The sequence below is a fragment of the Nostoc sp. FACHB-888 genome, from assembly GCF_014696655.1.
In the GTDB taxonomy this organism is placed as follows: domain Bacteria; phylum Cyanobacteriota; class Cyanobacteriia; order Cyanobacteriales; family Nostocaceae; genus Nostoc.
The window spans coordinates 115,343-158,356 of the sequence record NZ_JACJQM010000008.1; the positions used below are offsets into that span (position 1 = coordinate 115,343).

Genomic DNA, 43,014 nt, shown 5'->3' on the forward strand with positions numbered 1-43,014 from the left:
TCAAGTGTTTATGAATATTTTAACTAATGCAATTGATGCCTTAGAAGAACGGGATGAACAACGCACTCAACAGGAAATACAACAATCTCCTAGCGTGATTCAAATTTGTACAGAAATAATTAGTAAAAATCAGATTGCAATTAAAATTGCCGACAATGGTCTGGGTATACCGGAAAAAATAAAACAACGCATTTTTGACCCCTTCTTTACGACAAAACCAATTGGTAAAGGTACAGGAATGGGTATGTCAATTAGTTATCAAATTGTGACCCAAAATCATCATGGCACTCTTGAATGCATTTCATCTCCAGATCAGGGTACGGCATTTGTGATTGTCATCCCTCTAAAACAGCAGATCAGTCAAGATTACCCAATAGAATGACAATCATCAGATCATGGCGCGAATCTGAGATTGTGCAGCAGCCTACAGTTTCATAGAGAATTGGGATTAGAAGTTGTAAATTAATAACTATTTACTCACTCATAACTCCTCACTTCTAACTAATTATGGAACGCCTTGTAAAAACCGGATTTGGCTGGCGTATTGGCTGGAACCCCGATGCACCTGAATTTAAAGGTTTAGTGGGTACAGATGATTGGGCGATTGAATTAACCGAAGCCGAGTTGAATGATTTTTGCCGTCTACTAGCACAGCTGGCAGATACCATGAAGCAACTCGCCACTGAATTAATGGAAGAGGAAAAAATTGCTTGTGAAGCCGAAAGCAATTTATTATGGATGGAGGTGGAAGGCTATCCTCATGATTACAGTCTGCGCCTCATCTTGAATACAGGGCGATGTGTAGAAGGTAAATGGGATGCTTCTGCTGTTCCAGATTTACTGCAAGCTACTGGGATGCTTAAGGTTTTTTAAATTTGCCTCTTGATTATCCTATAGTTTTGCTATACGATAGTAATTCTGAGCGGGGCGTAGCGCAGCTTGGTAGCGCGCCACTTTGGGGTAGTGGAGGTCGTGGGTTCGAATCCCGCCGCTCCGATTAATGATAAGCCATGCCTGCTAGTCTTTTCAGAAGATTAGCAGGCTTTTCAATCATGTCTACGAGACTATAGCAAACCCTTAACACAAAATAATTCCAAACTTCACTACAAATAATAATTTAAATTGGCACAGGCAGCCTGGGCAAACTATCATTTAACCATTCGCGCATATTATGTTAGCGGTAAATTTGCACCAGTTGATTAAACAATTCCTTGTCAGCGAAACCATTACGTCGCAGTATATTTAACTCTCGGTTGATTACTTGAGTTATAGAACTACGAAACGCCTTTTTTAGAAAATTAACTTCACCTTTTAACATTAATAAATTGCCACTGCGATCGCAATTTATTAAAAACTAGAAATAGCGCATAATGATGTTATTTTAAAAGATAATCAACAACTTCCCTGTCACTTTGCCTTGATAACTCTTCTAAACTCAAACGTGTATAAATAAAAATTTGGGATGTTACTCATGCTCAGACGCAAAAGCAGCCGTAAAATTTCCTTGGTGGCTATGCTTGTGCTTGTTATATGCTTTACTCTGGGAAGTGTGCGTTCATTTGGGCAAACAATTATGACATCAGCACCCCAACTGCTCACCGACCCATTTTTGCAGTTGCCAACTGAAACCTCAGTGCGAGTAGTTTGGTTTACTGAGTTTGCTGGTGTTAATCACACAGTAACTTCCGGTGAAAATCTTAAACAAACTACTAAGGCAAATACTACCAAACTCAGTCGCACCCGTGAAGACCAACACTCAAGAGTTGCCAACCAAACCCAAGATGGGCAAGTTTATCAAAAACCTGTCCAGCGTGACATCTGGCGACATGAAGCTGAAGTAACTGGGTTAACTCATTTGCGGGTAAATTATCGCGTCACGAGTGTGCGAGAAGATGGCGAAACTGTTAACAGCGATGTTTTTACCCTTGCAGCTACTCCCAAACCAGATACACCATTAAAAATTTTACTTACTTCAGATCATCAATTAAAGCCGATGACAGCAGCAAATCTGCAAAAGGTGGTAGAAACAGTTGGACGAGTTGATGGAGTATGGTTTGCTGGTGATTTAGTCAATGTTAGCGATCGCGCCTCAGAATGGTTTGATGATAATAGGGGTGGTGCGTTGTTTCCCGGTTTACAAGGTCGTGCTAAATATGAAATTACACACGATGATGTTAAGACAACCTACACTGGTGGACAAATAATTCAACATGCACCCATGTTTACTTGCATTGGTAATCATGAGGTAATGGGGCGATTTGGCAGGATGGGAAGTTTAAATGATGAATTTGATGATACAATTCCCCGTGCAGTTGCTCAAAGAATTTACCAAGACAAATCTTTAATCGATAATTCTTTTAATACTAATACCTACGAAGAAATTTTTTCTTTACCTAAAAGTAAAGAGGGTGGAAAAAGGTATTATGCAATCAGCTTTGGTGATGTGCGTTTGGTGGTACTGTACGCTACAAATATGTGGCGGACCCCTAGCTTAGGTGGAAAGCATAAGGGAAGATATCGAGAAGCAGAAAAGGATTTAAATAATCCTGAAAATTGGGGTTATGGACAGCTAATTTATGAGCCAATTACTAAAGGCAGCAGGCAGTATAATTGGCTAGAGACAGAACTAAATAGCCCTGAGTTTAAACAAGCAAAATACAAAGTTGTAATGTTTCATCATCCACCACACACTCTGGGTGATAATATAGTTCCTGCTTATACAGAACCAGTTCAAATAATTGAACGGGATGGGAATAATATTAAAGCAGTGCGTTATGAATACCCGAAAGACGCTGATTATATTAACCGTGATGTTGTCCCTTTATTAGAAACGGCTGATGTGCAATTAGTATTTTATGGGCATTCCCATTTGTGGAACCGCTTTGTTAGTCAGAGTGGAATGCACTTTTTAGAAACATCTAATGTGGGCAATACTTACGGTGCTGCGTGGGGTGACAGAAAGCGAGAAGTGCCAATTGGATATCAAGAGGATTATGTTAAGCTTGGCGATCCTAATGGGTTAGAACCGATAGTGCCAACAATTTCGCCTTTGTTGGGTGAAGATGGAAAGCCGATGCCTTATATTGCTAGTAATGATATTACGGTTTTCAGTATCTTCGATACGGGGACGGGTACGATAAGTAGTTATCACTTTGATACTCGCAAGCCTGATTCGGAAGTATTGAAGTTTGACGAATTTAAGTTGAAATAGCCAAGGCAATGGAATTCGCAGCTATACAAACAAAGTCCGCCGAGGCGGACTTTGTACAGCATTTCATTAATTCGTAGCAAATTAAATTTGGCAATGCCAATGCATCGGCTGACAATGTCAACGCATCGGCTGACAATGCCAATGCATCCCCTTGCATTAAAAACGCTACGATTTTACGCAAAGCTGTACTAAAAAAATTGAGGGTTTGAAGCCACGGAGGTCGGTTTTGCCTGTGTAGACGAGGTTTATAACCGCCGATTTCACTTAAGTTCACAGGAGTGGATTATAGACTAGCGATCGCTTCGGCAACTAGTTTAGAAACAAAGGGCAAAATATCCTGGCTCTTAGCCTGGGCTTTACCTTCAGTAAATACTACTAAAAGATAAGGGCGCTGTTCTGGTATTTCAATATATGCTGCATCATGGCGCACTTGACTTGTCCAACCTGCTTTTGACCAAATTTGAGCATTTTCAGGAAGTCCGCTACCCAAGAAACCTGTTACCTGATTTTCCTCGGTGTCAGTGGGTAAATCGTTGAGACTACGTTTGAGCAAAGCCATCATTGCTTGCGATCGCGCACTTGAAACTGCTACCCCACCTACAATACTATGCAGTAACCGAGCGATCGCATTTGTTGTCAACATATTGCGATTTTCCAATAACTCTCCTACAAACGCCCGTTCTCGCCCATAAGGGCCATCACCCCAAGTTTTTTGGCAGACGTTAATCGTTTCCATTTCTTCCCAACCCAATGATTGGTAATAGCGGTTAACAATATTACGTTGGTATTTCCAGGTTTCAAAAGGCCCGGTTGGTAATTCTGGCCCTGATGTAGTACCACTCAAAATATCCACAACCAAGCTGGTAGCATCATTACTAGAGTCCACAATCATATCCCGCAAGGCTCGCTCCAACTCCTTGGAGTTTTGAGTCATACCTTTTTCTAGCCATTCGTTTACCGCAACTAGGTAAAATAGTTTGACTATACTGGCGGGATAAATCCGCTCAACACCACGATAAGTAAAACCACGAACTGGATGATCCCAGAAAGCGTTGGGAGTTAGCGCACCACCAGTATTTACTCGCACTGGGGGATCGTAAACAACCCAAGTTATGGCAATTTGGTTACGCGCTAAGGTCGGAAATGCTGCCCAAGTTGCATCTAAAATGCCATTACCAAGGTTTTCCAGTTGCTCGTCTTTATTAAAAAAAACCATTCTCTAATAATGTCCTTTAATTTAAAATCACAAATCCAAAATCCAAAATCAGGGGAGTATCAGTGTTTAGCTAATCTGAATTTATATGATTCTCCTGAATGTACACGCTTGGCAACTCAATCTGCATCTGGAAGACATTTATGGGTAACATCAAATCATCAAAATTTAGCTGTCGAGGTGTATTTATGTGAAGATGACTATCCGGGATGGGTATCTCTTTTAAATTTTGATTCATTACAATCTGCTACTGTACCTTATCAGGCTGCAACATTTTCTGAATCTGAGATTAAAAAACTTCTCGCAGATGTCATCGCCTTTACTCAAAAAGCAATGCAACACTCAAATTATTACCTTTGGGGTGGTACAGTTGGGCCAAATTATGACTGTTCGGGGTTGATGCAGGCGGCATTTGCTTCGGTAGGTATTTGGTTACCTAGAGATGCCTATCAACAGGAAGGATTCACCCAACCAATTACTATTGCAGAATTAGCAGCCGGGGATCTGGTATTCTTTGGAACTAGCCAAAAAGCAACTCATGTCGGACTTCATTTGGCGGATGGTTATTACATCCATAGTTCTGGGAAAGATCAGGGACGGGATGGGATTGGGATTGATATTCTCTCGGAACAGGGAGATGCAGTTAGTAAGTCGTACTATCAGCAGCTACGAGGTGCTGGTAGAGTTATCAAGAGTTACGAACCACAGAGACGCACAGGACGCTGAGGTATATGAGGAGTGGGTTAGTTGATCAAGGGTTGAGTGAGGAAAATGGGGCGATTTCTGTAATTGTCCCAGATGTTTCCGTCGTGGTGCCTATACATAACGAGGTGGAAAGTCTACCGCTTTTATTAGATGCGATCGCATCTACTTTATCCTCTAGTCAGGTAACTTATGAAATTATCTGTGTAGACGATGGTTCTACAGACGCTTCCGGGGATTTTCTCAAAAAGGAGGCGCAAACCCGCACTGATTTAAAGGCGGTGATTTTGCGTCGCAACTACGGACAAACTGCGGCGATGGCTGCTGGATTTTATTATGCAGTCGGCAAAGTGATCGTCACATTAGATGCTGATCTCCAGAATGATCCGGCTGATATCCCCATGTTATTAGCAAAGTTGGATGAGGGTTACGATTTGGTAAGTGGTTGGCGGCAAAAACGCCAAGATGGCGCTGTAAATCGGTTACTTCCTTCCAAAATTGCCAATTGGCTAATTCGCCGTACCACTAGCGTGAATATTCATGACTATGGCTGTTCGCTGAAAGCCTATCGTGCAGAACTGTTGGCGGATATGAACCTCTACGGAGAATTACACCGATTTTTACCTGCGCTGGCGTACATTGAAGGAGCTAGAATTACCGAAATGCCAGTGCGTCATCACGCCCGCCGCTTTGGCCGTAGTAAGTATGGGATTTGGCGGACATTCCGGGTGTTGATGGATTTGTTAACCATTCTGTTTATGAAAAAATTCCTCACCCGCCCAATGCACGTTTTTGGGCTGTTGGGCTTGATTTCGATGGTTTCGGGGACAGCAATCGGAATTTACTTAACTTTCGTCAAATTAGCTTTAGGACAGATGATTGGCAATCGCCCCTTGCTGATTTTGGCAGTTCTCCTGCTAGTAACTGGAGTGCAGTTGTTTTGCTTCGGGCTTTTGGCAGAATTACTCATGCGTACCTACCACGAATCCCAAGGAAGACCCATCTATCGCGTGAGAGAAGTAGTAGCAAAAAATGTTAAGTAACGTAACAATAGTTATTAGTCATTGGTCATTAGTTACGAGCAACAAAGGACAAATGACTAATGACAAAAACCATTAAATTGCATCTACCTTGAAAGCATTTAATACCTTTGATACCAAACTGCGGCGCAATCTGCTGGTTTTGTTTACGGCAGGTTTATTATTCTGGTCGAGTTTGTCTGCGCTCTTACCAACCTTACCGCTTTACATCGATAATGTGGGCGCAAGTAAGCAAGAAATTGGGATTGTGATGGGCAGTTTCGCCATTGGCTTATTGCTATCTCGCCCGATGCTGGGGCGGATAGCCGATAAACGTGGTCGAAAAATTGTCTTGTTAATTGGTACGATAGTAGCTGCGATCGCACCTTTCGGTTACTTGGCAACCCAATCTCTTGGGTTATTAATCCTGGTGCGGATTTTTCATGGCATTAGTATTGCCGCTTTTACCACTGGCTACAGTGCCTTAGTCGCAGATTTAGCTCCCACTGAAACTCGTGGCGAAATCATTGGTTACATGACCTTAGCAACTCCCCTTGGTTTGGCAATTGGCCCTGCCTTGGGTGGGTATTTGGAAGCTACAAGTGGTTACGGGATATTATTTCTCTTCTGTGCCGAATTGGGTTTTGTCGCTCTCTTGGAGATTGTACAAGTCACGAATCCGCCAGTGCAGACACAACAGCAAACTGAAGAAAACGATCGCAACTTTTGGCAAATTTTGGGCAGTCCACGGGTGAGAGTTCCAACAATAGTTATGTTGTTGGTTGGTTTATCCCTCGGTGCTGTACATACTTTTGTGTCATTATTCCTCAAATCCACTGATGTGGACTTCAATGGTGGACTGTTTTTTACAGTTGCGGCAATTTCTAGTTTTAGTATCAGAGTCTTTGCTGGTAAGGCAAGCGATCGCTTTGGTCGTGGTTTATTTATCACATTTGGTATTTTTTGCTATGTTTTAGCGTTAATACTACTGTGGCAGGCTGACACCGCGATGTTTTTCTTACTGGCTGCGATCGCTGAAGGTGCTGGTAGTGGTACACTCATCTCCATGATGGTGACAATGATGGCAGACCGTTCACTGCCACAAGAACGGGGTCAAATTTTTGCTATATGTATAGCTGGACTTGACTTGGGAATTGCGATCGCTGCTCCTCTTCTGGGTATTATTGCCGAACAGGTAGGCTACCGAGATATGTTTGGCTACGGTGCTGCAATCACCTCTATTGCACTTGTTATCTTCCTTACCCAATCGAGCAAAGACCTATCCAACTCCCTGCGCTTTGCACTAGGTCTAGCTCCAGATGCCTACGCCTTGAAAAACTTAAAAAGTTAGGAGTGAGAAACTTTAATCTCTCACTCCTAACTTTCAACTCTTAGCCTTTCAAAACGGGCGAGGAGGGATTCGAACCCCCGACACCGTGGTCCGTAGCCACGTGCTCTAGTCCACTGAGCTACACGCCCTCACCGACAATCTATATTAACACGTTCTAACTAAATGGCGCAAGATAATTTTCCATCTAATTTTGCCAACTTAACCCATCTAGATCAACACGGACAGGCACAGATGGTAGATGTGTCTGATAAAGCACCTACCGTCCGCCAAGCAGTAGCTGCTGCCAATGTGCGGATGCTGCCAGAAACTTTCGCTGCTATTCAAGCCGGAAATGTTCCAAAAGGCGATGTATTGGCAACTGCAAGATTGGCTGGGATTATGGCAGCCAAGCAAACAGCCGCCTTAATTCCTCTGTGTCATCCGTTGCCCTTGCAAAAAATCGCAGTCGAAATTATACCCGAACCGCAACTACCTGGTTATCAAATTCAAGCCACTGTCAAAACCAAAGCTGAAACTGGTGTAGAGATGGAAGCCTTAACTGCCGTTTCTGTGGCTGCCCTGACTTTATACGATATGGCAAAAGCTTTAGAAAAGTCGATTCAAATTGAATCAATTCGTTTAATAAGTAAGAGTGGCGGGAAATCAGGAGATTATTCTCTGCCAGAGCAATAAACTACCGGGTAACCCCAATGTAATTTTGTGCGAACGAGGAATTTGCACCTTTGACCGACAATATACGCGGAATATCCTTGATATATCTGCAATCTTAGTGTTGCGATCGCTAACTCATTATAAAGGGGATTGTGGTCTATTTGCTCAAAGGTCGTCATCGAATTTAACGCGTCGGCTTTTGACTTTTAATTCGATTATGACTGGTTATAAGGGTCTAATAGCAACCACTGCCCCAAAAACCTTAGAATGAATAGGGTGTATTTAAATCTGTAGCAAATATTTATGCCTCCTCGTTGGCCTCGCAAACCCGATCGCAAAGACCCTGATTACCGCAAGATCGATGACCGGATGAATTTTGCTGTGCATGTAGCGATCGCTGCTACGATTAATTCTGGTTTGTGGTTTTTCCACATCTTGAAAGGCACTACTTGGGAGTGGCTGCCTTGGGTGACTTTAAGTTGGACAGGAATTTTGTTGGTGCATCTGATTTATATTAGTGCGATCGCTAACTACACCGAAACTCCACCAAAATCCACCTGAAGATGGATTACTCATGCTGGGGCGATTGTAACCTCTGGTAGTAGAATTAGCCTGTTAATTGAGCCATAATGTAAAAAAGCCTGAGATTTCGCACTTTTTCTTAATGTAGGGTTATTTTTATGGCTAAGACTAACACCACAGAACTACTAGAAGCCCTAGCAGCTGAAATTGGCGAAAACGTCTACATAGACGTTGCCAAATGGCATCTTTATTTATCTAATGCCAAACTGCATACAGTTGTTGCCGAACAACTGTATCCTTTAATTACTTCCAACGCTGTAAATGAAGACCGAGTTTTACAGGTCTTGGGATCGATTCCAGTAAAAATTGGCGGCGGAAAACGTGAAGTTCCTTTAATCGATTTACTACCCCTGCAATGCCAAGTTAATTTAGTTGATATTTTGGAAAAATATCAACGCGACTTTTAATTGCTAAAACTAAGATTATCTTACTTGGACAATTTTGTTAATCAGCATTTCCTGATTCGAGTTTCGCTTCTGAATTAGGTATATGTTTACTGTGTCTATTTTATAAAATTAACTCTACAGATACACACAAATGAATCTTGTGTAATTTATGTGTGGATATCTGATAAAAATTTCCTTTAACAATTAGGGAATCTCCGCGTTCAAAATCAGTTTAGATTTGAGCTAGTTTATCTTAAAACTCGCTTTGAACTTCCATGCAAACTCATTGAGGCAATTTCTATGCTTTTACAAGTCAAAGATAGTGGCGAATTGGTAAAGATTGTTGAAATTCAGGAATTACTTGATCCGAATAATGATGTTGTTCACGCAAAAGATCAAGAAGGTCAAGAAGAACAGGAACCTGAAACTTTTAAAAAAGAAAATCTCGTTTTCCCTTCAGGTGAAGTTTTACCACGCTGTTGGTTAGATTCAGATTATAGACGCAACAACGGTTAATTCTTATCAAATCAGGTAATTCCTAATAATAGGAGCGCACATCTATGCGCCCCTATTATGTACTATATTATGAGGCAGCTTTTTCTCCTACTATCACTGTTTCAGTCTGTTGAAACTTCGGGAAAAATGTTTTATTAATCCAGTCAGTTAAGATGTAAGACAGTAATCCCAAAGGCCCAGCAAATAAACACAGTGCAAGGGAGTGAATTGTCCAAATACCTGTTTTTTGCCCTTCCAAATAAATCCAGCGGCCGACGAATAAATCCATGACTAAAAAATGAATCCAACCTGTTGCAGCAGCCGTTTCGTCTGCAAAAAATTTAGCGATATCGGCTAATTGAGGATTCGATAAAGCTTGGGCGTTTTCTGGTGTAATGCTGGTGATGAACAAATACAAATACACCCCAGCTAATACCAGAAACGGCAAATATGATGACATAATCTGCCGTGTAACTTTCCAATTTGGTAATAAAATCATCAACGCCCAAAAAGGCAATACGAAAAGATTGGCAATGTTAAATAGTTGAGATATCGTCATAGTTATGTCAGGTAATAAGTGAAGATTTAAATTAAGTGTTAGGAGCGAGATATTAGGAAATTTCTAGTTATTACTATTGTTTATTATTTTTAATCAACTAGTACACAACGGTGGAAATAAATTTATTATTCTAAGTTAATTATAACCGCGTAATTAACCCTAGATAAGGAGCTTAAGCTCTTTATTAAAGGATTAAAAATGTGTACTAGTTCTTTTTAACTCCTAACTTACAAAGCTACTAGCTGCGATTCAATTTCTGAAGACTTCAAATCACGCCCGATAAAAACTAAGCGTGTTTGCCTGGCCTCTTCAGGTTTCCAGGGGCGATCATAAAATTTATCAAATCGGGTTCCCACACCTTGCATCACTAAGCGCATGGATTTATTTGGCACTGCCACAAAGCCTTTAATCCGATAAATTTCTTGTTGTTGTGCTAATTTCTCTAACTGCTGTTGCAGCTTTTCTGGATCAAAGGTACGATCCAAAATTAAATTAGTTGAAGTAATTTCTTCGTCGTGGTTGTGGTCTTCTTCGGTATCGTGATGACTAGGACGAGAATCTAAATTGTCTTCAACTGCGGCTTGGAATCCTAATAATATAGATGCGTCTAGTTGAGAACGTAGGCGTAGCCCGTCGGAGGCATCGCTCTCGACAATTTTCACCATTCTAGGCAACTCTTGCTTAATCAATTCCTCAACTCTGGCTTTTGTCTCAGCATCCACCAAGTCAATTTTATTCAACACCACCAAGTCTGCACAAGCGAGTTGGTCTTCAAACAATTCTTGCAAAGGTGTTTCGTGTTCTAGACTATCATCTGCTTGTCGCTGGGCTGCGATCGCCTCTAGATCGCTAGCAAATGTCCCCGCCGCTACAGCTGCACAATCTACCACGGTAATTACAGCATCCACAGTGGCGGCGTTGCGAATTTCTTGCCAGCGAAAAGCCTTCACCAGTGGTTTTGGCAAAGCTAAACCAGAGGTTTCAATCAAAATGCAGTCGATGCTATCCCGCCGCTTGATTAACTCTTGCATCATCGGGTAAAACTCTTCTTGCACGGTGCAGCATAAGCAGCCGTTGGTTAATTCAAAGATATTACTGTCGCCCTCCTCACTATCTTCCGGGCAAACTTGACAGGATTTTAACAATTCGCCATCAATACCGAGTTCGCCAAATTCATTGACTACAACGGCAATGCGGCGTCCTTGGTTGTTTTGTAGCAGGTGGCGAATTAGGCTGGTTTTTCCACTACCTAAGAAGCCTGTAATCACTGTGACAGGAATTTTTGTTGCCATTATTTAATTAATTGTGCCTCTTTATATTTTCCCTGATCGCTGACTAGATTAGAAATCAGGGTTTATATAGTCTGTAGGTAAGATTACCGCAAATGAATTCTGCTAAAACTATTAAGCTGTTGATAAAACAAGCAAAATATGCTGAGAACATAAAAAACTACCAGGAGGCGGAAGACCTTTGGCTATCAGTAATCAAACAAAAACCTAATGATGTTCTAGCTTATGTGAGATTAGCAAAGCTATTATCTTATCAGAATAAAACAGAAGCGGCGTTGACATTTTATGAACAAGCCCTCCTCATTGAGCCTAGTGTTCAAATATACACTGATTTAGGAATGTGGTTGTTAGATATACAAAAACCAGAAGAAGCGATCGCTGCATTTCGTCAAGTAATTGCTCTTAAACCCAAGGGGTATGATGAATATATATACAAAATGTTAGCTACAGCACTCATACAGCAGGGGAAACTAGATGAAGCTTTAGCTATTTGCTATCAAGTAATTGAACTTAATTATCACCTTCAAACTTGTTTAATTACTGGTCAGGCAATATATGACAAGCAGGGATTTTCCTCTGTTATGGCTGCTTTTGGCCAATTCGCTGCTAAAGTTCAGCCGCAGCCTATATCTGGTCTTTACTACAGACTAGGTAATTATATATTATTTTATTACAGCGATAAAAACGATGAAGCGATCGCTGCTTTTCAAGAAGCACTTAGACTCAACCCTGGTCATCAACACACAGCGCAAGCTCTTAACAAGCTCCAACATAATAGCCATGATCGCTAACAAACAGCAGTAGGGACAACATCCCCGCGATCGCCTGATTTTATTCAGGTGAACCCAAGAAGCTTGCCCCTAGATTTACAAAATTTTACTTAATAAAGTTTACTCAGCAGTGACGAGTTCAGTACTGCCACGTGTCCGTCGCCGTGTGAGGCTGTTGTAGAGCATTACACCAACCGCCTTGATCAAATTGCCTTCCAATTCTTGGAACATCGTCATGTTCATGCCAAAGGCGGCGTTAGCTTCATCAACGATGCGATCGGTTGTCGCATCATCAAGGGGTAATTCATCCAAAGTTTGACGATATTTCGCTTTGAATGCTTTTTCATCAGGAATCTCTGGAAACTCATAAAAGGCTGTTCCTTGCCCATCAGACAAATTCATCGCTGTTACAGCAATGTTTTTGAGAATTTGTCCCCCGGATAAGTCACCCAAGTAGCGAGTGTATGAATGAGCTATTAACAGTTCCGGTTCTGTGGCAGATATTTCTCGGATGCGCTTTACATAAGCTTCACCTGCCGGAGATAGCTTAATTTGCTCTCTCCAGTTAGCACCAAAATAATAACTCAGGTCTTGCTCTAAGGTATACTTGCGGTTTAGCTGGGGAAAGTTAATTTTAGAAAGAATTGGGTGCTGGCGATGCTTCTCCATTTCTTCTTCCATCGCTGAGTAGACGAAGTAGAAGTTAGCAACTAGTTTCCGGTAAGAGTTTTTCTCGACTACTCCTCTTAAAAAGCACTTGACAAAACCTACATTTTCTGCCATTGTGTGGGCTTTCTTAGTGCCTACACGTAATTTGGTTGCTAAATTGCTGCTCATGCTAAATTTCTCAACTTTAAAAAGTTAACTGCCGAAGTTCTAATTCACTAACGGCTAAAAAAGCCATTAAAACGTTACCTTAAAACTATTTGATGAGAATTTATATTAAAATTTTTTAAGCACCTGCATTTTTGTAGCTTTTTACACACTTGTGAAACTTAGGGGATATAATTTTACATTTCAGTCTTTTGATTCTTTTGTTCTTATTAGCTGAATTTTGCTTTCATTCTCAGCTTTCCTAAAAAACACTTTTGCTGAAATTTAGGTAATATTTATTACAGTTTATCTTGGGTTGGTAGGATTCCAAAGTGTGAACTAATAAATATAAAAATCAAAGCTAAGGTAGAGGGCATAAAAGAAATAATTAGCTAAAATATGAAAACTTTACTGCTAACCTAAAAACTAATACTGACTTCATGAAAAATTTACAATTCAAGAAGTAATAATTAGGGATTTTTACGTAGACAATACTGCTCTAGAATGAATTTGTAAGAAATTGCTGAATCAAGTTTTAAGTGCTATTTTTCAGTGTGATTGTGTGGAGTGTTTAAACATATGGTTTCATCTATAACTCGGACACCAGGCATTCCTGGGGGTTCTGCTTCCGAAGTTGATGTATTGGGCAAAGGGATTGAGAGCAGTTTCGCATTGAATTCAATTCCACTACCAGCAAATCCTTTATTTGGCACAGATGGTATTCGCGGACGAGTCGGAGAATTACTCAGTGCGCCCTTAGCATTACAAGTTGGTTTTTGGACTGGAATTGTTTTACGTAACCATGCTACTAAAATCGGGCCAGTCATTCTCGGACAGGACTCCAGAAACTCCAGCGATATGCTGGCAATGGCTTTGAGTGCAGGATTAACAGCAGCAGGATTAGAGGTTTGGTATTTGGGATTATGTCCCACTCCTTGCATTGCTTATCTTACCAGCATCACTGATGCCATCGGCGGAGTGATGATTTCTGCTAGCCACAATCCCCCAGAAGACAATGGTATTAAGATTTTTGGTGGGAATGGTGGGAAGTTACCGCAAATATTGCAGGCAGAAATTGAAGCTGGGCTGCGTGGCAAGGTATCACCTATTGCTAAAGTCAGTAATTACGGACGGCATTACTCACGTTTCGAGTTAGTGGGGCATTATAGCGAAGCATTGAAAAAACCCTTGAATGGTGCCCTAAATCTTCAGGGAATGAAGATTGTTTTAGACTTGGCGTGGGGAGCAGCAGTAGGATTAGCACCATTAGTATTTACAGAAATGGGGGCAGAGGTGATCTGCTTGCATAACGAAGCAGATGGCGATCGCATTAATGTTAACTGCGGTTCCACCCACCTAGATATTCTTGCAGCCACAGTCCAAGAACACAACGCCGACATCGGCTTTGCCTTTGATGGGGATGCCGATCGCGTCTTAGCAGTAGACAATACTGGAAGGCAAGTTAACGGCGATTACATTCTCTACCTATGGGGACGGCATTTACAGCAAAACCAACAACTGCCAGACAACCTGATTGTATCTACAGTCATGGCCAACTTAGGCTTTGAGAAAGCTTGGCAACAAATTGGTGGTAACTTAATTCGCACCGCAGTCGGCGATCAATATGTGCAAGCCGAAATGTTGCGGACTGGGGGAATGTTAGGTGGCGAACAATCAGGTCATATTCTTTGCCGTCATTATGCTGTGACTGGAGATGGCTTGTTAACAGCATTACATATAGCAGCTTTGGTAAAAGAGACGGGTGTTTCCTTGAGCGAATTAGTAGATCAAAGCTTCCAGACCTATCCGCAATTGTTACGGAACGTGCGAGTCGTAGATCGCGATCGCCGTTTGGGATGGCAAAATTGCGAACCTGTGCAACAAGCGATCGCTCTTGCTGAAGCTGCAATGGGTGATTCCGGCAGAATTTTGGTTCGCGCCTCTGGTACAGAACCAGTGATCAGGGTTATGGTGGAAGCTGCTAACGCTGAACTTACCAGCTACTGGGCAAATGAATTAGTTTCAAAAGTCCAAAAACACATAGCAGTCTAAGTTACTCCCTTCACCGTGTAAGATTACTTATCTACTTTTCCTTTGTGTGCTTCGCATCTTCATGTTTCGTTAAATTAAGTAGTCTTTGCGGGGAAGGGAATAGCTACTATCTCACCTTTCAAAAACAGCTTCTGTAAATTAATCAGCTTTGGTGATTTGCGGAAGATGTAGTATTTTAATTTGCACTTTTAAATTTTAAGTATGTTGTAAACCTCTTTTCTAACAAGGAAAGAGGTCTGTGTGTGTTGTATCTTGAGTTATCTTTTATAAGGTAATAATATGCTTGTTTTTGTTATCCCACTTAAAAGTCCGCAAGTTTCCAATTCTTGGGAGCGTGTCACCCAATCATTTGAAAGATGCATCAAATCAATTTGCAATCAAACCTCTCCTGATTTTCACGCTATTGTCGTTTGCCATGAACAGCCAATAATAGAATTTAATCATCCCAAGATCACGTACATTACAGTTGACTTTCCTGCTCCCAACGAGACAGATCGTATAGCTAGAGGAGACACAGATAAAGGGCGAAAAATCTTGAAGGGATTAATGTATGCTCGTAAATTTTCTCCAACTCACACTATGGCAGTTGATGCAGATGATTGCATTAGTAAAAACTTAGCCAAATTTATTAAGCAATATCCTAACTCTAATGGATGGTTTATCAATAAAGGTTATAAATATAAAGAAGGTAGTAAATATATATATATTAAAAGAAAAAATTTCTACTCAATGTGCGGCACATCTAATATTATCCGATATGATTTAAATTTCTTACCAGAAAATGCAGAATATAATCGGGGTTATGGATACTACAAATATTATATAGACCACGGTAAAGTCAAAGGCGTATTAGAAAGCAAAGCTAAACCTATTGAACCATTACCATTCCCTGGAGCAGTTTACATCGTAGAAACAGGAGAAAATCTTTTTTATGGTTCAATGAAGTTAAATTTCAATATTTTCGATCGAAAATCCCTAACTCAATCAGTTAAGGATGAATTTTGCTTGTACAGGCTCTAGCTATTCTAATCCATTTGTATGTAAGCTATAGATTGTTTTTTAAGGCTGATAGGCTACAGCGCCACTATGCCGAAATTCAAGTCAAAAAATAAAAAATCAAAAAAACAGGCTGAAAAAGAAACTCCTACTCTTAGCCTCAAAGAACAGTTAGCCCAAAAGCGCAAAGCTGCCCAAGCACGTAAAGAACTCGTTAGCTTACTCACCACCGCCATCTTTGGCAGTGTTTTAGTTGGCATTCTACTTTTTTTCGTAGGTGGAATTAAAGTGGCAGTCCCTGGCGTCTTAGGGATATTCGTCATATCCCTTTCCTACAAATACCCGCGCCAAGCTTTATATGCCTTCATCATTTACGTGCCTATTGGGGGTACTATCACTTATTACTTGGGCAATAGTCCCATACTCCAATTAGCTAAAGATGCCTTTTATGTTCCAGCCCTAATTGGACTTTGGCAGACTTGTCGTAAGCAAGGGCTACCCCTAATTATTCCCCAAGGTATTAAAACCCCACTTTATATTGTGTTGGGTTGCAGTCTGCTAACGTTATTGTTTGTTAATGGTGGCCAGCAGTTTAACCCGCCCAGTGTGGGATTATTGGAAAAAGTTGAGCAAGAAATACCCTTAGGCATGGGAATTCTGGGACTAAAAGTATTTTTAGGCTATGTCCCCTTGATTGGTTGTGCTTACTATTTAATTCGCGATAAGCGGGATTTTCTATTTTTATCCCGCCTCCAGATTGTCATTATACTGTTTTGTTGTGCGCTGGGATTTATCCAATATATTTTATTACTAACTGGTGTATGTCAAGGCACTAGAGGTCTTGAAGGAGATGCCTTATTTAGAGCAACACTTGAAGCTAGGTGTTATTTTGGTGGAGCGCTAGTATATAGCCCTCAAGAAGGGGTTATTCGCTTACCAGGGACATTTGTAGCCCCTTGGCAGTGGGCATGGTTCTTAATTGCCGGCACCTTTTTTAGCTTTGCCACCGGCTTCACCGATCCGTCGCCAATATGGCGGCTGGCCGGTTTAGGTTCTTTGGTAGCAGTCTTTATCAATGCTGTAATTTCTGGACAGAGAATCGCCCTAGCCTTAGTACCAATTTGCTTCGGGATTTTGCTATTGCTCACTGGTCAAATTGCCAACCTTAAACGATTTATCCCCATAGGGATAGGACTTGCCCTAGTTCTCGGAATAGCAATGGTGACTAACCCTGATGTTGTGCAACAGAGAACCGAGAGTTTTACAGGTCGGTGGGAGGCTTCACCACCTCAAGATTTTATCGTCCAGCAATTTGAAGAAAATTGGAAAAACGTAGACGGCCCCTTAGGAAGTGGCTTAGGTCGAGCAACTAACTCTGCCCGCGTAATGGGTAAAACTAAGCTGGTAGAAACCTACTATCCCAAAGTACTGTATGAAGTTGGAATTCTTGGAGTACTAGCTTTTCTAGGTTTGGTCACTAGTTTAACAATTATTAGCTTTAAAACCTATCGCTCCATAAAGAACCGTAATTTCCGCAGTTACGGAGCAGCTTTATGGGTGTTTATATTGTTTATTAGCTACAACACCTACTACTATCCTTTGGATGTTGATCCAGTTGCCGTCTATTATTGGTTTTTTGCGGGAGTTCTTTTTAAATTGCCAGAATTGGAGAAACAAGATATTGAAGATGCCAACCCTGATCAAAAAAACAAAAGAAAACGTCTAAAAACAATTTAAATGAAATAAAAATGGTAAAAGTTATCATAGCAGGTCAAAAGCACCTCAGCATTCCAAACCTACCTCGAAATTCTCGGCATACACTTATCTGCCCCAAGGCTTTCCCCGCAGGCAGATATCCTATAGACAAAGTTTGGCCTCATTTAGCTCCTTTAGCCAGCTTTCTTGCGTGGCAACCTGTATGGCAAAGATACCAAGCTATTCATTCTTTTAACAAAATTTTATATACGAATAAACCTTGGTTTCTCACCTTGGAGGATCATCGTGTTTTATACATAGAGCCTCATAATAAAGGTGAAGCTGCAATTTATGAATTCTTAAATAATCGATTAGCACTAGACAACTGTCAAAAAATCATTGCGATTTCCGATTACGCCAAGTTGAGATTCCTTAACCGGATGGAAGGTTGGAAGATAGAAGAAAAAGTAAGTAAGAAAGTGGATGTTATTCATCCAAACTTCCCAGTCAGGGTTAATCAAGCAAAACTTTATCAAGAACAGCAAAATCTCCAGCTTATATTTATCGGAAATCACATTGCTCGCAAAGGTGGAATTGTTGCTTTAAGACTAGCTAAGAAAGCTGAAAAACTAGGTTTACCTATTACTATACATATAATATCAGAACTGGCACATGGTTTTGGAGTGCCAACGGATTTTCCCGATCGCAGTAAATATGTAGATGATTTGAAATTACTTAATCTAAATAATGTTGTTTTTCATAAAAGCCTTCCTAATGACAAAGTTCTTGAATTATTATCGCGAAGTCATTTTCAATTAATGGCGACATTACATGATAGTTACGGCTATAGCATCGTCGAAGGATTTTCTGTCGCCACACCTGCGATTACGACAAATGTATGCGCTTTAACAGAGTTAGTTCGTCATGAGGAAAATGGTTATATTTTAGAATTACCAATTAATGAAATTAGGCACTGGAGCAATTGGCTACATGAAGAAAAAACCAAAAGTGATGAATATTGGGAAATTGTCAATAGTACTTATGATTATTTGGTAGAGCAAGCGTTTCAACAAATTATTCAATTTCTTGATAGAAGTGATAAACGAGAGCATTACGAATTTTTAAGTGCAGGAGCATTAGCTCAGGTGCAAATTGTGCATAACTCCGAAAAGCAAAATGAGTTTTTTGATAATCTTTATGCAGCAGCAGTGTAAACAATTGATTTTACAAAGCTATTATCAAAGAGGTAGAATTACTTTATAAAAAATCATGAATAATTGGCCATTAGTTACTGTGGTTATCCCGACCTATGGTCGAGAAGAAGCGCTACGAGATAGCATTGTAGATGTCTTGAAACAAGACTATCCAAATTTTGAAGTTTTAGTAGTAGACCAAACCCCAAAGCACCAACCAGAAATTCAAGCCTATCTAGAAGAGATGGCGGGGGCAGATAAAATTAAATGGTTACACTTAGATTGGGCAAGTTTGCCAGGGGCGCGGAATTATGCTGTGCGGCGCTCATCTGGTGAAATAATATTATTTATTGATGATGATGTTCAGCTAACCCCAGGATTGTTAGCAGCCCATGTGAAAAATTATTTGCAAAATCCAGAAGTGGGGGCTGTAGCCGGACGGGTATTTGACAGGATGAAATTGGGTGATTCTGGAGGAGATTTACAGATTGAATATCTGCCTCCCCAAGCTATGGACCCAGGAATTGCTTGGTATCATATTGATTTAGTACATACGATAAAACCCCAGCAAGTACTGACAGCGAGGGGTTGCAATATGTCATTTCGCCGCGAAATTTTTACTAAGTACGGGCTGAGGTTTGATGAGAGGTTTCGCGGTAGTGCAGTGCGCGAAGAGTCAGATTTTTGTTTGCGAGTGCGACAGACGGGATATAAGATTTGGTACGACCCAGAAGCCCATTTAGTGCATTTAGGCGAAGAAACCGGAGGCTGTCATGATATTAGTATGCGATCGCTCAAATATCAACTCACCTTTTATCACAACCATTTCCTACTAGGGCTGAAAAACCTGACTGCTACTCAAGCTTTACGCTTATACGCCCGTTTATTTGACTGTCACGTTCTAGGACACCCACCTTGCAACAAAAGCGGTTCCCCCATAAAAATTGCTACTCGCGCTATTTTCTATACTTTGGGTTTTTTCAAAGCTTTGGGTACTGTCATCCAATCACTATGGAACGATGGTCAAATTTATAGTCGATTGGATGAACAAGTTTAGTTATTGGGCATTGGGTATGGGGCATTAGTGAATAACAATTAATAAATATCAATGAAAATTTTAGTTGCTAGCCACACTTATATCGTAGACCTCAACTGCGAGAAATTACGCGCTTTATCTCAACTAGAACCCGACATTGAAGTGACAGTTGTAGTCCCAAAGCGCTGGAAACCAGGCGGCGTGCAAAACAGAATTATTGAAACTGAATACCGTGATGAAGGCACATTTAGAATAGTTCCCGTTTCTAATTTTAGTCAAAATCATCAGGGACTCCTTACCTTTGGCACTGATTTGATATCTTTATTAAAACAATTTCGTCCCCAAATCATCCAAGTGGAACAAGGGTCTAGGGGGCTAGCTTATACTCAGATGATTGTTTTAAATCAGCTATTAGGACTCAAGGCAAAAAATGTATTTTTTACTTGGTGGAATTTACCCTATGAACTGAAATTACCAGTTGCTTTATTAGAAAAATATAACCTCAACCACAGCCACGGCATCATTTCTGGTAATCAAGATGGAGCAGAAGTTTTGCGACAACGGGGATATAAAGGAGCAATTAAAGTCATGCCTCAACTGGGTATAGATGAAAATTTATTTACTCCTAAAGCTCAACCAGAATTAGCAGCGAAGTTAGGCATTGAAAAAGAAGATTTTATAGTAGGTTTTGTTGGAAGATTTGTGCAAGAAAAAGGCTTACTAACGCTTCTAAAAGCCTTAATTACGTTAAAAAATAAACTTTGGAAATTACTGCTATTGGGGCGGGGAGAGTTGCAAACCGAATTAATCAAAATTGCGGCAGAAAACAATATTAAAGAACGGTTAATTTTGATAGAAAGTGTTCCTCATGACGAAGTTACAAACTATATTAATTTAATGAGTACTTTGGTACTGCCTTCCGAAACAACTTACAAGTTCAAAACCTTAACTTCTGTTGGCTGGAAAGAACAATTTGGTCATGTGCTAATTGAAGCAATGGCTTGCCAAGTTCCTGTGATTGGTTCCGATTCTGGTGAAATTCCCTATGTAATTGGCGATGCTGGTTTAGTATTTCCTGAAGGTGATGCTCAAGCCCTAGCTAATTGCTTAGTTGAATTAATGGATAAACCAGATTTTGCTCATAGCTTGGGTGAAAATGGTTATCAAAAAGCAATGATTAAATATACAAATAATGCTTTGGCTAAACAGCAGTTAGAGTTTTATAAAGAGTTAGTCATTAGCAAATAAAAAATGAAAATATTACAAATTGTCCCTTCAATTTCTCTGATTTACGGTGGCCCCAGCCAAATGGTTCTAGGGCTAGCTCCAGCGTTGGTAAAAGAGGGAGTGGAAGTTACAATTCTCACAACTGATAGTAATGGTGATAATGGTCAAATACCTCTGAATGTTCCCTTAAATCGCCCAATTAAACAAGATGGCTATGAAATAATTTACTTTCGTTGCGCCCCATTTCGTCGCTACAAATTTTCTCTAGATTTATTAAACTGGCTAAAACGTCATGCTCACGAGTTTGACATAGCACATATTCATGCTCTATTCTCTCCCATAAGTAGCGCTGCTGCTATTGTGTGTCGTCAGCAAAAGCTACCTTATATTTTCCGCCCTTTAGGTACTCTAGATCCGGCTGATTTACGAAAGAAAAAACAATTAAAACAGCTTTATGTTGCAATTATAGAACGTCAAAATTTAGCTGGTGCAGCAGCAATTCATTTTACTAGCGATCAAGAAGCTAAAATATCAAAACGATTTGGCATATCTACACCAGATTTGGTGATTCCCTTGGGTGTGATTCCCCCTCAATCATCTCTTAAAAATGCATATAGTCAGTTAGAAATACCAAAGAATGTGCCAATAGTGCTGTTTATGTCACGAATTGACCCGAAAAAAGGGTTAAATTTGTTGATTCCAGCGTTAGAGAAGCTGTTAGCGATTAGTTATAAGTTTCATTTTGTTTTAGCTGGGACAAATCCCCAAGACCCAGATTACGAAAAAAAGATAATATCCCAAATTCAAAATTCACCACTGCGATCGCACACTACAATTACAGGCTTTGTCACTGGTGAACTAAAAGTTAGTTTACTACAAGCTGCTGATTTATTTGTCTTGCCTTCCTACTACGAAAATTTTGGGATTGCTGTAGTTGAAGCAATGGTTGCAGGTGTACCTGTAGTCATTTCTGACCAAGTTCATATTTGGCAACAGATACGTGATAGCGAGTCGGGTTGGGTAGGTACAACAGATGTGCAAGCATTGGTAGATTTACTGCAAGAAGCTTTGCAAAATCCCGCAGAACGCCAGCGACGGGGATTAAACGCCCAAAAGTATGCCTTGGAAAATTTTAGCTGGGATGCGATCGCAAAGCAAACAATCCAAGCTTACGAGAAAATTCTGGTAAACAAATCAATTTAACCCAACGCAGACAACAGTAGTTTTTGCCAAATAGGCGCTAGAACTGCTTTGACAACGATATCCGCAATCACAAAACCAATCCCAATTAATATATAAGTTTTAGGAAAGGGAGATTTAGGAACTTCGCCTCTGCAACTTAAAATTTTGTTTCAAACAGCTAAACTCCGATTGAGAAATCGGGGTTTTATGTCATGATGGCATACTAGAATATATATTGCCTTTCTAACTACAGGGAATCTCACATGGCTCTCCGTCTAGGTGACACAGTACCCAACTTTACGCAAGCCTCAACACACGGCGACATCGATTTTTACCAATGGGCAGGTGACAGCTGGGTTGTGCTGTTCTCTCACCCTGCTGATTTTACACCTGTTTGCACAACAGAACTCGGCACTGTTGCCAAGCTCAAACCAGAATTTGACAAGCGCAATGTCAAAGCGATCGCACTTAGCGTTGATGATGTCGAATCCCACAAAGGCTGGGTGGGAGACATCGAAGAAACTCAAAGCACTAGCCTTAATTACCCAATTTTGGCAGATGCGGATCGCAAGGTTTCTGACCTTTACGACATGATCCACCCCAATGCTAATGCGACTTTGACAGTGCGATCGGTTTTCGTGATTGACCCCAATAAGAAACTCCGCCTGAGTTTTACCTATCCTCCCAGTACGGGACGCAATTTTGATGAACTTTTGCGGGTGATTGATTCTCTGCAATTGACTGATAATTACAGCGTGGCAACACCAGCTGACTGGAAAGATGGAGAGGATGTTGTAATTGTCCCCTCACTGAAAGATCCAGAAGTACTCAAAGAGAAATTTCCCAAAGGTTACGAGGAAATCAAACCCTATCTGCGGATGACTCCTCAGCCTAACAAGTAAATCTGAGAATGATTTCGGATAAAAAGCAAAGAAGCAAAGTTATGTCTTTGCTTCTTTGCTTTTTTGCGTGAGAATATAGTCAGTTGGCTAGCCATCCGAACCTGGAGGATATCTCGATGTTTTCATCCCCTTTGGTTTTGCAAATTCCGTCATCAATGCAAATGACAGACGAACAATTTTTTGAGTTCTGTCAAGTGAATCGTGATTTACGCATTGAGCGAAATAAATTTGGAGAATTGGTAATTATGCCTCCTACTGGTTCGGAGACAGGAAACCGAGAAGGTAACATATTTGGGCCGTTGTGGGTTTGGTCGGAACAAGATGGTACAGGTATAACTTTTAGCTCTAGTACCGGATTTAAGTTATCAACAGGTGCAGAACGCTCTCCAGATGCTTCCTGGATTAAACTGGAACGATGGAATGCTTTATCTCCAGAACAACAGCGAAAGTTTGCACCCATTTGTCCAGATTTTGTAGTCGAACTCAAATCTCCAAGCGACAACCTCCAGACTTTGAAGGAAAAAATGGAGGAATATATGGATGAGCCAGGAATACAGTTAGGCTGGTTGATTGACCGTAAGCAGCGTAAAGTTTATATTTATCGTCCTAGATTGCCAGAGGAATGTTTGGATAATCCTGCTAGTGTAAGCGGCGATTTGGTGCTGCCTGGGTTTATTTTGAATATGAGTAAAGTTTGGTAAGAAAATTTTATTTAAACTCAGATTTAGGCTGGCGACGATACAGCAATTTAAATTGGTAAATTGGTCTGACATCTAACGGTAAATAATTACCTGAGCGTAGGCGCAGCCCGCCGTAGGCATCGCTATTCACCCGGTAAATACGAAAACCATCAAAGATATCAACATATTATGATAGGTGTAAATGTTTTTTTGCGTTCTCATCTATTAAGCATAACTTCTCAAGATTGAGTATTCAAAACGGGTTAAACTGCGTTTATAAACTGGCAGAGATTGGCAATAAATCTTAATCTATTATTTGTAAACACAAAAGTTATCTACATAGATTTTCTCAGAAGATATTAGAGGAAGTTACGGAGATAATTATCATGCCAAAAGAATATATGGAGAGTTTAGAAGCATTAGTTGATAAATTGACATTATCTGCAATCTTAGAAATGTTAGAGCGAATATGTCACAAAAAAGCAGAAAATCTGAGAACTCATTGGCAAGATGAGACTTCAGCAAAGCTTTGGGATAAAGCTGCTAGACAGATAGAACAGATAAATGTTGATATTTGATTAAACAATAAAGTCTGGTAAATAAAAGGGATTGGGTACTGGGAAAATTTGCAGTACTTACAAGACGCGAATTGTGTACCTAATCTTTTTTCTTCAAAACTGAAAAACATCTAACAGTAAAAAACCGAATCTGCCATGTCTGCGGCAGATTAACTAGCTGAAGCGTACACGCTCATTGCATTACTCTACTATCAATGGGTAGTGATAAGTCACGCGACCATTCATTCCAAGAGCCAAAATAATTTCTGGTAGAAATTCCTGCTTCTTCTAAGGCTATTAATGTATTAGCGGCTCTTGAACCCTTAAAGCAGTAAATGTATACAATAGACTCCGAAGTAATACCTATTGAGTGACAAATTTCTCGGATTTCATCTGGCGATCGCAACGTAGGGATTCCCAATTCAGAATTCATCAGACGATGCCATTCTAACCATACAGCGTTAGGGATTCTCCCTTTGCGAGGACAAAAATCAGGATGGTAGGGAGAAGAACTCAGCCCCAGCCATTCGTTGCGATGTCTACGACAAGCCGCTTTGCGTCTACGCGCACATCTAATTTAATGATTGCTGGATTGTCAATTGCTTGCAACATCTCGGTAGTAGTCACTATCATATCAGTGTTGGGATGCAATCTAAATATGCTGCTTTCACGTAATAGTACTTCATCGGTAATAGGCAATCCCTCTGTCAGCCATGCTCTATATCCTCCGTGTAAGATAGATACCTGAGCGCAACCCAAATATTTCAGTAAGAAAGCTGCTCGACAAGATTGACCATAACCTTTATTTAAACTATCTTCATACACAATTAACCGTTCCGCACCCGATATTCCCAGATTGCTCATAATTTTTGCAAAATACTCTTGTAATTCCTTTAATCCTGCTGGGTAGGAATTATCTAAAATATAGGTGAAAAAATCTCGAATATTTATAGCTTGACGAATATGAGAAGTAACAAAATTTTCAGGAGTTCGCGTATCGATAATAACAGCCCGTGATGACTTTTCTGCTAACAGTGACGTGAGTTCTTGAGGAGAAATGAGGAGTTTTGTATTCACGCTTTCATGCTTCTGTTATCGTGCCATTAGGCATTATCGCCCTTGGTAGATTTGCATTTTGAAATGCAAATTACAGAAGAATGAATGTTGAATGTTATAAGAGAATGTTTGTGGCTGTATTGTTTTAAAAATCAATTAATCAATTTAACAAGCACAAAACCTGGTGCAATATAGTTACCGAAACTCAGCTTGCTCAATTGTGGCACGGAAGAACTCTGAGTAACGGTCTGTCCCAAACCACCACCCGACACTCATCTGGGAGGGAATTGTAAAGCCGCCAAATGTATGTTATTTCTGAATTTCTCCACCAAAAGGAATGTAAGCAAAGCTCCCATCTTCTGTATGTTCTCCCCAACGTGGCAAAGAAAGCTTTAGCAGTTTGCCGTTAGTATCTATAACCAGTGTCAGCGTTACAGGTTCACCAGCAATCTTTAAGCTAGCTTGGATAGTTTTCTCATCAATTGCCTGCCAACTTACACCATATTCAGGTAGCAAAGCAGAAGGTAGCCAGATCAATTCTCCAACAAATCGGCCAATACTAGAGCGATTAATATCGGGACTGTGGGCATTTACCAAGGGAATCACTCCCCAAAGGAAGAACCGCATTCGACCCGATTTGTTTGCATAGTAATCAGTTCCCACAAATTGAGACAAACCGCTTCCAATAACTGGTTTCCAAACCAATCCTTTCAGCGCAGAGATTATCTCTTTTGCTTGCATTGGTATCCAGGGTTTATCTTGGGCCATCCTAAAACTGCCACTCATTTCTAAGCTGACAGAAGAAGCCACCGGAGTTCCCGGTGCGATCGCATGGAGAAAGTAGCGTTTTACAGGAGCAGGTAATTCTGCAACCATGTCTTCAGTAAAACTATGCTCTGCTGGGACTACTTCAAGCGATCGCCAAATCCGATCAACTTCTTGGTCGGCTCTTACCTTGTTGATGGCTAAAGCTATGAATGCGATCGCTACCAATGCACCAATGCTCAAGAAAATTTTGGTAACCATTTGCTCACCTCTGAGCATAAATAAAACTTTTACTTAATCAAAGTTAAATACTCATTCCGAAAATACCCCAACCTACTAAATACCGAGTTCAGGGCATTTTTACTACTAGAATAGCCCAGAATACACTTGTTTCTTTCTTTCCCCCTGCCGGACTAAGGGGGATAATTCGACGCTAAAATCCCTATGTATGCAAAGGCTTAGGTTTACTTATTATACCAGGATTTTCGCCACTGTTGCATTTGTTTAATTTCTATATCTTGGTCTTTGATAATTGCTTGAGCTAATTTTTTGATTTCAGGGCGCTGAGACTTACTTAAGGTATCTTTTGCCATTGTTACAGCCCCTTCGTGGTGAGGAATCATCGCATTGATAAAGCGCAAATCAAACTCAGCATCAGCTGCACCTAAGTTTTGGCTCATCATCATAGTTTGCATCTGGTCAGATGACATTTCCATCATGTGACCCATTTGGCTGTTGTAAGCCATTGGTTTATTTCCCGCATTGGGATACCAAACTTGTCGCCACTGCTTCATCTGAGTGATTTCTTGGTTTTGCGATTTAATGATATTGTCTGCTAGTTTTTTGATTTCAGGACGTTTTGATTTCTGCTGCGCTTCTTTAGCCATTTCCACAGCCCCTTGATGGTGCGGTGTCATAGCGTCGATAAATCGTAAATCAAAATTAGCATCGGCTGGGCCTAAATCCATTCCCATGCTGTGATTCATACCACCGTGGTTCATCATCTGCTGTTTGTCGTTAGCATTGGTGGCGGTTACCTCCGGCGCTTGGCTTTGATTCTGGGAAGCCGTATTGGTACAGCCTGTGATTAACCCACCGACTGAAGCGATCGCAGTAAAAGTTAACGCCAAAAAACCATTCCTCAAAGATAGCAGTTGCATAAGTCTCACCTCATAGTTTCCTAATTCTATATTTACTTATTAGCTTGGCAGCCAGAAATGAAATTAGGATGAAATCTCACTTATTAAAAAAGTCCAGTATTTTGTTGTTTATTTATCACTCAAAATTGTGTACGCATCATTAACTAAGTGCATTTTTTCTTGTGCTTGTTTTAGCAGTTGCGGCTGATTCACAAACAAATCTGGATGCCATTTTTTTACTAAGGTTCGATAAGCCTGCTTTACTTCAGCCAAAGAAGCGTTTGCTTGCAATCCTAAAATGCTGTATGCGCGAGTAATCTGATCTTTTTCCGTCTGGGTTTTGGTTTGGTTTGGTGCTTTATTGCTTTGAGTTGTATTTTGCTGTTTGCCAGTTTGAGAACCAGGCCATCGCATCTCTGCTTTCATTCGCGCTATTTCCTCATTGAGTTCCCAATCCCGAAATTTAGCCTCCACTTCTTCTGGACGCAAAGAAGGAGAAGCTTTTGGCGGTGGTGGTGGAGAAACAGATTCTACCCTTGTCGCAGAATTCTTAGCAGTATTTTCCTGTTGTTGCTTAACACTAGTATCTTTTTTTGAGAAAGTTTGAACTCTCTCTGGCTGTGGCGAATATTTTTTATTGGTGTTGCTATATTTCGGTATTTCTTTATAAGGTTGATGATTTGAGAGTATTTTTACTTTTTCTAATTCTTGTAGCAACTGATTAAAACTGTTTTGTAATTGCTGCAAATTTTCACGTTTTTGAGTAATTTCTAGTGGCTCTTGACTGAATTCAAAGCAAATTACTTTTTTAGCTTTCTGCTCATATTCACTCAGGATAGATAACCCGTGACTGCTAAAGCGAGATAAATAATCTTCAATTGTAGTTATACAAAGTTTAGCAATTTCCTGATGATAAGATTCATTTGCTAATTGTTCATCTTGTTTTTGGATATTCTTATTTAGCAAATAAGAAATACTCCCGACGACAGCAGCACCCACCGGGCCACCTAATAACCAACCAATACCACCACCAACAGCGATGGAACCCGGTTCGCTCAAATCATCAGTATTGTTTGGCTTCGAGGGTAATATTACTTGTGGTTCGCTAGGAAAGGGAATTAATAAATCTTGCGGGCGTTCTTCTTGAAAAAATTCGTAAGCTTGATAAAGCCATTTCATTGCAGCCAATTGCAATTGCGTTACGTCTTTTTTAAGAATATTTGTTTGCCAACTTTTAAAGTTATTTTCTGCCAATGCAACTGCTGCATCAGCTTGATATTTTGTAAGTAATTTAGGTAATGCTAGCCAATCGCGTAACTCTTCCACACTAATAGTAAAACCTTTATAAATTAGGTCGGCTGCTTTTTGTTTAATTTCAATTTTAGTGTTTTGTTTATCAACAAAGGATTTTATTTCAATAGCAATCGGGTCAATTTTAGCTTTTAATGAGTATTGGATTTGAGAAGCGATCGCTTGCACTCTTGGCAAACGCACATTACCACGATTTGGTTGCAAAATCCCCACAATATTTTGCAAAGCTGTTTCAAAAGCCGCTAACCCGCTACTATTAGCAGTAGCAACATCGCCTTTTAATCTAGCTCTTAAAGCAGGTAAAGCATCAACGCGATATAAATTACTAAAACCTGGAGGTAATTCGCCTCGAAAGCTTTCTGCAACAAACAGCAAGCGATTTTGAACCTGTTTTTGCTCGTCGGGTTCGAGTAAATTAAGAAAATTAGCAACAAAAATAACTGTTTTAATACCGCGATCTAATAGCCAATCTCGTAAGTTTTCCCGTTCACCTAAAGTCATTAACTTACGTGCATCTAATAATTGTATAACTAAATCTGCACTTAAAAGTTGTTCTCGGACTAAATTATCTTGTTCATCTCTATCATTAGTTCCCGGTAAATCGAGAAATTCTACACCTGTTTCTAAGAAGGGATGCGGACAAAAAACTTCCACAGATGCTACATCTTTTCGCATCTGCCTATTGCCATCAAGAGTTGCAAATTGTTGTAAAACTTCTGTGCCACTGCGATAGACGTCTGTACCGTCTACCAACATGATGCGAGTTCGCACATCAGAACCATACTTGACAGTAATCGCCGCGCCTGTGGTGGGAACTAAATCAATTGGTAAGGTGCGATTCCCTAGTACGGCATTCAGTAAGGTAGATTTCCCATGATTAAACGGGCCAAATACCGCAATCCGAAAGCTAGGATTAACGAGATGATTGCAAATGGTAATTATATCTTGATGCAGTTGCGATTCACGTTCTAAATTCAGTAACGCAGATGCAGATTTGAGATAATCGGCTAAATTCTTATAACCTTCATACTGTTGTTGCATAGTTCCCTTATCTTCCTCGTTCCCAGTTTCTAGCTAGGAACGAGAGTAATTAGATATATTAGCTATAGTACGCTAATAGATTGCTATACGCCGCCTCAATTTTTTGCAACTGAGCTATTACATCTTCCTGTAAGTTTTTTAAACGGTTGAACTCACTCTCACGATTTATTTCGCGGGTTTGTTTCTGGTTGACTAAATTATCTAATTCAGATTTGCGAGATCCAATATCATCGTTAATCCGCTTACTTACTTCTTTTTCGTAAGAGTCAAAACACTCTTTCACAGCATTGTATACAACCTGAGATTGCTCATGCGCTACTTGCGGTAGGTGTTTAACTAACTCTTTCTTCGCTGTTTTAACTAATTCTTTACGTGCTTGATCTGCTTGCAAAAATCCTACTCCCAAACCTAGCAGTGCAAACCCGATTGGCCCAAGAAAAACACCCGTCACTGCTGTAATTATCCCGCCAACGCCAATTACAGTGAAGTAGTTTAACAAGATATTTTTCCAATCAAATCCGGCCCCAGCTAGTGCGAAACCAGCAAGATTTCCTTTAGATAATGATAACAATCCCATTGCCCATTTTGCCCAGGTGGGAGAGTTATCTTCTTCAGCAGTAGTAGTGGTATGTACCTTTACCTCTTGTCCGGTAAGCTTTTCAGTAATTTGATCTGTGATTTGACTGTAAGACGCGCCATATTGTGCAGCGCTACGAGAAAGTTCTTTAAAAGCTGCATTGATATCTTTTTCAGCAGTTAATGTCCAAGCAGCAGATTTATCGGTGATATATTGCTCAAAGGCTTTTTGCAGTGCGCTGTTAAATGCTTCTCGTTTACCACTACTGAGAAAATCAAACAGATTTAATTCCGGCTGATAGCGCAAGAAATCGGTTTCAAAGGTATCACCTAAGTTTAAAACGTAGCTGCGAAAAGATTCGGAAATAGTTCTTGCTTGGGTGTCTCTTGTATTGATAATTTCTTTTTGAAATTCATCTCGAATACCTGTGAGTTTGTTAAACTCTGGTTCTACAGAATCAATCCGTTTTTTTAATTCATTTACATCTTGGTCAAGTAATGGTATACGTCTAGCAACTGCTTCGCGGGTATGATTGCAGGCAAGTCTAGCCAAAGTTCTAACTTGACGGAGTTCTGCGATCGCACGTTCTCTGGTAAGAAAAGTATTAAGCGAATCCATAAACTTCGGAAAGCCAGTCCCCTCTAAATCAGCTTGGGGATTTTTTAACCGTCGTCTGAGTGCTTGAATTGACGAAAGCTCAAACACTCGTTCGTCATAAATATTCTGACCTTCTACAGTACAATATTCTGCTAAATTCGCGTTAAATACTTGCCGCAATCTATTCTCAGATGCTTGTAATTCTTCAACATCATCAGGATCAATCAATGATTCCCGCACCTGATCCCAAGCATTAACTAAGAAGAAAACTGTCAACCCTCGACCTTTGATATAATTTTCTAGGTAGCGACGCTCACCCAAAGTACAAGGTTGAGAAGCTCTCATCACAAACAAAATTGCATGGCAATTATTTACATAACCTAAAGATAATTCGTTTCGCGCTTCTGTATCATTCAATCCTGGACTATCAACAATTTCAATTCCCTTTTCTAGTAGGGTTAAAGGATACTCAACTACTGCATAATCAACATCGGGAAATGCTTGTTTTTTCTCCTGCTCTAGTTTTTTAGCTTCAGCCGGATCAATGGTATATTTATATTTAAAGTTCTGAAAGTCTAGCTGTTGTGGGCTTTTTCCATCATTAAAATGAATGGTAACTTTCTTTTCTGGCCCATAACGTAAAACTGTTAATACTGCGGTACAAGGGTTAACATCGCTCGGCAATAAGTTTTCCCCAATTAAGGCATTAAGAAACGTGCTTTTTCCCCGTTTCATATCGCCTAATACCAAAAGGCGAAAGACACCTTGGCGGAGATTTTTACTAGCTATTGTAATATCTTCAATATCTCGCTCTAAACTGAGTTTTCCTGATGAAGAGTTTCCAGCCAACTCAGCTTGATTAATTGTTTCAGCTAGTTTACTCAAACATACTGAAATCTCCGATCGCACTTGAGCAACGCGCTCTAAATCTTGGATAAATCTGTCAGTTGTTGCCTGATTACTCATAACAGTTACACCTTTATTAAAGATTGGTTTTTTTAGATTCCAAAAATAATTTGTAAGACACCCACCCCAGCGCACCAACAATAATAAACCCAGCCAATACTGAGGCTATTCTCACTGCAACTAGTGCTACCACACCAAGAGCAAAAAGCTTCCCGCCCAAAATCAGTTTTTTGATCCAAGGTTTCTGATCTGGTTGATGTTTCACAGTTTGATGAAAAGCTGCATCAGTAGCATGGATGTCAGTTTCCATTTCCCGGAGTCGCAATTCAACTTCTCGTTCTCGTAATATACGTTCTCGCTGTTCAAGTTCTTTTTAGCGATGCCTACGGCGGGCTTCGCCTACGCTTTCAGATGTCATCGGTATTCATCTCGTTTAAGATCATGAAAAGATGTCAGCAGTCACTTATCAATCTGCTGTATCCTAACTCACGTAATTATTTAAAAACAGCAGTAAAATTACTATTTAAATTTGATCTTTACCCCCTTTTTAAGGGGGTCGCCACAGGCGGGGGGATCTTATCCAAACCGTATTAGGTGTAATGATACCTACTTGTCGCTCATTAGACTGTCTGTGTAGCAGCCGCTTTTGAGTCTGCGGTGGTCTTTAACCGGGTAATAGTGGCTTTACGAATGCGATCGCTTTTGCGTACCCCGCCTGTCATCTCGTATTCCCGGCTATCTTTGCCATACTTCAACACCACACCACTAACTAAGCGTTCTGAGGTTTCGCAAATGCTCTTTTCAAGGGTTTCTATTTTTGCCTTTGCCGAATCAAGGGCAGTTAGCATCATATTATACTGGTCTATCTGGTTGCGGAGTTGTCCAGTTAACTGCATTAAATTGTCTAAACTCATAGAATCACCAAAGTCAAGACTGGAATTAATCGATTTAAACCCGATTACTCTCTTTTCGGTTTTTTCTAGCACGGAAGAGCTTCTTTGTTTGCGTGGCATCAATCTATGCTTTTTACTAAACTTTATCTTTCTAGAGTGTCTCAATGGGACAATGTAGCGGTTCAGTAAAGCTTGCAAAAATAGGTGTTTTTTTTAATAAGATTGGAGTGATAGCTCAGTAATTACACGATGCTAGACAAGAAATTGTTGAGAATAGGCTTGTGTTTTGACAGAATAGACTTGTGTTCTGACAAAATAGACTTGTGTTCTGACAAAATAGACTTGTGTTCTGACAGAATAGACTTGTGTTTTGACAGAATAGACTTGTGTTTTGACAGAATGGACTTGTGTTTTGACAGAATGGACTTGCGTTCTGACAGAATGGACTTGTGTTCTGGCTGAATGGACTTGTGTTCTGAACGAATTAACAATCAATATAGCCACAGCCCTAACAACAGCAGAGATTTGCCCTGAAAAGGAATTGCAAGAAAAAGCCGCTACCCTGAGCAACATGGCATTGCAAATCGCCGACCAAGGGGACATCCCAAAAGCGATCGCACTCTGGGAGGAAGTTGCTTCTACACTTGCACAAATAAGTGCATACAGTGATTTGGTAACAGTTCTGAGTAATTTAGGGGTAGCAGATGAAAGGAACGGTTTGGTTTATCTAGCTCAAGCAATCTGGCTAACGCTGAGGATTCAAGCCCCTTTATCACAAACCATTCGGTTAATCAGTGCTTTATATAATAGAGTGCCTCAAGGCGATGAACTAGAAGCTTTGCTAGGAGCAACGGCAATGTTCTTTTGCAACTACCGAGGTGAAGGTCATCCCCAGTTAGAGGAACTCCAAGAGCATAGTTTCAAGATGATAGCAGGTGCGGCAAATGCCCAAGGAATTGAAACAGAGGAAGCGTTTGGTAATTGGTTTACTCAGCAACGGCTAAACGATTCAGAATATTTCCTCCCCCGACTCAATCAACGTCTAGAGGATATAGTTGGCGATAGGTGGTTGTTTGACCGCAGTCAAGTTTCAATGGGTGAATAAGGGGAAATGCGAGGATAAAGGAGAGACTGCTTGAGAAACAAGGTAAATTAGGGCAGTGGGCGTTGACGTAGCTGTGTACGTTCTACAACAGTAAAACTGCCTTCTAAAGATATACTTTCAATACTCAGCAGACGTAGCAAGTCTTCGGCTGGCTCCTCTGGTGTAGCAGGAAAATAACGAAAATAAACAACACCAACTGGTGATGGCATTCGCAGGCGGTAAATTAATTCGCCATAATCTCGGTCAAATGTCAGAATGATTCGCCCCTCACGAACTGCACGCGTCAGAACCTCAGAATCTTCTGCACCTGGCGCGTCTTCACTTCCATAGGCTACATCGTAACTAGCAGAGCGCAAATATCTAACACTCATCAGAGGAAAATTTTCATTTGCTAGAAACCGCATCATCCTGCCTCAGACAAAAGCGGTAGAGTGTACAAAGATTCTTCACGCATACACTCTGCTGTAAAAGCAAAGACTGCTCTTAGTGCTTCTGAGGTAAGAGTCGGATAGTTTTCTAGCACTTGTTGTTCTGTCCATCCCGCAGCAAACAAACCCAATAAGAACTCTACAGATAAACGAGTTCCTTTCACAGTCGGCTTACCCAGCAGAATTTTGGGGTCTGAATGAATGTACTGTTTCCAGTCCATAGTTTATACTCCGACTAAGCTAAAGCTATTGTTGCACAGTATGATTATTGCTGGATTGCTGAGTGGGGAATCGCGTTAATCTAAAATTAATCGCTAACAATATAACCAGCTTATGCAATCCCTAAATATCACACTGCCAGATGCGATCGCTAATGCTCTCAGTGCTTACATTGGCGATCAAGAAGTTTCCTTACCTGCTAACGCTATCGTAGAAAATGCCCTCGAATAATTCCTCAGCCAACGTGGTTATTTACCTCCACAAAAGCAAGGTTTACGCCTTACTCCTGCACCCAAGGGAAGTGGATTTAAAGATACGTCAGTAAATCACGATAAAATTCTAGCTGAACAAACGTTTTTGCAGTCATTGCCACCAAACACACCTTGAGAGCCGTAATTGCTGACACTGGGCCTTTATATGCTGCTGTAGATATAGACGACCAATATCATGAACGCTCCCAAGCAGAGCTACAACGTATAAAACCAATTCGCAATTCGCAATTCGCAATTAAACTAAGCCCGACACTAGGGGTGGGGTTTTTACCTACCTTGCGATACAAAAACTGTTTCGCCCACCAGGGGCGAGGTTTTCAACCTTCACTAATTAATTGACGACAATATAATCAGTTTATGCAATCCCTCAATATCACACTGCTAGATGCGATCGCTTAGGCAATTATGATTATTATTGGATTGGCCAGAGAGGAAATGCGATATGGCATTTTAGGCAAATCAGTTGTAAATTATGCGATCGCTATAAGCCAAAATTTTTATAGATACTCACACAGGTATAGCCAAAATGGATATTAAGAATGGCTTCGTCGGCGCTGTTGGCAACACACCCCTGATTCGCTTAAACAGTTTCAGTGAAGAAACAGGATGTGAAATCCTCGCTAAAGCTGAATTTCTCAATCCTGGCGGTTCCGTCAAAGACCGCGCTGCACTTTATATCATCAAAGATGCAGAAGAGAAAGGTTTACTCAAACCCGGTGGCACAGTTGTAGAAGGAACTGCTGGTAATACTGGCATTGGGCTGGCACATATTTGCAACGCCAAAGGCTACAAATGCCTAATTATTATTCCCGATACTCAGTCACAAGAAAAAATAGACGCACTGACAGCACTAGGCGCAGAAGTTCGTCCTGTTCCTGCTGTACCCTACAAAGACCCAAACAATTACGTCAAACTATCTGGCAGAGTCGCTGCTGAGTTGGAAAACGCTATTTGGGCGAATCAGTTTGATAACTTAGCCAACCGCCGCGCCCACTACGAAACCACGGGGCCGGAAATTTGGACACAGACAGATGGTAAAATAGATGTATGGACAACTGCAACTGGTACTGGTGGTACTTATGCTGGTGTGGCATTGTACTTGAAAGAACAAAATCCAGCGATTAAATGCGTTGTTGCCGATCCATTGGGTAGCGCACTTTATAGCTATGTCAAAACCGGCGAACTCAATACAGAAGGAAATTCCATCACCGAAGGCATTGGTAATGGTCGTGTCACAGCCAATATGGAAGGCGCACCTGCCGATGATGCCATTCAAATCGATGACAAAGAAGCTTTACGGGTAGTTTACCAACTGCTAAGAAAAGATGGGCTTTTAATGGGCGGCTCAACGGGTATTAATATCGGCGCAGCTGTTGCCCTAGCGAAGCAGTTGGGGCCAGGACATACCATTGTCACTATCTTATGTGATAGTGGTTCCCGCTATCAGTCGCGGATATTCAACCCTGAATGGCTAGCCTCAAAAGGACTTTCAATAGATTAGTCATTGGTCATTGGTCATTGGTCATTGGCTTCGACTTTTGACGCAATGACAAATGACATAGACGCGCCAGCGGCTTCCCGTAGGGTAGGACAAAGGACAAAGGACAAATGACAACTCAACCATCAAACTTCCCTACAATAGACCAACCCTCTTCTCCTAAATGTGTGCGGGTTTGTCAAAATCGCACTTGCAAAAAACAAGGTGCAGTTAAAGTTTTAGCAGCTTTTGCAGCTTTGCCAATCCCTAGTGTAACAGTAACGGCTAGCAGCTGTTTGGGACAATGCGGCAATGGCCCGATGGTGCTGGTATTACCCGATATGGTCTGGTATAGCGGCGTTCAACCCGATGAAGTATCTCTACTGATAGAAAATCATTTGTTAGGTGGTCAAAGAGTCCAACGGATGCTCTATTATCGGTTTCATCCCCAGAAATAAAGCCAAATTTTCAATATCAATGTCTGCAATATTGTTGACTGAAGTGAGGCATCCCATGAATATCCAACAGCTGCGTCAATCCTTAAAACAAAACTGGCTGAGTTACTACGAGCAAAATATTTCCTGGCTGGTCAGAATGCGAATTTGGGGCACTTATGATGGTCTGCGCCGTCCTTTGTCCGGTTTTATTTTGGCAACACTGTCTGTTTTAGAACCCCAGTTTGATGAAATACTTGCTTTTATGATGGATCTGAGTAACGATCCAGATAAAATAGTCGCCGCTTTAGGTCTTAACTTCAATCCTGATCAAGAGTTACGTTTAATAAAACCAGAGCATTCTATGGCTATAAGCCAAGTTGAAAGCGAGTCACCAGATGAGAATTCTGAGGATAAACATCTGTCATCGGTTGTAACTGCCAGCAAGATTGCCTCTCATTCTCTTGCCAATACTCTAGATTCCAACTTGTCACGCGCCGATGAACTTGTGCCATCGATTACAGCTACCACTGAGGTAGTTCGTACACGCCAACCTGAGTTGATAGTAGCTGCAACTAAAATTGCTCCAGATACTCCGGCAAAAACGCCATCCTCCGGTTTGCCAAAGGAATATCAACTAGTACGCTGGCACTCTGGTCAGTTACCTTCACGAGGATCGGCAACAATGACCAGTGAGGTTAACAGCAAAGCCAAAACTATGTCATCTGTGGCATTAGCTACTGACATTAAGAGCAACGCGTCATCTGTCCGAATCCCTGGGGGCGCATCATTGGCAATTACCACTGAGATTAATAGTAATGGTCAACCAGGGCGTAGCTGCTTTGCAGCTTGTCGTCAGACATCGCCCCTTGGGCGGCTCCCTTCAGGAGCATCGCTAGCAATTACTACTGAGGTTAAAAGCAACGGCAAACAGCCGAATATTCAACCAGAAAATGTTAAGAGCAAAGTGAATCTAGAAACCACTAATGCCCGTAGTATAGCTTCTTGGGTAGATGAATTTTGTTACGGCACTAGGAATAAAGAAGAAGATATTTTGACTTGAATTAGTTATGGGTAATCGTGAGAAACAAACGGGATTTCTATGACTTCACCTTCAGTTTCTCCAACTTTGACTTTTAAGCCTACGCCACCAGCTTTGGTGCGAATGTAACCTAATCCAAAATAACCATCAGCCGTTTCTGTATAACTGGTAAGTTTGCCGACCTTTTCATCTCCAATTGCGATCGCACTTCCAACTTCCACAGGGGCGCTGAGTCGAATACCCAAAAGGTGTTGTTTTACACCTTTATATGTGTTTAATCGAGCAATGGTTTCTTGCCCAATATAGCAACCTTTAGTAAAAGAAATTGTTTGCCACAAACCAACTTCTAGAGGATTGTAATCATCTGTGAGTTCCGAATCTGGCGCGGGGCGGCCTTGTAAGATTCGCAACGCATCCCAAGCGCGATCGCTCATTTCTACTGCCCCAGCTTCTAACAATTTGTTCCACATCGAAGATTTATCAGTATTGGGGAAAGTAAAAGTGTATCCGGGCGCAGCTAACCCACTACCCACAGCAATCCGCACGCCCTCAGCAAGAGCAATGCTGTATAGTTTATGACATCCGTAAGGTTGTCCGATGAGTTCGCCAATACCCAACTTTTCTAAAACAGCATCACTTCCTGGGCCAATGAGGCTGAAGGTGTTGGTGTCTTCTGTGATATCAGATAATTCCACCTTGTCGGCATAAAAAATATATTTATCCAGCCATTCCATGAGAAACTGGCGGCGGTTGGGCGAAACTAGCAGAATTACCGCATCTTCTGTAACGTATGCGGTTGCTAAATCAATTGTTCTGGCTGTGGAAGTGACAAAAACCGTATCACAACCTTGTCCTGGCTTGAGTATTTGGAAATTGTTAGTACTTTGGTTATGTAAGAAATTGAGGCGATCGTCGCCAGATACTTTGATACGTCCCCAGGCGGTGCGATCGCATATTGCAACCCCAACTCTAGCGGCTTGGATAGCTGCTGCGTCTTTATCGTCAATTGTAGATGTTGGCATGGTGATGAGAAGTTGCCCTGTTTCAATGTTGTCGCACTGGAAATCTTAACAAATAAGCGTTTGCGGCTTCAATGCATCTCCGGTTTTCTTCTGGCGTATAATCAAATCAAAAGAAAGTGCCGAACAATAAAACTGTGCTAGTGGTGGCGATCGCTCTTGTTATAGTTCTGTTATTATCCATTTGCTGTCATTAACCAATCGCAAACAATAGATTTGCAGTCATTGGAAAAGTTGACCCAGACTTGCCACTGTCCTAAATATCCGTTCCAATGTGGCTCACTATCAGCTACACCGATTGCCTCACCTACCCTGGAAACCAATTCTTGGTAGAAATTCCCCCCATCTTCTAACCCCTCATTACTACCGTCTCTGGCATTAAAAGCTGTATTTGTTATCCCGCATAGCTTAGAGCTTTTCTTAGTGCCATTCCTCTACAGCGACTGTGACAACCCTTGGTAAGAAATTTACTATGTTTCTTAGTCTCGTTTCCTTCATTGCTTTAATATAACAATATTGATATATTCAAGGTGGTGCCGTGCCTGAAACCCGCGTTGTTTTCTACCAGGAAGAGGAAGGTGAAGTTCCTGTTCTTGAATGGCTGAAGCGACTTTTGAAAGAAGACCGCAAAGGTTATGCAAACTGTGTTGCTCGAATTAAACAACTGGCGGCATCAGGATACGAACTCCATCGCCCTGCGGCAGATTACTTACGCGACGGGATATATGAGCTTCGAGCAAAGCATATTCATGTGCAATACCGCATCCTGTACTTCTTTCATGGGCAAAATGTGGCGATTCTTGCTCACGCTATCACAAAAGAAGAAGCAGCTGTACCACCAATTGATATTGAACGGACAATCGCTCGAAAGCTTTTATTTGAAGAAAACCCAGACGTTCACACCTACGTAGAGGAGCAAGAGGATGGACAAGACTAGCGATGCGATAAAAATCATTGACCAAATGACTAGCAGCGACCCTGAGCTTGAGGCAATGGTAGCAGAAGCTTCAATCAATGCAGAAGTGGCACAGTTGATTTATGAAGCTAGAACAAAAGCAGGGTTAACACAGAAACAGCTAGCTGAACTTGTTGGCACAAAACAGCCTGTGATTGCACGACTGGAAGATGCTGATTACGAGGGACACTCTCTGTCAATGCTCCAAAAAATTGCTCACGCTCTTAATCAGCGACTAGTAATTCATTTGACTCCTTTGGAGCATGAACAAAGCGCATAGTGACATATATAGGACAATGTTATATCAGCCTAGCTTTCTGAGGTGAGTTTTTCTAACTCATCCAAAAGCTTCAATATCCGCGTTTTATTCTTCTGAACACTAGCTCCTTTATTTTTGGGTAATCGCTTGCTAATTTACTAAAAGTGCGATCGCACCTAATTTTGTTAACTCTCTGGTAAACTAGCAAACGCCTGCTCAACTAACTCCTTTGACTTCGCATCCAAACGCAGCCAATCCACTTCACCCAGTTCATCGATTAAACTAGTATCAATATCAGCACCTTCCTTCTGTGGAGTGTATTCAAGAAAACACACCTGATAACACAGTTCCCACAAATCGATATTCGCTTCTTGCTGTTGACGCTGCAAACGTAGATGATATCCTGGATGGGGCATCGGCAAACGAGCCAGAGTCTCTCTGATTTCATCTGCTTCTTGGGGCGTTGCAGTTTCCATTGCTTGCAACAGTTCAGTCACCAATGCTTTGATTTCATCAGTGGTGTTAGGCGGCCAAATCAGGACATCGTGGTAAGTTCCTGTCCAGGAAGATTGATCTAGCTGCTTGCGGATATTGTCGATAACGCGAATGAAAGCAGGTTGCATGAGGATTTCAGCCTGCTGCCATGCAACTGAGTTTGTTATTTTAGGTGGCATTGGTAATAAACAGGGGCACTATAAAGAAAAATAAACAGTCTGCGTTTATTAAAAAGCTGCGTTTTTAATCTAAATCTTTTCTCAAGATAGCGGATTTCATTGAAGAAAATTTGGAGATATTTATTACCAGCTGGAAAATTAGGTAATAGCTCTGGGGAGTGAATATGATAGGCAAGCTACTAGACCATCGTTACCAAGTAATTCGAGTCCTCGCAATGGGAGGATTTGGTCAAACCTATATAGCCCAAGATACTAGGCGGCCCGGCAACCCCATCTGCGTTGTCAAGCACCTCAAACCTGGAACTGACCCCAGAGTTTTTGATACTGCTAAACGCCTGTTCAATAGCGAAGCCGAAACATTAGAAAAACTGGGCAATCATGACCAAATACCCAGGCTGCTGGCGTACTTTGATGAAAACCAAGAGTTTTATTTAGTACAAGAATATATTGAAGGACATACTCTAGCTGAAGAACTTATATCTGGTAAACGCTGGAGTGAAAGCCAAGTAATTCAACTATTGCAAGAAGTTCTGGAGATTCTAGAATTTGTCCACCGCCAAGGTGTGATTCACCGCGACATCAAACCGGATAATATCATCCGTCGCGCCTCAGATAATAAGTTAGTTTTAGTGGACTTTGGAGCAGTAAAGCAGTTACATACACAACTAGTAACAGTAGGCGGACAATCCTCTGCCACAGTAGTTATTGGCACTCCTGGGTATATGCCCACAGAACAAGGGCAAGGTAAACCCCGTCCTAACAGTGATATCTATTCTCTCGGCATTATCGCCATTCAAGCACTAACAGGATTACAGGCAACAGAATTGCAAGAAGATCCGGAAACCGGGGAAATCATTTGGCAGCAATCAGTAACTGTGAACTACCGATTGGCGGCAGTGTTATCCAAGATGGTGCGTTATCACTTCAAAGACCGCTACCAAAACGCCACGGAAGCACTGCAAGCGTGTAAAGACGCGATTAATCCTGTACCTGTACTTTCCACACCTCAAGAATCCCCCAAATCCCGACCTCAAGTATCTCGGGTGCAAACGGTTGCAGTTGCACCAGCAAATCCTGTCAAACCTGCCCGTCAAGACTCTAGCAAATCTGACCCATTGCCGATATTAATTGGCATATTATTGGTTGGTGGTGCGGCTGCTTTGGTAGCAAACGTATATCCAAATGTGAAAAATTTAGCTTTTAATCTTACAGGTAACGATCGCACCTTAGCAAATAAATGCTCGGCTGTTGTCGTCGGAAATTCTAATATTCGTTCTGAACCTAGTTCGATAAATTCTGATAATATTGTGCGAACAGTTGGTGATAATACCAAGTTCGAGGTGACTGGCAAACGGACAAAACGAGGTTGGATAGAAGTTAAACTCAACTCTGGTCGTTTGGCTTGGGCACACTCGGATGTGATAACCAATAACCAAGAATGGGCTTCTTGCCTGCGCGAAAAGGGCATTGCAACTAAGACAGTAAATGATAGTACCCTGATTGCTACTCGACCAACTCCCAAGCCAAAACCAAAATCTAGGAATGTAGCAACTCCATTACCAGAAAAGCCGAAGGAGTCAACTGATGACATTGGGAAAACAGAACGATCGCAGCCTAGTGATAACAGTGCCAATATTATAGAACAAGCAAGGCAGAAGTATGACTCAGGAGATATAGTTGGAGCGATCGCACTGTTAAGAGCGATTCCGGCAAATGCAACTTCTAGTATCCAAGAAACGGGCAAAGTAATTGCCCAGTGGCAGGAAGATTGGGCTAAGGCAGAGGCGTTATCTAATGAGATAAATAAAGCTATAGATGATGGTAAATGGGATAAAGTTTTAGATTATAGAAACCATCCAGAAAAATTACCTAATACTAAATACTGGCGAGACAGAATAGAACCATTATTTAAACAAGCAGCTGAAAATCTGGCAAAACAAGCACTGCCTAAACTAGAAAATCAAGGTAGTCAGAAAAATACCCAACAGAAACTTCCCGATACTAACTAACCTGCTACTACGGAAAGTTCTGATACTACAGAAACTCCTGAAAATGAGTTTTAACAGTTAAGCTGATGCGCGCTAAAAAAGTATAAACACTCTTTACGGTCGTTAACTGTTAACTGTTGACGGTTATCAGTCATCAGTCATCGGTCATCAGCCTTCATGTAAATGTTCAATTTAAATAGATATATCCTTAATATAAACAAAATGGGATAATAAACTACGGAGTAAAAATTAGATATACAAAATATGACAAGTCCTTTGGCAAGAATTGAATCACA

General features: G+C 41.0%; 42 protein-coding genes, 2 tRNA genes and 2 pseudogenes (1 of these 46 running past the window's edge). 30 read left to right on the plus strand and 16 right to left on the minus strand.

Annotated features, from left to right (window positions below; translation table 11 throughout):
* The 4 genes from H6G26_RS07615 to H6G26_RS07630 all read left to right on the plus strand — a co-directional run.
* Positions 1–382, plus strand: the 3' portion of a protein-coding gene (locus tag H6G26_RS07615) for an ATP-binding protein (RefSeq protein ID WP_190728669.1). It extends 1,580 nt beyond the left edge of the window; only the last 382 of its 1,962 coding nucleotides appear in the window; the start codon falls outside the window, past its left edge; it ends in the stop codon at positions 380–382.
* 125 nt (positions 383–507) lie between these two features.
* A complete protein-coding gene (locus tag H6G26_RS07620) occupies positions 508–873 on the plus strand; it encodes a DUF1818 family protein (RefSeq protein ID WP_190728670.1) in 366 nt (121 codons plus the stop codon).
* 50 nt (positions 874–923) lie between these two features.
* Positions 924–997: transfer RNA gene (locus H6G26_RS07625), tRNA-Pro, on the plus strand.
* Between the two features lie 576 nt (positions 998–1,573).
* The gene (locus tag H6G26_RS07630; RefSeq protein ID WP_242053628.1) at positions 1,574–3,211 is read left to right on the plus strand and encodes a metallophosphoesterase; all 1,638 of its coding nucleotides are present in this window, start codon (positions 1,574–1,576) and stop codon (positions 3,209–3,211) included.
* Positions 3,212–3,494: 283 nt separating this feature from the next.
* On the opposite strand, the gene H6G26_RS07635 is transcribed toward H6G26_RS07630, so the two are convergent.
* On the minus strand, positions 3,495–4,427 hold the full coding sequence (locus H6G26_RS07635; protein ID WP_190728671.1) for a serine hydrolase: 933 nt from the start codon (positions 4,425–4,427) through the stop codon (positions 3,495–3,497).
* Positions 4,428–4,436: 9 nt separating this feature from the next.
* Between H6G26_RS07635 and H6G26_RS07640 the strand changes: the two genes are divergently transcribed.
* The 3 genes from H6G26_RS07640 to H6G26_RS07650 all read left to right on the plus strand — a co-directional run bounded on the left by H6G26_RS07640 (position 4,437) and on the right by H6G26_RS07650 (position 7,496).
* Positions 4,437–5,150, plus strand: coding sequence for a C40 family peptidase (locus H6G26_RS07640; protein WP_190728672.1), 714 nt, complete (start codon positions 4,437–4,439; stop codon positions 5,148–5,150).
* Positions 5,151–5,155: 5 nt separating this feature from the next.
* Positions 5,156–6,169 carry a glycosyltransferase family 2 protein gene (locus tag H6G26_RS07645; protein WP_190728673.1) on the plus strand — a complete coding sequence of 338 codons (1,014 nt, stop codon included), beginning with the start codon at positions 5,156–5,158 and terminating at the stop codon, positions 6,167–6,169.
* A gap of 88 nt (positions 6,170–6,257) precedes the next feature.
* Positions 6,258–7,496 carry an MFS transporter gene (locus tag H6G26_RS07650; protein WP_190728674.1) on the plus strand — a complete coding sequence of 413 codons (1,239 nt, stop codon included), beginning with the start codon at positions 6,258–6,260 and terminating at the stop codon, positions 7,494–7,496.
* Between the two features lie 54 nt (positions 7,497–7,550).
* Here the strand turns inward: H6G26_RS07650 and H6G26_RS07655 are convergent.
* Positions 7,551–7,624: transfer RNA gene (locus H6G26_RS07655), tRNA-Arg, on the minus strand.
* A 34-nt stretch (positions 7,625–7,658) separates the two neighbouring features.
* Here H6G26_RS07655 and moaC point away from each other — a divergent pair.
* The 5 genes and pseudogenes from moaC to H6G26_RS07675 all read left to right on the plus strand — a co-directional run bounded on the left by moaC (position 7,659) and on the right by H6G26_RS07675 (position 9,631).
* Complete coding sequence (moaC, locus tag H6G26_RS07660; protein ID WP_190728675.1) at positions 7,659–8,168, plus strand: cyclic pyranopterin monophosphate synthase MoaC; 510 nt, start codon at positions 7,659–7,661, stop codon at positions 8,166–8,168.
* Between the two features lie 7 nt (positions 8,169–8,175).
* Positions 8,176–8,286 (plus strand): annotated as a pseudogene (locus H6G26_RS42415) (3-deoxy-7-phosphoheptulonate synthase); the annotation flags it as partial.
* Between the two features lie 164 nt (positions 8,287–8,450).
* Complete coding sequence (locus tag H6G26_RS07665) at positions 8,451–8,708, plus strand: 2TM domain-containing protein (RefSeq protein ID WP_190728676.1); 258 nt, start codon at positions 8,451–8,453, stop codon at positions 8,706–8,708.
* Between the two features lie 119 nt (positions 8,709–8,827).
* Positions 8,828–9,136 carry a DUF3181 family protein gene (locus H6G26_RS07670; protein ID WP_190728677.1) on the plus strand — a complete coding sequence of 103 codons (309 nt, stop codon included), beginning with the start codon at positions 8,828–8,830 and terminating at the stop codon, positions 9,134–9,136.
* Between the two features lie 279 nt (positions 9,137–9,415).
* Positions 9,416–9,631: an acetyltransferase gene (locus H6G26_RS07675; protein ID WP_190728678.1), complete on the plus strand. Its 216-nt coding sequence runs from the start codon at positions 9,416–9,418 to the stop codon at positions 9,629–9,631.
* A gap of 67 nt (positions 9,632–9,698) precedes the next feature.
* Here the strand turns inward: H6G26_RS07675 and H6G26_RS07680 are convergent, their stop codons facing one another.
* Together H6G26_RS07680 and cobW are read right to left on the minus strand one after the other, a co-directional pair.
* On the minus strand, positions 9,699–10,169 hold the full coding sequence (locus H6G26_RS07680; protein ID WP_190728679.1) for an ABA4-like family protein: 471 nt from the start codon (positions 10,167–10,169) through the stop codon (positions 9,699–9,701).
* A 227-nt stretch (positions 10,170–10,396) separates the two neighbouring features.
* Complete coding sequence (gene cobW, locus H6G26_RS07685; protein ID WP_190728680.1) at positions 10,397–11,461, minus strand: cobalamin biosynthesis protein CobW; 1,065 nt, start codon at positions 11,459–11,461, stop codon at positions 10,397–10,399.
* Positions 11,462–11,553: 92 nt separating this feature from the next.
* On the opposite strand from cobW, the gene H6G26_RS07690 reads away from it, so the two are divergent.
* Positions 11,554–12,249, plus strand: coding sequence for a tetratricopeptide repeat protein (locus H6G26_RS07690; RefSeq protein WP_190728681.1), 696 nt, complete (start codon positions 11,554–11,556; stop codon positions 12,247–12,249).
* A 99-nt stretch (positions 12,250–12,348) separates the two neighbouring features.
* On the opposite strand, the gene H6G26_RS07695 is transcribed toward H6G26_RS07690, so the two are convergent.
* The gene (locus H6G26_RS07695; protein ID WP_190728682.1) at positions 12,349–13,065 is read right to left on the minus strand and encodes a heme oxygenase (biliverdin-producing); all 717 of its coding nucleotides are present in this window, start codon (positions 13,063–13,065) and stop codon (positions 12,349–12,351) included.
* Positions 13,066–13,620: 555 nt separating this feature from the next.
* Here H6G26_RS07695 and glmM point away from each other — a divergent pair.
* The 10 genes from glmM to H6G26_RS07745 all read left to right on the plus strand — a co-directional run bounded on the left by glmM (position 13,621) and on the right by H6G26_RS07745 (position 24,582).
* Positions 13,621–15,093, plus strand: coding sequence for a phosphoglucosamine mutase (gene glmM, locus H6G26_RS07700; protein WP_190728683.1), 1,473 nt, complete (start codon positions 13,621–13,623; stop codon positions 15,091–15,093).
* Between the two features lie 279 nt (positions 15,094–15,372).
* A complete protein-coding gene (locus tag H6G26_RS07705) occupies positions 15,373–16,113 on the plus strand; it encodes a glycosyltransferase family 2 protein (protein ID WP_190728684.1) in 741 nt (246 codons plus the stop codon).
* Between the two features lie 66 nt (positions 16,114–16,179).
* Complete coding sequence (gene hpsL / locus H6G26_RS07710) at positions 16,180–17,826, plus strand: hormogonium polysaccharide biosynthesis protein HpsL (RefSeq protein WP_190728685.1); 1,647 nt, start codon at positions 16,180–16,182, stop codon at positions 17,824–17,826.
* Positions 17,827–17,837: 11 nt separating this feature from the next.
* A complete protein-coding gene (locus tag H6G26_RS07715; protein WP_190728686.1) occupies positions 17,838–18,998 on the plus strand; it encodes a glycosyltransferase family 4 protein in 1,161 nt (386 codons plus the stop codon).
* Between the two features lie 55 nt (positions 18,999–19,053).
* Complete coding sequence (gene hpsN / locus H6G26_RS07720) at positions 19,054–20,034, plus strand: hormogonium polysaccharide biosynthesis glycosyltransferase HpsN (protein WP_190728687.1); 981 nt, start codon at positions 19,054–19,056, stop codon at positions 20,032–20,034.
* Between the two features lie 51 nt (positions 20,035–20,085).
* On the plus strand, positions 20,086–21,261 hold the full coding sequence (hpsO, locus tag H6G26_RS07725) for a hormogonium polysaccharide biosynthesis glycosyltransferase HpsO (RefSeq protein ID WP_190728688.1): 1,176 nt from the start codon (positions 20,086–20,088) through the stop codon (positions 21,259–21,261).
* A gap of 3 nt (positions 21,262–21,264) precedes the next feature.
* Positions 21,265–22,443 (plus strand): hormogonium polysaccharide biosynthesis glycosyltransferase HpsP, encoded by a 1,179-nt coding sequence (hpsP, locus tag H6G26_RS07730; RefSeq protein WP_190728689.1) that lies wholly within the window; start codon positions 21,265–21,267, stop codon positions 22,441–22,443.
* A 242-nt stretch (positions 22,444–22,685) separates the two neighbouring features.
* Positions 22,686–23,324, plus strand: a complete 639-nt coding sequence (locus H6G26_RS07735; protein ID WP_190728690.1) for a peroxiredoxin — start codon at positions 22,686–22,688, stop codon at positions 23,322–23,324.
* A gap of 116 nt (positions 23,325–23,440) precedes the next feature.
* On the plus strand, positions 23,441–24,025 hold the full coding sequence (locus tag H6G26_RS07740; RefSeq protein ID WP_190728691.1) for a Uma2 family endonuclease: 585 nt from the start codon (positions 23,441–23,443) through the stop codon (positions 24,023–24,025).
* 365 nt (positions 24,026–24,390) lie between these two features.
* On the plus strand, positions 24,391–24,582 hold the full coding sequence (locus tag H6G26_RS07745) for a hypothetical protein (RefSeq protein WP_190728692.1): 192 nt from the start codon (positions 24,391–24,393) through the stop codon (positions 24,580–24,582).
* Positions 24,583–24,754: 172 nt separating this feature from the next.
* On the opposite strand, the pseudogene H6G26_RS07750 reads toward H6G26_RS07745, so the two are convergent.
* The 7 genes and pseudogenes from H6G26_RS07750 to H6G26_RS07780 all read right to left on the minus strand — a co-directional run bounded on the left by H6G26_RS07750 (position 24,755) and on the right by H6G26_RS07780 (position 32,966).
* A pseudogene (locus H6G26_RS07750) lies at positions 24,755–25,638 on the minus strand (sulfurtransferase).
* A gap of 288 nt (positions 25,639–25,926) precedes the next feature.
* The gene (locus H6G26_RS07755) at positions 25,927–26,643 is read right to left on the minus strand and encodes a DUF6544 family protein (RefSeq protein WP_347242441.1); all 717 of its coding nucleotides are present in this window, start codon (positions 26,641–26,643) and stop codon (positions 25,927–25,929) included.
* A 203-nt stretch (positions 26,644–26,846) separates the two neighbouring features.
* On the minus strand, positions 26,847–27,542 hold the full coding sequence (locus tag H6G26_RS07760; RefSeq protein WP_190728693.1) for a DUF305 domain-containing protein: 696 nt from the start codon (positions 27,540–27,542) through the stop codon (positions 26,847–26,849).
* A gap of 108 nt (positions 27,543–27,650) precedes the next feature.
* Positions 27,651–29,873, minus strand: coding sequence for a dynamin family protein (locus H6G26_RS07765; protein ID WP_190728694.1), 2,223 nt, complete (start codon positions 29,871–29,873; stop codon positions 27,651–27,653).
* Positions 29,874–29,931: 58 nt separating this feature from the next.
* A complete protein-coding gene (locus H6G26_RS07770) occupies positions 29,932–32,013 on the minus strand; it encodes a dynamin family protein (RefSeq protein WP_190728695.1) in 2,082 nt (693 codons plus the stop codon).
* Between the two features lie 16 nt (positions 32,014–32,029).
* Positions 32,030–32,263 carry a hypothetical protein gene (locus tag H6G26_RS07775; protein WP_242053629.1) on the minus strand — a complete coding sequence of 78 codons (234 nt, stop codon included), beginning with the start codon at positions 32,261–32,263 and terminating at the stop codon, positions 32,030–32,032.
* Positions 32,264–32,573: 310 nt separating this feature from the next.
* The gene (locus H6G26_RS07780; RefSeq protein WP_190728696.1) at positions 32,574–32,966 is read right to left on the minus strand and encodes a hypothetical protein; all 393 of its coding nucleotides are present in this window, start codon (positions 32,964–32,966) and stop codon (positions 32,574–32,576) included.
* Between the two features lie 292 nt (positions 32,967–33,258).
* On the opposite strand from H6G26_RS07780, the gene H6G26_RS07785 reads away from it, so the two are divergent.
* A complete protein-coding gene (locus H6G26_RS07785) occupies positions 33,259–33,951 on the plus strand; it encodes a hypothetical protein (protein ID WP_190728697.1) in 693 nt (230 codons plus the stop codon).
* Positions 33,952–33,998: 47 nt separating this feature from the next.
* On the opposite strand, the gene H6G26_RS07790 is transcribed toward H6G26_RS07785, so the two are convergent.
* Together H6G26_RS07790 and H6G26_RS07795 are read right to left on the minus strand one after the other, a co-directional pair.
* The gene (locus H6G26_RS07790; RefSeq protein WP_242053630.1) at positions 33,999–34,358 is read right to left on the minus strand and encodes a DUF5615 family PIN-like protein; all 360 of its coding nucleotides are present in this window, start codon (positions 34,356–34,358) and stop codon (positions 33,999–34,001) included.
* Positions 34,355–34,600, minus strand: a complete 246-nt coding sequence (locus H6G26_RS07795) for a DUF433 domain-containing protein (protein ID WP_190728698.1) — start codon at positions 34,598–34,600, stop codon at positions 34,355–34,357. Before H6G26_RS07795 ends, H6G26_RS07790 begins: the two co-directional genes overlap by 4 nt.
* A 796-nt stretch (positions 34,601–35,396) precedes the next feature.
* Here H6G26_RS07795 and H6G26_RS07805 point away from each other — a divergent pair.
* From H6G26_RS07805 to H6G26_RS07815, 3 genes are all read left to right on the plus strand, one after another.
* On the plus strand, positions 35,397–36,371 hold the full coding sequence (locus tag H6G26_RS07805; protein ID WP_190728699.1) for a cysteine synthase A: 975 nt from the start codon (positions 35,397–35,399) through the stop codon (positions 36,369–36,371).
* 107 nt (positions 36,372–36,478) lie between these two features.
* A complete protein-coding gene (locus H6G26_RS07810; RefSeq protein WP_190728700.1) occupies positions 36,479–36,805 on the plus strand; it encodes a (2Fe-2S) ferredoxin domain-containing protein in 327 nt (108 codons plus the stop codon).
* A gap of 55 nt (positions 36,806–36,860) precedes the next feature.
* Positions 36,861–37,844, plus strand: coding sequence for a DUF5331 domain-containing protein (locus H6G26_RS07815; protein WP_190728701.1), 984 nt, complete (start codon positions 36,861–36,863; stop codon positions 37,842–37,844).
* A gap of 5 nt (positions 37,845–37,849) precedes the next feature.
* On the opposite strand, the gene H6G26_RS07820 is transcribed toward H6G26_RS07815, so the two are convergent.
* Complete coding sequence (locus H6G26_RS07820; RefSeq protein ID WP_190728702.1) at positions 37,850–38,845, minus strand: folate-binding protein YgfZ; 996 nt, start codon at positions 38,843–38,845, stop codon at positions 37,850–37,852.
* A 535-nt stretch (positions 38,846–39,380) separates the two neighbouring features.
* Here H6G26_RS07820 and H6G26_RS07825 point away from each other — a divergent pair.
* Both H6G26_RS07825 and H6G26_RS07830 read left to right on the plus strand, forming a co-directional pair.
* The gene (locus H6G26_RS07825; protein WP_190728703.1) at positions 39,381–39,779 is read left to right on the plus strand and encodes a type II toxin-antitoxin system RelE/ParE family toxin; all 399 of its coding nucleotides are present in this window, start codon (positions 39,381–39,383) and stop codon (positions 39,777–39,779) included.
* Positions 39,766–40,077, plus strand: coding sequence for a helix-turn-helix transcriptional regulator (locus tag H6G26_RS07830; protein WP_190728704.1), 312 nt, complete (start codon positions 39,766–39,768; stop codon positions 40,075–40,077). Before H6G26_RS07825 ends, H6G26_RS07830 begins: the two co-directional genes overlap by 14 nt.
* Positions 40,078–40,241: 164 nt before the next feature.
* Here H6G26_RS07830 and H6G26_RS07835 read toward each other — a convergent pair whose 3' ends face one another.
* Entirely contained in the window at positions 40,242–40,730 is a 489-nt protein-coding gene (locus H6G26_RS07835) for a hypothetical protein (protein WP_190728705.1), read from the minus strand.
* A 164-nt stretch (positions 40,731–40,894) separates the two neighbouring features.
* Between H6G26_RS07835 and H6G26_RS07840 the strand changes: the two genes are divergently transcribed.
* On the plus strand, positions 40,895–42,739 hold the full coding sequence (locus H6G26_RS07840; protein WP_190728706.1) for a serine/threonine protein kinase: 1,845 nt from the start codon (positions 40,895–40,897) through the stop codon (positions 42,737–42,739).
* Positions 42,740–43,014: the final 275 nt, after the last annotated feature.

Coding starts and splice junctions, on each gene's coding strand:
- H6G26_RS07620 (WP_190728670.1), top strand. CDS start 508: ATGGAACGCCTTGTAAAAACCGGATTTGGCTGGCGTATTGGCTGGAAC.
- H6G26_RS07630 (WP_242053628.1), top strand. CDS start 1,574: ATGACATCAGCACCCCAACTGCTCACCGACCCATTTTTGCAGTTGCCA.
- H6G26_RS07635 (WP_190728671.1), bottom strand. CDS start 4,427: ATGGTTTTTTTTAATAAAGACGAGCAACTGGAAAACCTTGGTAATGGC.
- H6G26_RS07640 (WP_190728672.1), top strand. CDS start 4,437: ATGTCCTTTAATTTAAAATCACAAATCCAAAATCCAAAATCAGGGGAG.
- H6G26_RS07645 (WP_190728673.1), top strand. CDS start 5,156: ATGAGGAGTGGGTTAGTTGATCAAGGGTTGAGTGAGGAAAATGGGGCG.
- moaC (WP_190728675.1), top strand. CDS start 7,659: ATGGCGCAAGATAATTTTCCATCTAATTTTGCCAACTTAACCCATCTA.
- H6G26_RS07665 (WP_190728676.1), top strand. CDS start 8,451: ATGCCTCCTCGTTGGCCTCGCAAACCCGATCGCAAAGACCCTGATTAC.
- H6G26_RS07670 (WP_190728677.1), top strand. CDS start 8,828: ATGGCTAAGACTAACACCACAGAACTACTAGAAGCCCTAGCAGCTGAA.
- H6G26_RS07675 (WP_190728678.1), top strand. CDS start 9,416: ATGCTTTTACAAGTCAAAGATAGTGGCGAATTGGTAAAGATTGTTGAA.
- H6G26_RS07680 (WP_190728679.1), bottom strand. CDS start 10,169: ATGACGATATCTCAACTATTTAACATTGCCAATCTTTTCGTATTGCCT.
- cobW (WP_190728680.1), bottom strand. CDS start 11,461: ATGGCAACAAAAATTCCTGTCACAGTGATTACAGGCTTCTTAGGTAGT.
- H6G26_RS07690 (WP_190728681.1), top strand. CDS start 11,554: ATGAATTCTGCTAAAACTATTAAGCTGTTGATAAAACAAGCAAAATAT.
- H6G26_RS07695 (WP_190728682.1), bottom strand. CDS start 13,065: ATGAGCAGCAATTTAGCAACCAAATTACGTGTAGGCACTAAGAAAGCC.
- glmM (WP_190728683.1), top strand. CDS start 13,621: ATGGTTTCATCTATAACTCGGACACCAGGCATTCCTGGGGGTTCTGCT.
- H6G26_RS07705 (WP_190728684.1), top strand. CDS start 15,373: ATGCTTGTTTTTGTTATCCCACTTAAAAGTCCGCAAGTTTCCAATTCT.
- hpsL (WP_190728685.1), top strand. CDS start 16,180: ATGCCGAAATTCAAGTCAAAAAATAAAAAATCAAAAAAACAGGCTGAA.
- H6G26_RS07715 (WP_190728686.1), top strand. CDS start 17,838: ATGGTAAAAGTTATCATAGCAGGTCAAAAGCACCTCAGCATTCCAAAC.
- hpsN (WP_190728687.1), top strand. CDS start 19,054: ATGAATAATTGGCCATTAGTTACTGTGGTTATCCCGACCTATGGTCGA.
- hpsO (WP_190728688.1), top strand. CDS start 20,086: ATGAAAATTTTAGTTGCTAGCCACACTTATATCGTAGACCTCAACTGC.
- hpsP (WP_190728689.1), top strand. CDS start 21,265: ATGAAAATATTACAAATTGTCCCTTCAATTTCTCTGATTTACGGTGGC.
- H6G26_RS07735 (WP_190728690.1), top strand. CDS start 22,686: ATGGCTCTCCGTCTAGGTGACACAGTACCCAACTTTACGCAAGCCTCA.
- H6G26_RS07740 (WP_190728691.1), top strand. CDS start 23,441: ATGTTTTCATCCCCTTTGGTTTTGCAAATTCCGTCATCAATGCAAATG.
- H6G26_RS07745 (WP_190728692.1), top strand. CDS start 24,391: ATGCCAAAAGAATATATGGAGAGTTTAGAAGCATTAGTTGATAAATTG.
- H6G26_RS07755 (WP_347242441.1), bottom strand. CDS start 26,643: ATGGTTACCAAAATTTTCTTGAGCATTGGTGCATTGGTAGCGATCGCA.
- H6G26_RS07760 (WP_190728693.1), bottom strand. CDS start 27,542: ATGCAACTGCTATCTTTGAGGAATGGTTTTTTGGCGTTAACTTTTACT.
- H6G26_RS07765 (WP_190728694.1), bottom strand. CDS start 29,873: ATGCAACAACAGTATGAAGGTTATAAGAATTTAGCCGATTATCTCAAA.
- H6G26_RS07770 (WP_190728695.1), bottom strand. CDS start 32,013: ATGAGTAATCAGGCAACAACTGACAGATTTATCCAAGATTTAGAGCGC.
- H6G26_RS07775 (WP_242053629.1), bottom strand. CDS start 32,263: ATGGAAACTGACATCCATGCTACTGATGCAGCTTTTCATCAAACTGTG.
- H6G26_RS07780 (WP_190728696.1), bottom strand. CDS start 32,966: ATGCCACGCAAACAAAGAAGCTCTTCCGTGCTAGAAAAAACCGAAAAG.
- H6G26_RS07790 (WP_242053630.1), bottom strand. CDS start 34,358: ATGATGCGGTTTCTAGCAAATGAAAATTTTCCTCTGATGAGTGTTAGA.
- H6G26_RS07795 (WP_190728698.1), bottom strand. CDS start 34,600: ATGGACTGGAAACAGTACATTCATTCAGACCCCAAAATTCTGCTGGGT.
- H6G26_RS07805 (WP_190728699.1), top strand. CDS start 35,397: ATGGATATTAAGAATGGCTTCGTCGGCGCTGTTGGCAACACACCCCTG.
- H6G26_RS07810 (WP_190728700.1), top strand. CDS start 36,479: ATGACAACTCAACCATCAAACTTCCCTACAATAGACCAACCCTCTTCT.
- H6G26_RS07815 (WP_190728701.1), top strand. CDS start 36,861: ATGAATATCCAACAGCTGCGTCAATCCTTAAAACAAAACTGGCTGAGT.
- H6G26_RS07820 (WP_190728702.1), bottom strand. CDS start 38,845: ATGCCAACATCTACAATTGACGATAAAGACGCAGCAGCTATCCAAGCC.
- H6G26_RS07830 (WP_190728704.1), top strand. CDS start 39,766: ATGGACAAGACTAGCGATGCGATAAAAATCATTGACCAAATGACTAGC.
- H6G26_RS07835 (WP_190728705.1), bottom strand. CDS start 40,730: ATGCCACCTAAAATAACAAACTCAGTTGCATGGCAGCAGGCTGAAATC.
- H6G26_RS07840 (WP_190728706.1), top strand. CDS start 40,895: ATGATAGGCAAGCTACTAGACCATCGTTACCAAGTAATTCGAGTCCTC.